Consider the following 57,671-nt stretch of genomic DNA (forward strand, 5'->3'; position numbering starts at 1 on the left):
GCTCACTTCGAAGATGTTGACGTTCGGAAGTGGTAAGTGGACAAATACATTAAAGTGACGCGCCAGTGCATCAGCAGCACGGCCTATTGCTACGTTCGCCACTTCCATATAAATATCGCGTCGGCGCAATATTGGAAGTTCGAGAGCAGTAGGCGTATACAGTTGAGGTTGTTTTGGTGGCTCGACGTGCTCACGTAAAATCGCTTTTAACGCTTCTTTATCGATCGGCTTTTGCAAAAACGCTTTAGCGCCGAGATCCATCACCTTCTGTTGTGCTTTTGGTTGTATGTCACCAGAAACAACGACAACAGGCGTGGTATCACCCAAACGTTGCATCTCTTCCAATGTGCCATAGCCGTCTAATTCCGGCATGGTGAGGTCGAGGAACATCAATTTGAACTGGTTTTGAGCTAACTCTTCAAGTGCATTAAGCCCATGAACAGCAAAAGTTATATCTGCATTTAGAGAACTAGGCAGTGATCGAGCCATCTGCTTCCTTGCTAACGCAGAATCATCACATATAAGAACTGGGAACGACATAAATGCACCACCGACAAATTAAAGCTAATTCGGTCGAGTGTAACAGAACATTATGGTATCAGGTACGGGGTGAATGGATTTATGTGTAGATTATTAGTAAGAATGATAAAACAAGCAGGTAAGCTATTATCTGGCATTATTCTTCATGAAAAACAATATGCTACAAAGGTAATAACCGTTCGTCATTATAGAGTAATAGCACTTTTTTATGGAACAGCAGCGTTAATTTGTGAAATCACAGCCTTAATAAGTGAGTTTATTAAGGCTCAATCTCGTCATGAATGTATTGGTTTTACCGGCTTTATATAAATCTATATAAAAGAGCGAATACAAAGGACTAAAACTGGTATGAAGGCCATAGGATCAGTAATGCGAAACGTATAACCACAGCAAACACCAACAAAGCAATGCCCAAACGATACCATTTGTATTCTGCAATATTCATTGGGATACGCTTGTAGAACATCGTAATCACGCCCTTCCAATCGCTACTGCGTCTTCCGTACTGCATCATGCTCGTCAAAACAAACAGTGCGCCAAGCACTAACATTCCTTTTTCAGCCCAGAACAATCCAACTTCCATTTGTGTATTCCTTGATAAAACGGTGAGCAACTCAAATCATTCTAGTCACCTTTTAGCTCGGTTTCTGTAAGACCAAGGTCTAAATTACGAAGTACGCAATTCAGGGCTTATAGGTCATTGTTGGTAATTGATAGTTCTCGGTCAGCAATACAACGTTTATCGTTCAAGGTTCCATGGTAAAGGCGAGCATCACAAGCAAATCACGTATAAGCATGATTCGACAAATCTGGAGATTGGTTGTTCTTTTGAATGACACGCATCAATTGGATAAGCAGCAGAATACCTGTCACGCCTAAGCCAACACCGATTCCGCCCCAAATCCCTGCCAATTCGAACTTAGGCATCAAATACCAAGCCGCAGGCAAGCCAAATACCCAGTAACCGATGGCAGTCATCACGGTTGGCATAGAGACAATCTTCATGCCTCTTAGCAGGTTAATCGCCAGTAGCTGCCAAGCATCAACAATAAAGCACAAAGCAACGACCCAAATCACAGAAGCCAGTAGTGAAGTCATAGCACCCGTGCCATCGTCTAACTTGAAGATAGAAGCGATCATCTCAGGCCATATAATGAACACGGCCGACAACGCCACACTCAACACCGACACCAATATGAAGCTTTGAATCGAGGTTCTTTTGATGCCTTCGTAGTTGCCCGCGCCATAATCACGGCCTACTAAAATTGCGGCAGCTTGCGAGAAACCGAAGTTGAAGTTCCACGTAAAGCTTAAGCATTGCAGCAAGATTTGGTGCAGCGCTAGAGAAGCAATACTGATCGTCCCTGCCATCAAAGTGCCGCCGTAAATAAGGCCATGCTCAAGTAATGCTGCCAAGCCGATAGGTAAACCCATCATTAAAAGCGGGCTCATCAACTTGATTGAATACTCTTCTGTGTTTAACCAAGGGGCGAACTGCTTGAATTCGTCACGTTTGAATACCCAAACCGTGTATCCAACCATCACGATAAATGCCGCGATAGCCGTACCTAGCCCTAAACCTGTTAAGCCCATGTCTAATTGGAAGGTGAGAAAGTAGCTCACTGGCACATTCAGAATTACGGTGATAATCGACATCACAAGAATGGAGCGCACGTTGCCAAACGCACTGGTTAAGCCACGAAGTACCAACAAGATAAGCGAAGGCAACATCACCCACTTCAAAGCATGGACATATTCCATAGCTAAAGTGATCACTTCTGGCGGCTGTTTGGCTGCTTCTAATACCAACGGAGCAAACCAGAAGCTGGCCATTAAGGTCACGCTGAGCACGAATGCCAACATGGTTGCGCCTTTCACCGCCAATCTAATTTGAGTATTACCAAACTCAGGGCGAGCTACTCGCTGACCATAAGCGATCGCAATCAAATTCGCGACACAACCCACGGTGCTGCTCGCAATAATGAAGATGAAAAAGTAGATTGAGGCACCTAAGCCACCAGCCGCAAGGGCTGACACACTGATACGCGACATCATCCAAACATCAGTAAGGACTAAAGCCATAGAGATCAGCTGTGAAATGATCAAAGGGAATGCAAGAGTGAGTATTTTTTTCATGAGCGCCTCAGGTAATTTCGCCCAAAATACGATCGATGAGGCTAGCGTTCAATTGATAAATTTGCGACTCTAACATTCCATAAACTCATGCGAACGAATTATGACCCCATATCCTAGCTTGCCATCATCACATAATGGCTTAAAAGCCTTTGAAGCTGCCGCAAGGCTGATGAGCTTTACTCTGGCTGCCGAAGAGCTGCATGTGACACAAAGTGCGATCAGCCGACAGATCAAACAGCTTGAAGATGAGTTAAACGCATCACTGGTTATTCGTAAGCATCGAGCCATAGAATTAACGGTACAAGGTCATGATTTGTATGTCGCTTTGCGAGAAAGCTACGGTAATATCGAAGCTGTTATCGCCTCTTGGAGTGAGCCCAAGCAGAAGCGTATCGTGATCAAAGCGACTCTGAGTTTCGCGACGCGAGTATTGATCTCCAAAGTTCGGGAATTAAACGAGCGTTATCAAGATCATGAGATAGTCATTGTTCCTGTGATTGAGGAAGACGAATCGATTAATAGTAGTGAGTATGATCTACTGATCTTCCACACGCGTTTCAAAAAACGCTATGACAAGGCACCTGACATTACCTTCTTGCGTGAAGAGTTCATGGCGCCGGTTTGCTCTACTAGTTTAACCACCAAAGACACCGACCTTGATTCAATCTTAACCTTGCCAAGGCTGCATCCAACCTTAGATCATCACGACTGGAAAGTGTGGCTGGCCGATGTTGAATTCCCACCAAAGAAACCTGTCAGAAATACCAGCTTCTTGTCTTTAGATATGGCGCTCAGTGCCTGTCTATCCGGTGAAGGGGTTACGGTCACGGATCTGTTGTTAGTTCAACAAGATCTCCAACGAGGCTTCTTGTACTGCCCTAGAAATGCAAAAATCCAACACAGTGCTTGGACTTACTTCATGCACCAGCGTAGTCACACGCCTATCATCAACGACCTTATTGAATGGCTTAGAGAAGAGACAACAAAAGAGATCGAGTTGCTGAAAGTACTCGCACAGCAATATCAATGGTTTGGTGTAATAGAACAGGACAAAGACTTTGGTCGGCTCTTCTAAACTAAGTTATGATTCCTGTTCCCTCAACCGATTGATATTTTTATGTCTTCTTTCTCTTTTTCACAAATCCCTGTTGGGGTTCGATTCATGATCCTCTCCGCTTTTGGATTCGCACTGATGTCTGCGTGTGTGAAATACATCAGCAACTACGGCATACCTGTATTCGAAATTGTTGCAGCAAGGGCTTTGGTGTCTTTGATCATCAGTTATATCGACGTTAAGCGAAAAGGCATTTCGATCTGGGGAAATAACAAACCTTTGTTGTTTGTTCGAGGCGCAGTTGGTACAGCAGCCTTGATGTGTGTTTACTACGCTGTGACCACTTTGCCATTAGCCGAAGCGACCATTCTACAATACGTTCATCCTGTATTTACCGCCCTACTTGGCGTGTTATTTCTGAAAGAACGCGTCCAAAAATCGACCATGATCTGCATTGCGTTCTGCCTAGCTGGGCTATTAGTGATGGTACAACCAAGTATGAACAGTGGCGCGAGCAGCGAGTTACCGCTATTTAGCATTATGGTGGCGTTATGTGGTGCGTTTGGTAGCTCAATTGCTTATGTGATTGTGAGAAAGCTGAGCCAGACGGAAGACAGCTCTGTCATCATCTTCTACTTCCCACTGGTTGCTCTGCCAATATCGACAGTCCTTATTTGGAACGACTTTGTATGGCCAAGTCTATTCTTAACCGTGATGCTCGTGTTAGTCGGTATTTTCACTCAGATAGGCCAATACGGTTTGACCAAAGCGATGCAGACTCAAGCGGCGGGTAAAGCTTCGGCTTACTCATACGTCCAGATTGTCTTCTCGGCACTGTTAGGCGTGTGGATCTTTAATGAAATTCCATCGGTTTGGACTTATCTAGGCGGTGGCCTGATTGTGACTGGCGCGCTGATTAATGTGTTTGGCAAACAACTGTTGGTGCCTTTTAAGGCTAAATAAACAACCCAACAACTGAGCTAAACATCAGCTAAATAATCAGCTATTGCATAGACCTAAAAAGGGCATTGCGGATTATTCCACAATGCCCTTTTCTATAAATGCTCTCTAGCGCGCTTTCATTCAGCTAACCAACTTTAACAAAGCGGCGTATTACGTAACTAACTCGTGGCATTTCGTAACTTAGGATCATCACTCAAATACTCAACAAACTCGATCTCAAAGCCTGCAGGATCCACAAAGTAGACATTTTTTCGATAAGGTTCTTCGGCACCGGGTTTGGCAATTGGAAAGCCCGCATCAACAAGGCGTTGAGTGACACTTTCGATATTATTGGTCACATAAGCGAAGTGTGCGAGACCAACAGAATGCCCAGCCAAATCTCTATTTTCACCTTCACCGTGATCACTTATTGCTATGTATTGGTACTCGTCGCCAAAATGCAGCCAGTTACGTGGCTTACCTGACCACTCCCCTTTTCCCTCATCACGGACATACCAATGAGGGAACGCCGCTTTATAGAAAGCCAGCATTTCTGGGATATCTTTTACCACTAAATTCACATGTTCAAGTTGGATCATTCTTCTCTCCTTAAAGTATTCTCGTAAGCAACGTTGCATATCCTAATACCTCAAGTTAAGTTGAGGTAAAGCACTAATTTGCATTTATTTCGAGAACGTCTTTAGAGCCCAAATTGTCGTATTTTATGCGATATAAGCTTTAAGTTTAGACGACCTAATCCAATGTGACTCAACTCAACCACAAGAGTTAGCAAACCCATGGTGTATCACTGAGATAAGACGACCCAACAACTGCTTCTTGCTCAATATATACGCACATTAACATCCCCTTACTGACTGATACATCAGGTTACAATTCGATTTCATATTAGCCAACAACACTGATCTGGGTTAATAAACTAGTTTCACAATAACCTTATTTTTATTGGGGTCAGATAATTAATAAAAAGGAAGTTAAAGTGAAAAAATTATTAGCACTTGGTATCGCAGCGGTAATCTCGGCTCCAGCAGTAGCCGACCACAACACAATCAATGGTATGGATTTTGGTCCACTCGCAAAGTTAGTCGGCACATGGAAATCAGTCGAAACTGGCGGCGTTGATATTTCTCCAGGCCAAGAAGGCACAGAAGTGGGTGCAGGTGGTCCCGCGGTTACACCATTCTATGAAGTAATGACGTTTGAGGTTGCGGCAGATGCAACCAATGCCAGCGATCAATATCTGGTTGCTCTGTACTACAAACAAGAAGTATTCAGAAAGGCCGACGACTCTAAGTTCCACGATCAACGTGGCTACTTCATCTACGACCAAAAAAATCAGGTCGTCTACAACTCTTACTGCGTACCACGCACCACATGTGTCACCGCAGAAGGCCCTGCTGGCGATACAATGACGTTAGTTGCGTCTAAGCGTGGCATCGCTGAGTCCGAATACATGACGGACAACGCAACCACCACGGGCTTCACGATGAACATTAGCATTTCAGACGATACGCTGACGTACTCTCAAACAACAGGCTTAGAGATCTACGACAACGCATTTGCTCATACAGATTCAAGCACTCTAATTAAAGTGAAGTAGATTCAAATACAAACGCCTTTCACAGCGAAGTGAAAGGCGTTTTTCTGTTGTACTTGTAACAACAAACAAGTTTAACTAGATTGTGTATCAACCTTGGCGTAACGGTTGGCTAGCACTGCACAGTAAAAGATCTGAATCGGGTGATAAAGCATGATTGGTAGTAATATCATCCCTAGATTAGGGTTGTGAGCAAAGATCACCTTAGCCATAGGAATACCTGCCGCTAAGGTCTTCTTAGTACCACAGAATACTGCCGCGACTTCATCTTGATGATTGAATCCAACCTTTCGGGCACTCCATTGAATGCCGTGTACCATCACCATCAATACCACTAAACAAATCACCGCTGACAGCAACAACAGCATTGGTGAAAAGTCGCTCCAAATACCGTGTTCAATAGAGTCACAGAAAGCACTGTAGACGATCAGAAGTATCACGTATTTATCTAACTTATTGACCACTGACTTGTGTTTCTGAGTCCATTCAAAAAGTAACGGGCGCATCAACTGGCCGACAATCATTGGCAATAGCAGCATTTTAGATATAGAGATCACCGATTCCATCAGGTTTAGCTCTGCACCTTCCAACCCCATAAAGAGCTGGATCAGTAGAGGCGTAATGAACACGCCTAAAATACTAGAAAGTGATGCATTGAATATCGCACCCGGTAGGTTTCCTTTTCCAATCACCGTCATCGCGACCGAAGACGAAATCGTACTCGGTAATACGAAGAGGTAACAGAAACCAAAGGCCAGAGCTGCTGGCATATAAGCGACAAAGCCTTGCCCGAATATCACCCAAAGCAGTGGGTAAACTAAGAATGTCGCGCTTTGTACAAAAACATGCAGCTTCCAATTCGAAAGCCCCTCAAGAATGGCTTTGGGAGACAAACCCAAACCGTGTAAGAAAAACACCAAAGCGATGCCGAGAACAGTCACCGTATCGAGATGAAGTACCCCACCCGATTTGCCCCAATCCGGCGTAAAAACAGCAACGACCATAGCCACCACCATCCCTACAAGAAACCATTCCTTTTTCAGTTTTTCTATCATGTTGACACGCACTTTCTATAGATTCTATTTCAGCCAATAACCCGGCTCCGACGCTATTTATCCTATCGACTCTAATTTTAATTAACCACCATAAACGTAAATTAAGCTTGTCTTTATCTTGAGGGTTAACATCGTTATTAAGTTTGTTACACCCGTTTTGCTCAGGATTAATCGGATGTATGGAATGACGATGAAAATATTAGAAAACAGCGGTTTATCGAGAAGATAAGATCACTTTCAGTGATCGGAACACAAAGGCAAGCCGTAGGGACAGCAATCAAACAGTAACAAATTTAGATACCAATATTCAGCCTATTACCAATAACTACTCAGCGGGAGCAAAACATGGACAACAGAATCACCATTATTGAATTTCTCAGAGTATTTGAGTTTATTCGCTCTTCCGGTGAGCAACGGGACAACAAATATCTAGTTGGCGAAATGACGGCTTGGCACGATTACGATGGTTACACCTGTTGGCTAAGCTATAAAGACGTCACGGTGACGCTGATGTTTCACGGTTCGCTAAAAATTGAGTACGACAACGCTTCAAATTACTCTGAATTTATTGAGCATTGTATGGGTATGCTTGCCACTGAACCTTCTCCATAAAACGCGAACAGACTAACGGCTAACGGCTAACGGAGACAATCATGAACGAAACGGCTTCATTGCTTAAGCGAAGACACCCTTTTTGGCTAGTACTCAGCCTCTCCTTTTTATGGTCTCAAGTATCTGTAGCAGGCATAGGTATGATTGATTTTATACAACCGAACGAACACAAGAATTGGACAGCGACCAACGACGATGTAATGGGTGGCATCTCAACGGGCGGGCTCATTTATCTTGATGATATGAGTCGATTTAGGGGCGAGCTATCGTTAGAAAACAATGGTGGTTTCAGTTCTGTAAAGCGCTCCATTGAATCACCAGCCCATGAAATAGATAGCGCAGAGCTAGTTTTCGTTGGTGATGGTCGCACCTACCAACTGAGGCTCACAACATCGAAAGATGGTAATCGAGTTCAATACAAACACGATTTCGTTACGATAAAGGGAGAACAGCTTAACAAGGTGTTCCACTTCAATGATTTTCAAGCGGTGTTCAGAGGTCGGCTACTGAGCGATGCGCCGGAACTTAAGGCACGAGACATCAAACAAATCGGTTTTTTGATTGCGGACAAAGAGCCCTCGCCTTTTGAGCTAGACCTAATACAGCTTCACTTCAGAACATCGAAACCTATCACATCACCAGAAGCTGACTAAACTGACTAAACTGAAAACAAACAAAAGCCCCTGAAACCTTTTGACTAGCAATCAGATATCAGGGGCTTCTTCTATGTAAACCGTCAACAATTAAAAACAACGGCGGATTAAAACATCAGCAATTAGTATTTGATAGCTGTTTTACCAATCGAGGCACTGCTTTCAATACGTTGGTGTGCATCTTTAAGTGTTTCCACACTAAAGCCATTTAGGGTCGAGGTTAGCGTCGATTTAATACGGCCCGCATCAATCAGATTCGCGGCTTGGAATAGGATGTCTTGCTGCTTCTGGATATCTTCGGTGTTAAACAGTGAACGTGTAAACATCAGCTCCCAAACAAAGCCTGCTGATTTGCCTTGCAGCGCTGACAAGTCAATGCCACCATCAAATTCAACAATCGAACTGATCATGCCTTGCGGTGCGATCAATTCAACCATCGCATCCCAGTGCCCTTTTGTGTCTGCAACATTGAAAATGTAGTCGACATGTTGAATGCCTTGCTCTCGCACAGACTCGACAAGGTTACGGTGGTTCACCACATAATCCGCCCCCATATCCCTTACCCACTGTTCAGTTTCGGGTCTTGAAGCTGTTGCGATAACATTTAGGTTGGTCAGTTGCTTAGCCAGTTGAATCGTAATTGAACCAACACCGCCTGCTCCACCAATGATCAGGATAGACTTTTTCTCTTCAGGACGAACACGCAAGCGGTCAAACAATGCTTCCCAAGCCGTAAGCGTTGCTAGTGGCATAACGGCTGCAGCTTCATCAGAAAGGCTCTTCGGCGCTTTAGCGGTAATACGGTAGTCCACAGCTTGGTATTCGGCATTAGCGCCCATACGAGTTACGTCACCCGCATAGTACACACGGTCACCGACTTCGAAGCCTTCAACGTCAGCACCTTTACCAACAACTTCACCGACTGCGTCATAGCCCAGCACTTTTGGCTGCTCAAGAGTTTTGTCTTTGGCATTACGAATACGAATTTTAGCGTCAGCAGGATTGATAGAAGTCGCGCTCACTTTTACCAGCAAGTCATTATTTTTTAGTTCTGGCAGACTCGTTTCAAACTCAAATAAACTGTCTTGCTCTGTAATCGCAAGTGATTGAGTAAATCCGATAGCTTTCATTTTTGATGGTACTGACATTGTGCTTTCTCCTTGAATTAGACGAGTTAATCTTAGTCAATTCTCACTCTAGATAAACCGCCTAATATTTGAATAATTCTCAAATAATTTTTGATAATTGTATTGCCGTTATCTGGGTAATGCAGACATCTAACTGCACTACCAACGGCTTAGAGGTTAAATCAGGCCTTTCTCAATCAACCAATCATGTGTGACTTGATCTTGTGGTTTACCTTCACGGCAAACTTTGTAATCCAGCTCTGCGATGATGTCATTCGAGAAGCGTAGGGAATCCAACTTCTGAATCTGTTGTTCGTTGAACAGATGCTTCTTGTCATCTCTTAAAAGAAGTACCGCTCTATCAACAATTCCGAGTAAGCCTTTTGGCTCTTTGAGCTCACGAATATCGTAACGATAGTGCAAAAACTGAGGTTTCCACAGTGGCACTACCACCCACTCTTTGTTTGCGACTGCACTTTCAAAGGCACTGAAACAATCGTCTTCACTGCCAGGAAAGAACTCGTAGCCGGCATCGCTCAGGCCATAATCTTTCATCATCTGGATAGAGAAGCGTGTGATACCAGCGCCGGGGTTGATGCCCTGGATGGTCGAGTTCATTTTCTCGACCACTTCAGCTTTTAATAAATCAGAGACTTCAGAAACCGCCGCTTCAGGCACATAGTCTGGTACGCCCCACAAGGCATAAGGTTCATAATGAAGTCCAAGCTCGATAAGTGGCTCAACTTCTTCAACGCCCGCTTTGTAGATACCGTGACTTGATGGCAACCACGCAGAAGAAAGCATATCCACTTGGCCTGTTTTCAGTTTTTCAAAGTTCTCCTGATGTGGAGAGAAAATACGCTCTACCTCAAAACCCATGGCTTTCAATACATTGGCAACCAACGATGCGGTCGTAAGGTGGAACGACAAATCCGTTACACCCATTGTGATTTTCTTAGTCATCTTATCCCCCTAGATCGTAGGCTTCGTCCATACAGTGCGTGCTGCGCTACGTTGTCGATATGGGAAAATGATAGTGAGAAAATTACTAATGAAAAACAGCCTCACATTTGAATTATTATCAAATTAGTTTTGACAATTAAGTGTTTGAAGCTAACTTAGAAGCGATAGGTAGAGATAACCCATTTGCAGATTGTGATGGGGAAATATCCCAACGCCATGTTTAGAACATAATTCAATACAGGTAGATAACATGCTTCTTGAAGATTTACAGGTCATTTTGAAAGTGGCGGAGTTTCGCAGTATCACCGCTGCAGCCACCAACCTTGATATGCGCACTGCCACAGCAAGTGCAGCGGTAAAACGTGTTGAAGCGGCACTCGGTGCGGAGTTATTTGTAAGAACCACGCGCCACCTAAGGCTCTCTTCAGCTGGCGAGCGTTATTTACCGGAATGCGAACAAGCCTTAAAGATGTTGGAGCAAGCGAAGCTCAACATGCGCGAAGAGCTCGGGATTCTTGATGGTGAAATTCGAATTGCGCTTTCATCGGATCTAGGACGCAACCTAATCACACCTTGGTTAGATGAGTTCTTGCTTGAATACCCAAAGGCGACGCTTCGTACTAGCATCAGCGATAGCAATATCGACTTCTACCGAGATTCCGTCGATATTGCGCTGCGTTACGGCTCCCCGACCGATGCCAATATGTATGGTTTTAAGATATGCGATGTGCCGAGGATATTGTGTGCGGCTCCTGACTACTTGGCTGAAATGGGAACACCAAAACACCCGAGTGACTTAGCGCAGCACAATGGTTTGCTTTACCAACTCCATGACATGTTGCAAGACGAGTGGGTGTTTAACGATGGTACTCAAGATCATAAAGTGAAACTAAAAGGAAATCGCGCTTCGAACGACGCAGACCTTGTAAGACGTTGGTGTATCGCGGGTAAAGGAGTGGCAATAAAATCTTGTTTAGACATGTCACCTCATCTGCTTTCAGGCGAAGTGGTTAAAGTTATGCCTGAGTTTAAGCCGACCCCTACCGAGCTGTGGTTAGTGTGTCCAAGTCGTCAATCCATCACCCCGACTGTGCGTCTACTGAGAGATTTATTCAGAGAGAAGACCGCTGAGATCCTTTCGCAACTGAGCAAACAAGGCATCATTGAAAGCACAACATCTTAAGATTGAATGCCGCTTAAAGATAAGAAACAGAGAGACAAAAAAGGCGTTAGCGAACTCAATTCGCTAACGCCTTTCATCATTAGAACATCATAGCTTCATGATGAACCTTAATAAGAGTACTTAGTTTAATACTCTTAATACAAGAGCTTAGTTTGACTCGTCTTCAACATCGCAGTCTGCACAGCACTGAAGAGCAATCTCATGTTCGAAGGTGATGGTGTCTTTACCTTCTTCTACTAGCTCTGCGATTTCGTCTACCACTTCTTTTTCATCATCCGCTTCGATTCCGCTTGCTAGCTCTTCTTCTGAATAACCGAAGAAGTTCAGTAGTAAATACTCACGCGCTTCATCTTTCGTACAAACCACGTCCGCTGAAAGATCAGGAGTGACCTCGCCTTGTGCAAGTGTTGCTGTCACTTGTGCGATAGCATCGTCTTTCATCGCAGGCGTTAACCAACCAAGATCAGTACTTACTGTCGTTTTTTTACAGTCGAAGCAAGGCAGTTGGTGAAAGTAGTATTGAAAGGTAGTCATAGGTAAATTCTTCTTTAAATGTTGTATAGCGAGATTATGCGCGTTTTGTAGCAAAATACTATCTCAATCACAACCTGAAACCGCTTCGTTCTAAGTATTTTTTCAAGCTCCGCGCAAGCTGATGTGATCATCCTATAAAAGCGCTGTTTTGCGCATGCTTACTCAGCTTTACGCTTGTTTACATTTGTACGGGTAATATATGCCTCATCAAATAATAAGCGTGGTACCTCACAATTGCTTTGGCTCTTGCTTAGTTTCGTCGTTCCAGCTATCAGCTATGAGTTCACGGCTTACTTAACTACTTAGCTACTTAGCTACTTAGCTCGGATTTGTTTGAAATAGCTTTGTTTCCAATTAACTTACTTGCACTTGGCTTATTTTGAACCACGCTTATTTAAATCACCCATTTAGGATACCCAATCAATGATCATCAAAAAATATCAAGCCCTTGCCCTTTCATCGGTTGCTTTGCTCGCTACAGGCTGCTCACCATCATCAGATACGCCTTCGGTCAGCAACATCAGTGATTACCAAGGCTCAGCGAGTATTACTCAAGGTGTGGCGACCACTGTTGAATCGAATCTCTTTGAGTGTGCAAACGGACGTAGCCGAGTGGCGGGCGTCGGGGAAATTATGGACTCAGAAGGAAAGGTTTGGACGGTTCCAGCCAAGAACAACTTTGCGACAGGGCCAAAAGCCTTTGATCTTTATGAAGAGTGCTCAAACACTACGCCAAAAAGCCTAGCCGAAGTCGATCAAAGCTCTGTACCGGTAGCTGTTGTGGATCAAGACGGTGAGGAAATAACAGGCTATATTTTTGCCGATAACTATTTCGAACTTTATATCAACGGCAAGTTAATCGCGGTAGATACCGTTCCTTTCACACCGTTTAACTCAAACATTGTCAAATTTAAGGTGAAGAAGCCTTACACAATTGCGGTGAAAGTGATTGATTGGGAAGAAAACCTAGGTCTTGGCAGTGAAGATAACCGCGGAAAGGCATACCACGCTGGTGATGGTGGCTTTATCGCGAGCTTCAGTGACGGAACCGTGACAGGACCAGAATGGCAAGCACAAACCTTTTATACATCACCGATTTATGATCTGACTTGTTTGAGTGAAGTGGATGGGAAGCGTCTTTCTGAAAGCTGCACCACGGAAGGAACTGACCACGGTCAAGATGCCTACGCCGCTCATTGGGAAACACCAACCAACTGGATGAACCAAGAGTTCGATTCGACATCTTGGCCTCAAGCATCGGTATACTCAGAAGACGATATTGGCGTGAACAATAAAAAAGCGTACATGAACTTTATCGAAAAATTCAGTGGTGCTGGCGCAAGCTTTATCTGGTCGACAAATGTCGTTCTCGATAATGAAGTGCTACTGAGATACGAAGTTAAATAGCTTTATTCCTTTGTAAGCAAGCCCAGTCACGAGTATGACTGGGCTTGCTACTCAAACAACTTGCTGGTGTTTCTAATTCACAGCGAACCTGATCCTAATCTTGGGTCGTTTCATTACGACGAAGTTTGCGAAGTCTTGCTTGCTCCACGTGACTTAGCTTTGTAATTGTGTAACCAGCAACAAAACAACCCGATACACAAACCCCAAAATGCACTGCCGATTCCCAGTAAATTAGTACCAGAAGCAGTAAATAAGAAAGTAAGCAATGCGGGTTCTCGGTAATGACTGTCTGCCATTGATACCGCAAGGCAATTCATCAAGGTCGGCATCACCGCTAAGCCAGCAACCGCAATGACAATCTCGGAGGGCACGGCGCTAAACAGCGACACAAATGACATCCCCATCACGCCAGCTAACAAGTAAAACCCGCCCATACAGATCCCCGCCATGTAACGTGTCTTTGGATTGCCATCCGCATTCGGGCCCATGCAAATAGCGCCCGTAATCGCAGCAAGGTTATACGCAAAGCCACCAAACGGCGCGAAGATCAAACCTGTCACCCCAGTGGTGGTAATGATCTTCGATGAATCGACCTGGTATCCGTTCGCTTTTAGAACCGCAAATCCCGGTAAGTTCTGTGAAGCCATCGTCACTATAAACAATGGGATACCTACACTGAACAACGAAAAGAACTCAAAATCGGGCGTAATGAACATCGGGGTCGTTAATCCCATAGTTACCTGACTGACATCGAGTTTGCCAAACCCCACACACATAACCAGTGCGATAATGAAAATACTTGGGATCAGTAAATTACCTAACCGCGCTTTCGCCAGAATAAATACAGCGAGCATGACCGCTACGACTTGTGCCTCTTCCATTAACGACGTGAACAAACCCAAACCGAATTGCAATAGGATCCCCGCGAGCATCGCAGAGGCAATCGATGTTGGGATCTGTTTTAGGACTTTCTCAAATATCCCCGCTAATCCAACTAACGTGATCAACATCGAACTGAACAAAAACACGGCCACAGCCTGATTCATTGTCAGCCCTTCAAGAGATGTGATTAACAACGCCGCTCCAGGCGTCGACCACGCTGTAACCACAGGCTTCTTGTAATGAAACGAAAGCAGTATTGTGGTTACGCCCATGCCAATTCCCAACGCCCAAAACCATGACGCCACTTGTTCTTCAGTTGCTCCAGCACTCATTGCCGCTTGGAAAATAATCGCCGCGGCGCTCGCATAACCAATGAAAACAGCGATAAAGCCGGTACTGACGTGAGAAAATTTTAGCTTAGTCATGTTAATTTATTCCTGTGTGCGTTATAACGTCCATAGACTGAACTTAGCACCCGTGCGCTATAACGCACAACTAATTTTTGAAAAACTTGTAGAGAAAATATGCAAACAGAAATTAAAGTCGGCGTTAACTTGAAACGCCTTCGCCAAGAAAAAGGCTGGAGCTTAGACAAAACAGCGAAAGCAACAGGCGTGAGTAAAGCAATGTTAGGACAAATTGAACGTGGAGAATCCAGCCCGACAGTCGCTAAGCTCTGGCAGATAGCTTCTGGATTTGAGGTGTCACTTTCGAGCTTTATCGCGGCTAGCCCAAACAGTGAACTGACGAGTTTATTCAGAGATGCAAACGAACTAAGACATGAGGAATACAACATTGGCTTTTTCGTCAGTTTGTTGTTTCCTTTTGAGGAAGCACTAGGATTTGAAATATTCGAACTCACCCTAGCACCCGATTACCAGCATGAATCCGCCCCACATAACGCAGGCGTCACTGAGCACATCTTATGCATTTCAGGAGAGATGGCCGTGATGTTTGATGATGAGTGGCATACGTTACGCGCAGGACAAGCCGTTCGCTTCAATGCCAACCAGACCCATGCCTACAAAAATATCGGTGAAGGAAACGCCGTATTTCATAATGTGATTCACTACCCTAATAACAAGCAATAGTGCCGGATTTGGTGCTAACGGATGTTTAGCTCTAACCGGATGTTCAGCGCTAACGAAAGAGCTGGCAGACCACTGGCTGTTACTAACTTAAAGCGACTATACGTTGACGACCATGCTGCCATCTTCGGCTTGATAACGAGCCCATAGTTGAGAGAGATTTTCTTTATTAAGCTGTATCTCTTTTTCTTTCAGAAACGTTTCGTTGTGCAGCTTCGAATACGAGCGCTCAGCAAGGTCACAGCTAAATGTAACGATGGTTTTCCCTTTCCCCATTCTAGCCGCAGCGTATAGCGCACCTGCTACGTTCAACGACGAACTGCTTCCTAGAAGAATACCGTCATGTTCCGCAACAAGGCGGGATATCGTCACCAAATCCTGATCGGGAAGCGTGATTGCACGATTGATTTTTGCCTGCCTGAAATTTTCAACCGTTCGCATGATCCCTATGCCTTCCGTGAACGAACTTCCCGTTGATTGATAGTGTCCATTACGTAGAAACGAATAAATGCCGGACCCATTTGGGTCAACTAACCAAGTTTCGAGATTGGGTTGCTGCTCAGATAGATAGTGTGAGTTTCCGGCAATGGTTCCACCCGTCCCCACCACTGAAACTAGAGCATCAATATTCCCCTGTGTTTGCTGCCAGATCTCAGGTCCAGTATTTAAATAGTGCGCTCGATAATTACTGAGATTTTCAAACTGATCTGCCCACCAATAACTCTCATTTTCGACACCAATCCGCTTAGCCGTGTGGTAAAAATGTTCAGGGTTTGCAAAAGGACAAGGGTCGACCAATAACAGTTCAGCATTATAAAGCGAGATCATGCGCTCTTTCTCTTGTGCCTGCCCTTTTGGCATCACCACCAACATTTTGTAACCAAGGGATTTAGCGACCAGAGCAAGTCCTATTCCCGTATTACCAGCAGTACCTTCAACGATTGTCATTCCCGGCTTAAGCTTACCGGCTTCTATTGCATCCATAACCAACTGAAGTGCCGCTCTATCTTTAATCGAACCACCCGGGTTCTGGTGTTCGCACTTAATAAGAATCTCACAACCTGATATCTCTGAAAGACTGTTGATTCTAACAAGATCGGTATCGCCAATCAGTTCACTGAGATTGTTTGCAATATGGGCAGATGACATCGCGACTCCATTTATTTGTTGAGGATAAGTTTGTTCATCGATTGGGTTGTCGATGATCATAAGCGTAGCTCTGGGGTCTGCTTAGTCAAGAAGTGCCGGAATTGAAAAGACTCTCATTTTCCAAATAGCAATTATAATTAGGGGTGACCGATTAGATTGAGGGCAAAAAAATGTTTCTAAAAGAGAAAAAACCGGTGACCTCGTTGATGTAACTGAAATGACCAAATTAACCAACTTATTTCAAGACAGTATCGAAGGTCGGTTTCAAGCAGGCGAAGAACAGCAAGACCCTGAGATGTTTAAAAAGTCCGAACTGATGTTTATGTCAGGGGAAGAGTTACCTCGATGCTGGACAGATCCAAACTACCGCTCAGGGACTAAATAACCTTAGCGCTTCCAGAGCACCCGATGAGTCGCAATTTAAGCTCTGTTCTAAAACTGTTTCACGATCGCCTTGTAGGCTATCCCCCTGTTAAAACATTCAGACGCATCTTTACTAGACACAAAAAGCGAGCCACTTGGGCTCGCTTTTGATTGTCTTTTTCTTGCTTAGACTTCAGTTCAGATTACAGAAGTTCTACCGACTGTTGAGCAATCACGAATTCTTCGTTGGTTGGCAAGCTATTATAATCGCACCTATTAACACGGGTTTGGACAAAAGTGTGTCAGCAACTTTACTATCGAGGTGTTGATAAGTGTGTTGATTTCATTGATTATTGCCTCAGTCCATATAGTGATGAAGCGGTTGCTAAAACCTTATTGTATTGATTTTTCCTTGCGTTTAATAATCAATAGTGCCAAAAAAGATACAGCTAATGCCATTATAGAAACGATTGTTCCGATGTTCCCACTTGGTGCAAAGTCCCAATCATTAAAGAAAAATGCGGGTACGATAAAAACTTCCACTGTATATATCCACAAATTATAAATCGTATGAAAAATTATAGCGCTATATATACTCATGTATTTCAGTAGAACTATTGATGCAGTGATACCTAGAGAAAAAGCAACGACAGGGTCTTCATGGCCGTAGGCGAATAAGAGTGACGATAAAATTACGCCTACAAACTTGTTTCTCAAAAGTAAGCATATGCTACTTAGCAAGATAAACCTGAAGAAAAACTCCTCTGATAACGGAGCTAATATAACGGTTTCGAAAAGATAATTTAGTTTCTCGCTTACTTCCAGTTCACCACTAACGAGAAATCCTACGATATAGTCGACTTCTTGTCCCGTGACATATTGCCGGATAAATTCCATATAGAACAACGTGATACAAGCCACGCCAATCGCTAGCACAGTAATTGGGAATACATGATGAGTAAAAGAGGAAACTTGTGGAGTTACTGAAAAGAGGCTATTTTCACTCTTCTTTAAAGTAAGCATCATCACAAACGCCACCACCCAAAAAAGGCCTCGAAGATCATTAAAACCCATGTCGCCCCATAAGTAATATAAGGCAAGTGCCAATATGCTTATGGGTAACGAGGTTTTAAGTCCTACGGTGGGAAAGTTATCCATTTGTACCATATCTAAATTTATTAATTCTTGCATTTAAAGATTACATTTATATCATCCGCCTCACATTAATTTCAATCGTATCGAGATCTTCACGACTAAATAATCTGGTGAAAAACTGGAACAGGATATGTATGGGTTTAACTCTGCCGGATTTTGAGGCACACGCGTTTTAGAGTCATAGCACTGAGGCGTTCTTGTCCCAAAGCATGGCGGCATAACACGTCTCTGGACAGAAATCATTTAGACTATTTACTTAAATCGGGAGTCACCGGATTAGTTCAGGTATCTAAAACTCCAAGGTCTCACCATCAGCAGGAATAAGGACTTTATCTGACAAACCGTTTTTATCAATTGCTTCTTTAAGAATTGGTCGAGTCACTGCACAGTGATTGAGTGCCTCCATATGGTTCGCAACCACCTTATTAGGGGAAAGGCGAATAAACTCCATGACCTCATCAATAGACATCAATAACGGTTGACCAACGTCCATACGAGCACGACCTGCCGCGACTACTGTGATATCAGGTTTCAACTCAGTCAACGCTCGTTTTACATCATCGGTTAGAACTGTATCACCGCTAATGTAAATAGAAGGCTCATTGGGGAGCTCCAAGAAAAATCCAACACCATTAGCCATTACCTTGTGAATCCATCCATGGCCGTGCAAAGCCGGAACCGCGGTGAGCTTTCCGTCTAGAAAGTCGATAGTTTGCCAGTCTTCAATTCCCCAATTTACCGTTAAGTCGTATTTTTCTAGGTAAGCCTTATCTTTGGCTGGTGTCGCAACTGGGATATTACGACTTGTTAAAAACGTCTCACCTGCCGGATCTAGGTGATCTCCATGTTGTAATGCCTTGATACCAAGTGTTTGACTGTGAGTAATTAAGGTATGAGTAACCTTGTTTAGTAGCTCATCGGCATTACTTGGCATCTCAACCGTTGGATTTTTCGCGGCCTTAGCCTTAATGACTGAAAACGGAGGCATAGAGCCTTTTTTCCCCAACATAGGATCAATAAGGATAAATTTTTCGCCAGATTCAATGATAAAAGTTGCGCTACGTAGGTGATGGATCTTCATAATACCTCTCTAAATTCACTCATGAGTCATATTCTCTATGTGATTTAGTATGCTATTTTCGGTAATCTTGCCATACTGTCTCGAAAGTCAATATTCGCGCAAATCGAGACAAATATGGAGAAATCAACCGAGTTAGTCAAAATCACTTTGATTGCCTTTGAAGGGATCAGTGCTTTTCATCTCTCTGTACCCTGTATGGTGTTTCAAGATATCTTTTTCGATCAGCCGCCTCGGTTTGACTTGAAAATCTGTAGCGAAAAAAGCTCGCCATTGGAAACAAGCTCAGGATTTGGTGTGGTGACCGATAGAGATTTGAGCGCTATTAAAGAGGCGGATATTGTGATTGTTCCAAGCTGGCCAAATGACCTGCCAGAGCCAAGTGAGCGACTTATAGAGGCGCTAATAGAGCATCATGGGAAAGGTAAGCTACTAGTAGGACTCTGCCTCGGGTCTTATGTACTTGCATGTGCTGGCGTTCTCGATGGCAAACGAGCCACAAGCCACTGGGCGTTTTCCGAACAATTTCAGGAGCAATTTCCTAAGGTGGATTTTGACCCAAACCCTCTATTTGTTGAACATGAGACTATCATTACCTCTGCTGGAGTAGCTGCTTCACTTGATTGTTGTCTACATATAGTGCGCCGTTTGTGTGGTAGTGAGCTTGCGAATGATCTCGCACGTAAGATGGTGACTGCGCCATCTCGTACTGGTGGACAGCAGCAATACATACCAGCACCAGTCAACATAAAACCTCTTACAGAGACAAGTATTAGCCTTGTGATTGAGCTGGTGGAGCAGAGCCTTAATCAGTGTCACTCACTAGATGAAGTCGCTGAGCGCTGTGCGATGAGTAAACGTACCTTCACACGCCAGTTTAAATCCACCTATGGCTGTACATTTGGTGAATGGCTGCAAAACCGACGTTTGGTGCTTAGCCAACGTCTATTAGAAACCACGAAACTATCGATACCTCAAGTTGCAGAGCAAGCGGGTTTTGGCTCTGACAGTGTATTCAGAAAGCACTTTAAATCGGCTTTTCATGTATCGCCGATTCAGTGGCGCACTACATTCAAGCAATAGTCTTAATTTCATTGAGGGCGATGGGGCTAGATCGTCGCATCTATTACTTTTTGTATCTGAAACCTTGCAAGTTCAATTCTAGGCGTTTTTGGGGCATCACAAGCCAGCCCTAACATCACTAGTTTGAAGCTACAAAATGATTTGCCGAAATCAATAGAATGAGTTTTGACTATCTCGCTATAAGGCCACTTAGCGATGGTCTATCCAACATATAAGATCAAAAAAGCGAGCACTAAGCTCGCTTTTAACTATCTGTTTTTGAAAAAATTACAGCAGTTCAACCGACTGTTGAGCAATCACGAATTCTTCGTTGGTTGGGATAACCATTGCTACTGCGTCTAACATTTCAGACTTAGCGATGATCCCTTCAGCACCAAAGCGAGCAGATTCGTTACCTGCTACATCTTCAACGAAACCTAGAATCTTAAGGTTGTTTAAGATCTCACGACGAATTGGTAGAGAGTTCTCACCGATACCACCAGTGAAGATGATACCGTCTAAAGAATCTAGCGTTGCTAGGTAAGAAGCAACGTATTTCGCTACGCGGTAAGTAAACACCTCAAACGCAAGCTTAGCGCCTTCGTGGCCCTCTTCCATTGCTTCTAAGATGCCACGAGCATCGCTCGTAAGACCAGACACGCCAAGGAAGCCAGACTCCTTGTTTAGAGAGTTAAATACTTGCTCTTGTGACCAGCCTTTCTTAAGTAGGTATTCGATGATGCCTGGGTCTAGGTCACCACAACGTGTGCCCATCATTAGGCCTGAAAGTGGTGTGAAGCCCATAGAAGTATCAACACTGTTACCATCTTTAATAGCACATACAGATGCGCCGTTACCTAGGTGAACAGAGATGAAGCTCGATTTTTCGATTGGCTTGTTAACCATCTTCGCAGCTTCACGGCTAACGAAGTAGTGGCTAGTGCCGTGGAAACCGTAGCGACGTACGCCGAAGTCTGTGTATAGCTCTTTTGCGATTGCACCAGTGAATGCACGTTGAGGCATTGTTTGGTGGAAAGCAGTATCAAATACAGCGAACTGAGGTAGAGAAGGGAAAGCTTCAATTGCAGCACGGATACCGATAGCACCTGCTGGGTTATGAAGTGGAGCTAGGTCAGATAGGCTTTCAATTTCGTTCGTTACTTCTTCAGTAATGCGAACCGTTTGAGTGAACTTCTCACCGCCGTGAACGATACGGTGACCGATAGCCACGATATCAGCCGTGAAGCCTAGGTCTTCCATCAGGCCAACCAATTTGCCAATGGCAATTTTGTGGTGGTTATCTTCACCTTGAATGGCAATTTCAGTTTTCTCGCCTTGGAATTTCCAGCTCATACGAGCATCTTCAAGACCAAAACACTCCCCTAGGCCACTTAATACTGCTTCACCAGAAACAGAATCGATTACAGCAAATTTTAGGGATGAACTACCCGAGTTAATAACCAGAACAAACGAATTAGACATTGGATATGGATCCTGTTTCAGTACGAATTGGATGAAGTGTTTACTTCAATTTTAGTTAAGTCCATTATTCAATAATTTTTGAATCTTTCAACTTTTGTTTTGAAAAAATCACTAAATGAACACAATTAAGTTGATCTTGGTCATTAAATTATTTATTTCGAGAGCGGAATTAAAAAATAGTTGAATAAGAAAATTAATGAACAGGTGACGCAAACGAGTGCTCACGTTATTTTTAACTTGATTCAGTTAATTAAAGCGACTCGAACAAATGCAGGTGATCCGCTTGAAAAACAACCACCCTTCCCTTTCGTCTGCTTATCATTACCGATAACTTTTTGCTCGATTTCTCAATTGCTCAGTGTTTGCATCAAAAAGCTCACTGAAGTTGAGAATAGTGATCTGATCTTATTTTGATTGCCTTCGAGCACAACTCTACGAATAGATGCACTGTAACGACGCTTAGATAGCCTTCACTCTTTGTTTCAGCATCTTGTAGCACGTTCTTTTGGTATAGGCTTAGAACGCGATACAGCTAAGTTTTGGCACTAACATTCGTTCTAGGCGCGATGCTTAGTTTCATGGACGAAGCATAGTTACAGGAACGAAGCTTGATTAAAGTAAGTTAGCTACGAATATCGAGCCAAACAAAGCTTAAGTTCAAATAACAGGCACAAAAAAGCCGAGCATTATGCTCGGCTTTTAAATTCAGTGTCTAGACCTAAAGCGTCTAAGCGACAGGTTGATTAACCTTCGTTGCGCTCTGGACGACGACCACGGTTACCACCGCCATTGCCGTTACCATGGCCACGTTCGCCACGGAAGTTACCACGGTGATCGCCACCACGGTTACGGTCGAAACGACGTTCGCCATCACGTCCGCCAGCAGAGTTACCATCGCGAGCACCATCACGGTTGCCACGGTATCCACCACGACCGCCTTCACGGTTACCACCTTCGCGGTTGCCACCTTCGCGGTTGCCGCCTTCACGGTTACCACGGTAGCCGCCACCATCACGACCGCCACGGTTGCCACCACGGTTGCCATCACGACCGCCGCCGCCACGACGAGGCTCACGGAAGTCATTGAAATCAACAACTACAGCGCCAGCTTCTTTTTGACGAATGCGAAGTTTGCTTAGCTTACCAGCAGTTTCAGAGTTCATTGCTTTTGGCAGTTGAACGTAAGTAGAACCTTGGTCTAGCTTGATAGCACCGATAGAACCTTTAGTTAGGCCAAGTTCGTTTGCTAGTGCGCCAACGATGTCTTTAACCTGAACGCCTTGCTCACGGCCAACTTGTAGTTGGTAAGTATCCCAATCTTGAGTATTGAAGTTGCGACCACCACCGTCACGGCCGTTGTCACGATCTTCACGACGCTCTTTGCGACGGTTCTTATCACGCTCAATAGCAGCGATCATTGGGTCTTCGCCAACGTAGAATAGTGGGCTCTTACCTTGCTGACGCTTAAGAAGCATTGCAGCTAGAGTAGCAGCATCAACTTCTAGAGACTCTTGAAGAGTAGAGATAAGACCTGCAAAGTTTTCTAGTGCTTTGCTTTCTTTCTCAGTTTCAAGTTCAGCGCCAAGCTTAGCAACACGTGCAGCAGCAACTTGGTCACGTAGAGGAAGTTGAATTTCTTCCATTTGAGACTTAGTTACGCGCTCGATTGTGCGAAGCATGCGAATTTGGTTAGTGCGAACTAGTAGGATCGCTTTACCTTTACGTCCAGCACGGCCAGTACGACCAATACGGTGGATGTAAGATTCAACATCGAATGGGATGTCGTAGTTGAATACGTGAGTGATACGTGGAACATCAAGACCACGAGCTACAACGTCAGTTGCAACTAGGATGTCGATAACACCTTGTTTGATGTGATCAACAGTACGCTCACGTAGAGACTGAGGAATATCACCGTGCAGTGCAGCAGCTTTGAAGCCACGTGCAGATAGCCAATCAGCTAGACGCTCAGTGTCTTGACGAGTACGTACGAATACGATTGACGCGTCAGTTTCTTCGGTTTCTAGAAGACGAGACATTGCTTCGTCTTTTTCTACGCCTTTAACAACCCAGAAGTTCTGCGCTACTTTATCAACTGTGTGGTTAGTACCAGCAACGTCAACTCTAGCCGGGTTACGTAGGTAACGGTCAACAATAGTCTTAACCATTGGAGGCATAGTTGCAGAGAAAAGTACACGTTGTGCAGATTCTGGAGCTTGCTCTAGGATCCAAGTAACGTCATCTACGAAGCCCATTTTCAGCATTTCATCTGCTTCATCAAGAACAAATGTGTGTGCTTCATCTAGGTGTAGACGGTCACGAGTTAGTAAGTCTTTAACACGACCTGGAGTACCAACAACAATGTGAGCACCGCGGCTTAGAGCACGCATTTGGTCAACAATTGAAGCACCACCGTAGATTTCAATAACTTTAAGACCTTTGATATCACGGCCAAGGTTTTTGATTTCCGCAGCAACTTGAATCGCTAGCTCACGAGTAGGAGCCATGATGATTGCTTGTGGTTTGTGTTGGTTCAGGTTGATTTTGTTAAGTAAAGGCAGAGAGAATGCTGCTGTTTTACCAGTACCAGTCTGTGCTTTACCTAGTGCGTCACGGCCTTCAAGAAGAAGAGGAATAGCTGCTGCTTGGATTGGAGTCGGAGAAACGAAACCCATGCTATCAAGAGCTGAAAGAATGTTATCGTTTAGGGCTAATTCATTAAATTGAATTACAGATTCGGACATTGGGATCCCACTATATATAAGTAAACAAAAGGTCCCGGGAGCTCTATCAATTCCAATACTGATCCAATCAGATACTGATTCCATTCAGAGTTACGAAGCAGTAATAAAACACTTCAAGCCATTAGGGACGTCTAAGGGAGGCGGATTATTCCCTAAATGCATAAAAAAATCCAGAAAAAATTGAAATACATCACATATTTTTCGCTTTTACATCAATACTGGTTATCATATCGTCAAAACTTGATGAATATCTCGTCACAGCACCCATCTCCTAGCAAATTGACCTAGTTAAATAAGAGGGCAATTAATTAACGCTCACTTCGCCTTTAAGTAGTAATCAAGCCTCGCAATGATTATAGTGTGCTCAATTGTCCTCGATAGATAAAAGTCAAAATGTTTCAAGATAATCCTCTACTCGCTCAGCTCAAGCAGCAAATCCAAGAAACCCTCCCTAAAAAGGAAGGTACCATCAAAGCCACTGAAAAAGGTTTTGGTTTTCTCGAAGTTGATAGCAAAACAAGCTTCTTTATCCCGCCTCCGTACATGAAGAAATGTGTGCACGGTGACAAGGTGATTGCCATCATTCGCACAGAGAAAGAGCGCGAAGTAGCAGAGCCTGAGGAATTGGTTGAACAAGGTCTTACTCGCTTTATTGCACGAGTTAAGCTTTTCAAAGGCCGATTGAACGTTGTTCCTGATCACCCGCAGCTCAAAAAACTGCAACTTAAAGCGAAAGCAATGAAGGGTCTAAACCCTGAAACGCTTAAAGAAGGTGACTGGGTTGTTGCTCATATCGTTCAACACCCATTAAAAGGTGACAATGGTTTCTTGGCTCAGATCTCTGAGAAAATCACAGACGCTGACGACAAGATTGCACCTTGGTGGGTAACGCTGGCACAAAACGATCTACCAAACAGCGAGCCTGAAGGCATCGACAACTGGCTAATCAACGATGACGCCGATCTTGAACGTGTAGACATGACGCACGTCCCTTTTGTGACTATCGATGGCGAAAGCACAAAAGATATGGATGACGCGCTTTACGCGAAGAAGAAAGAGAACGGTGATTTTGAACTGACTATCGCAATTGCTGATCCAACGGCTTACATCTCTCCAGATGATGCGATGGATAAAGTGGCACGCGAGCGCGGTTTCACTATCTACCTTCCTGGTCGCAACATCCCAATGTTGCCTCGTGATCTTGCTGACAACCTATGTTCACTGATCGAGAACGAAGTTCGTCCTGCACTTTGCTGCACAGTAACGGTATCTAAAGGTGGCGTTATCGGTGATGACATTAACTTCTTCGCTGCAAACATCAAATCTCATGCTCGTCTTGCTTACGACAACGTATCAGACTGGCTAGAAACAGGTGCATCAGAGAAATGGCAACCATCAGAAGAGATTGCTGCAATTGTTTCTGATCTTCACCAATTTGCTCAAGCACGTTCAGCATGGCGCTCAGCAAACGCTGTTGTGTTCCCAGATCGCCCTGACTACCGCTTTGAACTGAGCGAAGATAACGATGTTGTCGCTATCCACGCTGACATGCGTCGTAGCGCAAACAAGCTGGTTGAAGAATCAATGATCAGCGCGAACATCTGTGCGGGCCGAGTACTAAAAGAGAGCTTCAACCAAGGTGTGTTTAACTGCCATTCTGGTTTCAAGGCTGAGAAAATCTCCGACGTTCTTGAACTGGTAAACCCGCAAGCGGAAACGCCGTTCACTGAAGAGCAAATCATTTCTCTAGAAGGTTTTGCTACTCTACGTCGTTGGTTAGGTTCTTTAGATAACAGCTACTACGACAACCGTATTCGTAAATTCCAAGCGTATAGCGAGATCAGCAATGAGCCTGCACCGCACTACGCGATGGGATTAGATATTTACGCAACTTGGACTTCTCCAATTCGTAAATATGGCGACATGATTAACCACCGTATGCTTAAAGCACACATCTTAGGTAAAGCGCCAATTCAAACACCAGATGAAACTATCGGTGATGAACTTGCCCTGCACCGCCGTCACCACGGCATGGCTGAGCGTAATGTTGGCGATTGGTTGTATGCTCGCACTCTAGCCAATGCTCCAGCAGAAGAAACTCGTTTCCAAGCTGAGATTTTCGATATTAACCGTGCAGGTATGCGTGTACGTTTACTTGAAAATGGTGCTGCTGCATTTATCCCTGGATCTCTCATTCTTAATAATAAAGAAAGAATAGAGTGCAACGGTGATATGGGTACTGTATCTATCGATAAAGAAATGGTATACAAACTGGGAGACGTTTTAGAAGTAGTTCTCTCTGAAGTTAATCAGGAAAACCGTAACTTAGTAGCAAAACCTACTCAAGTATTTGCGGACTTGCCTAGCGAGCCTGAAACGACAAACGAAACCGAAGCTTAAAGGCTTTAACAGCTACAGCTTTCAAGGTTACGGCTTTCAAGGTCAAAGCTTTCAAGGTCAAAAGCTTCAAAGGTTCACTTCTAAAGGCGCTAATTATTAGCGCCTTTTTTGTAAATGTCTCATGCTTAAACAATACTTAAAAAAAACAATCAATAAGCAATCAATTTACAACGTCAAAGAAGCTCACTATGTCATCAATCACAGTTACTCAGTTCAGAAACTTCATTCCCAGGAGACGAGAACGTTATCCTGCCTCTAAAAACGGTATCTTTATAGTGTCGAAAGGCAGCATTTCTTTTGTGTTGCCCAATGGTACTCAAGCCTCGTTGCAAGCGGGAGATTTCACCCTTTACAATTCTGGTCAGATTAAAGACATCACGGTTAACACTGAAAATGGCGAATTCAGCGCAACCTGCTTAGATTTTGATTTGGCTATCTTTCAAAAGTTCATTAATCAGTTCAGCGATTTAGAGTCCGCTCGAATCCCAGACAAGTACATTAAGTTCAATCAAACGGATACTGAGCTCTGTCAGTTGAAAGATCTCATCATGTCACTGGCCAACTCTTCTTCTCAGAATGACTACGCACTCACTCAATTAGGCTTAAGTTTGCTGTCTTTGATGGTGGAACAGTACCCAGCTCTATTGGCTATTATTGCTCGAGCTTCAAGGTTAACCGTGACCCAAAGAGTCATTCATTACATCGAGCAAAACATTGAAAACAATATCTCTTTGGATACGCTCGCCAGTTACATGGGAATGTCACCGGCTACGCTTAAACGTCGCTTATCGGCTGAAGATCTGTCGTTCTCAAACTTATTAAAGATAAAACGTATTGCTCATGCAGCCACTCAGCTAAGAACATCGGATAAGTCGATCACTCAAATCGCGTATGAGTCAGGCTTTAAAAGTGCCGCTCACTTCAGCACGGCCTTTAAAACGTATCACGGAAAAACACCAAAAGACTTCCGATCGCTAGTGGCACAAGCACAACTGCAGAGCGTAAAGCCGCAAGTTTAAAGAAACAAAGCGATAGATTGATGTGGACGTCTTAGTTGGGAACTGGTGTAAACCAAGTGGCTTCAATATTAAGCCACTTGGGTGTGGGATGAGATGATTTGGCTTTGGGATTCAGTGGTTGAGTTTTGATACTCATTGATTCAGCTTTGCGAGCAGGCCACCAGCAAACGTGAAAACAGAGTGACTATGACCAGAAGTACGATTTAGGGTCTTTTTCTATTTCCGCCAAAATAGCATCAAGATCCTTCGATTTAGGAAGGTACGGATACGGCCCCCAATTCACAGAGTCGGTTTCGACATCCCCTTCAAGCGGCACCATCACTAACCAACAAGACAGCGACTCATCAAAAGTCACGCAGACGATCTCGTTTGTATAATCACTGTGAGATGAGTCGAGTAGATAATGCGCCTGAGAAAACAGCACACCACCCTCACACTCTTCATATAGGGATTTGCCTAGCTCGACAGGTAAACTTCGATTTCGAGATGTACAGAGCCTCTCGGCCCCAATTAAAAGACGATTCAGCTCGATATGAATGACGGACATAACACCCCTTGTAACTTCATAGAAACTTCTAAGTAGTGAATTCCTCTACTTAGCTTAGGACTCAACAAACATTTTAGCGAACAAGCGTAATCAAAATACCTGCCCTGCTCCCAGAAACGAATCTGCTTTCGGAAACCCAGAAAGCTACGACTCATCAAGCGAACAGCTATACATCGAGAGTATGGAATTTCACAAAAGTGTCATATAACCGACCTATCATATGCGACAAATGTTATTAACTAGGAGTTGTTTATGTTACGAGTCGCGCTTGCCTCTCTTTTATCCTTAGCCCTGTCTTCTCATGCTGCTTTAGCACAAGAAACCACTATTTCGGGCTCCACTTCAGTATCACGAGTGATGGATGTATTAGCTGAGGAGTACAACAAGACTCACCCTGATAACTATATTGCGGTTCAGGGCATTGGTTCTACAGCAGGTATTACCATGGTTAATAAAGGTGTCTCTGACATCGGTATGAGCTCGCGTTATTTAACCGACCGCGAACAAGACGAGAAGTTGAAGGTATTTCCAATTGCCTTTGACGGCCTAGCTGTAGTAACTAACCGCTCAAACGCTGTAAGCAACGTTACACGTGAGCAGCTGTTCGATATCTACAAAGGCAAAATCACGAACTGGAAAGCTGTGGGTGGCGCAGATCAGCCTATCGCAGTTGTCACTCGCGAAGCGTCTTCTGGCTCACGCTATAGCTTCGAAAGCTTGCTTGGTTTAACGAAGATCATTAATGACCGTCTAGTGTCTGACATCAACCCAAATAACTTGGTTGTAAACAGCAACAGCATGGTTAAAACGATTGTTAACCATAACCCACACGCGATTGGTTTTATCTCTGTTGGTTCAATCGACCGTTCGATTAAAGCAATTACATTTGAAGGCGTAGAGCCAACATCTAAGAACATTGCTAACCACAGCTATGAATTGGCTCGCCCATTCTTGTTGCTGCACAAGACAGACTCAGTTTCTGACGAGAGCAAAGACTTCATCAAGTTCGTGAAGTCAAAGCAAGGGCAAGACCTTATCGAAGAGTACGGCTACACTCGCATTAAATAAGTGAGTGAGTTTTATCTTATGAAAAAAAAGAGAGAGCATTAAGCTCTCTCTTTTTTTGAATCTATATGGTTCGTTTAGAAGTGAAGTTGAATCACTGAAACGATCACTGCGCCAGGACGACGAATACCTTCGATTTCGACGCGAATTTCGCGTTCAATCTCTAGGCCTTTCTTAATTGGCGTTACTTTTGTTAGCGTACTTTTAGCACGAACATTACTGCCCGATTTAACAGGGTATGGGAAACGTACTTGGTTAAGACCAATGTTTACGACCATCTTCGCTGTTGGGAATTGAGACTTGTCAGGGTCAACACTGTCAGTCAATCGAGGAAGCAGAGATAAAGTTAAAAAACCATGTGCGATGGTTGTTTTGAACGGAGAGTCTGTTTCCGCTTTTTCAGGCTCAGTGTGAATCCACTGCATATCTTCAGTAACAAGGCCGAACTGGTTAATACGGTCTTGACTTACATTGATCCAGTCGCCAGTATGGATGACTTCACCGATCTGTTGATTAAGCTCATCAAACACAAGTTGTGCTTCTGGCTTAAGTACGATCGGCTGTTCCACCGGCATCTCTGGTGCATCTTCATTGACAGCAGGTTTGTGGTGATCACGAACCCACGCAAAGAAATGGCTATTTTGCGTACGATTAAGAAAGTCGCCCCAGTAATCTCTAAGAGCTGGAGACATCCATTGCATAAACTCTGAGTGTTGCGAAGACATGCTATCGCCTCGGTGTTTAAATAAATCAATGACTTTCATAAGAACCTCAATGCACAAAAAATTTCAATATAACTTCGTAATTTTGAAACACTTCACACTATTGTGCAAATGTTTTCGAGCATACAACCGTTAGCTGAACCTTGTTAAAATCATATTAAACATATACTTACCAATAAAACATCATTTTATTAAAAAACCCAAATTAGAGTGTTAGCTCTATCACATGACAAACATTTGTTTATATAAAAGGCGTTTTTATTCATAAGTGGAATAAAAAAAGGCTTAGCGCAATGCTAAACCTTAGTTTTTACAAGGAATTAGTTTTCCGAGGGTTGGTCTTGTAATAGACGAATCTTACAAGACACTCAATCCCCTATTCGTCATCAAGCGGAACCAGCTTCGTATTACCACCGTGTGCTTTCTCACGCTTACGTTGCACGAATGCGTAGAAGCCAGGGATTAGGAACGTACCCGCCAGTAACACACATAACAGGCCGCCGATCAGTGAAATACCCAAAGAGTTCTGACTCACGTGACCTGCGCCCGCAGCAAAGATAAGCGGGAAGATACCTAAGATGAACGACCAAGACGTCATGTTCACAGCACGGAAACGTAAAGTACCGCCCTTCACCGCCGCATCTTCAATCGGTGCGTCTTTCTCTTCACGCTCAACCTTTGCGAATTCCACAATCAAGATTGCGTTCTTCGCGGCCAAGGCTATCAAGAGAACCAAACCTATTTGTGCATAAAGGTTCAGCGGAGTGCCCGTTAGATTCAATGCCAAGAAGGAGCCTAAGGTTGCGACAGGTACCACGAGGATAATCGCAATCGGAATTGTCCAACTCTCGTATTGAGCCACCATAAACAGGTAGATGAAGATCAGAGCCAGTGCGAAAGCAAAGATCGCTTGGTTACCTGCTAGTACTTCTTGGTAAGCCATGCCTGTCCATTCGTACTGATACCCCTGAGGCAATACTTCTGCAGCTACGCGTTCCATTGCCGCAATCGCATCACCACTTGAGTAACCTTCTGCAGGTTGACCTTGAATCACGGCACTGCGGTACATGTTGTAACGCCATGCTACATCTGGTTCAAAGATCTGGTCGTAAGTCACCAATGTGCTTAACGGGATCATCTCGCCATTAGACGAACGAACGTGGAATCGTTGTAGGTCGTCCATGCTGCTACGGTGTTCACTGTCAGCTTGCATGGTTACGCGGAAGTTCTTACCAAACATGGTGAAGTCGTTCACGTACAACGAACCAAGGTTACCTTGTAGTGTTTGGAAAATTTCCGACAACGGAATACCTAATTGCTGCGCTTTCTCACGGTCAATATCGACATAGTAGTGAGGTACGTTCGCACGGAAAGTACTGAATGTGTGTGAAATCTCAGGCTGTTTGCTCGCCTCAGCTATCACGTCATTCATCACCATAGCAAGATCAGTACGGCTTCGGCCTAGCGTATCTTCAAGTACAAACTCGAAACCAGACGCGGCCCCCATGCCCGGAACTGCTGGAGGCCCCATCGCAAACACGACAGCTTGAGGAAGTTCAGTCGCAGCACGACCATTAATACGCTGTGAGATAGCCTGAGCAGAGTGTTGACCATCCAGTGCATTACGCATGTCCCAATCGTGAAGCTTGATGAACATTGACGCACCATTCGACGCAGAAGCGCCCGTCATAAATGCGTAGCCGTTAACCAGTGTTACGCCATCAACACCCGGCTCTTGTTCAACCATTTCAAGCAGCTGCTTAGTCACTTCTTCGGTTCGAGACAAGGATGCCGCGTCAGGAAGCTGAACGTTAACCAGCAAAATGCCTTTATCTTCTTGAGGTACAAACGCCGTAGACGTTGTCTTCGCAAAATAAGTCACAGCCGCCAAAGCCACAAAGAAGAAAGTGAACAGCAGAACGCCTTTCTTAACTAAGAAGCCAGCCACTTGACCGTATTTGTTAGTAACAGACTCTAGACCACGGTTAAATGCTTGGTACCAACGCGCCGTGTTACCACCACCCTGCTTAAGAACCAGTGAACACAATGCAGGTGATAGCGTTAATGCGTTAATTGAAGAGATAACAACCGCGATACAGATAGTCAGAGCGAACTGACGGTACATGATGCCAGTAATACCAGGAAGCATTGCAACAGGGATGAATACCGCAAGTAGAACCAAGGTCGACGTAATGATCGGCCCCGTTACTTCTTTCATCGCAATAAGCGTGGCTTTACGCGATGAAATGGTTGGGTCTTTAGCCATTGTGGTATCAACGTTCTCGATAACCAAGATCGCATCATCTACTACGATACCAATCGCTAGTATCAAACCAAACAGGGTTACCGTGTTGATGGTAAAGCCTGTCATCTGCATGACCGCAAAAGTACCAATCAAAGATACAGGAATCGCAACCACCGGAATCAAAGTCGCACGCGCACTACCTAAGAACAGATACGTTACCGCGATAACCAGTAAGATCGCTTCAATTAGCGTTTTTACTACGCCTTTGATCGACTCTGCAACGAAGAGTGTAGTGTCGTAACTTGCTTCATACGCCACGCCTTCTGGGAAGTTCTTGCTTAAGTTTTCCAGCATCGCCATCACAGCTTTGCCACTTTCCAGCGCGTTAGCGTCTGATTGAAGTGACAGCGTTACGATCGACGCATCTTGACCACGGTATTTACCATTACCGTCGTAGAACTTTTTACCAAGCTCAACACGTGCAATGTCTTTTAAGTAAACCGTTGAACCGTCTTGAGTTGCACGAAGAACAACATTTTCAAACTCATCAGCTGTTTCTAATCGGCCTTTTGTTACCAAGTTGAACTGCACTTCTTGTGCGTTGTTATAAGGTGCAGCACCAATACGGCCTGCAGCAACTTGAACGTTCTGCTCTGCCAACGCGCGATTCACGTCTGAAGTGGTGATATTGAGGTTAGCCATTTTCTCAGGATCTAACCAAACACGCATCGCGTATTCACCACCACCCAACACGTTAACTTCACTGATGCCCTTCACACGAGCCAGTTGGTCTTTAATGTTTAGGTTAACGTAGTTGATCAAGAATTGATCGTCGTACTCACCGTTTGGCGAATAGAAGTTCAATACCATCAAAAGGTCTGGTGAACGCTTTTTAACGGTGACACCCACCATTCGAACTTCTTGCGGAAGCTTCGATTCGATTTGAGCAACTCGGTTCTGAACGTTGACCTGAGCCATATCTGGGTCAGTACCAACATCAAAGGTCACATTAAGGTTGTATGAACCATCGTTAGCGCTTTTAGAAGACATGTAGATCATATCTTCAACGCCGTTAACCGACGTTTCTATGGGGTCGGCTATCGCCTGTTCCACCACTTCAGCACTTGCGCCCGTGTAGAATGCCGACACACTGACCGACGGTGGACTAATTTTTGGATATTCAGCCACTGGCAAGATAGCGAGAGAAATCGCACCCGCCAGCGTTAAGATTATGGATATAACAAGGGCGAACTTAGGCCTTTGAATAAAGAAACGACTTAACATAAATAGTCCCCTTACTCAGCTTGTTCAGCAGAAGCTTGAATACGAACAGACATACCATTACGTACACGCTGTAGGCCTTGAGTGATGACTGCGTCGTTTTTCTCTAATCCAGAATGAACAATCACACCACCTTCAACCTGACGACCCATTTCGATGTTTCTGCGCTCAGCAACGGGTTCGGCTTCTCCTTCAACTAATACCATCACGAAGTCGCCTTCGAGGTCGGTTTGCACTGCACGACGAGGAATAGTCACAACATCAATAGGTTGTTTTTCACGTAGATCAACGCGAACGTGTTGGCCTGGAAGTAGTTGCTGATTCGGGTTATCAGCAATCGCACGCATCGCGATCGTACCAGTATTAAGGTTGATACGGTTGCCCAAGAAGTCAAGCTGACCTAGATGTTCGAACGCTTCACCGTTCTCAAGCATGATCTGAACTTCAACACCTGCAGAGTCGCTGCTGCCATCGCCTTCGATGCGGTCCATACCCAGCTCAATACGCTCACGCTCACTGATGCTGAACGATGCATGGATTGGGTCTAGGCTAACCAAAGTTGTCAGAACACCTGAAGACGGTGAAACTAGGTCACCTTTACTTACTTTAGTGTCACTGATTCTTCCAGAGAAAGGCGCGATAATTTTGGTGTGAGAAAGTTGGACATTCGCGGCGTTTAACTGAGCTTGGCTTGCTTCTAACTGTGCTTGAGAACCTAATAGGTTTGCCGTTAATGCATCAAATTCAGATTGAGAAATACTGCCCTTAGGAAGTAGGTTCTTACCACGATTGAAATCAAGTTCGGCTTTTTTAAGGTTGGCATTCGCTTGAGCAACAGCCGCTTTCGCGCTTGCTACTTCTGCTTCAAATGATGAAGGCTCAATTGAGTAAAGCAATTGCCCCTTCTCGACCATTTGGCCTTCTTTGAAATGGCGGCTTTGCAGGTAGCCAGAAACTTGTGCAGTAATTGCCGTGTCTTCAACGGCTTCAATACGACCGATGTACGACTTACTTTGTTGGTGAGAAACGACGCTAACATCCTGTACAGCTACGAGAGGTAAAGGCGCTTGCTTGGCATTCTGAGCATCTTGCCCACATCCAGCAAGAATAAGAGAGCTTGCAAGAGCAGTAAGGATCAACTTTTTACGCATGGTTATACCGTCACTTATTAGTATTTGAACAGCATAAAATTTACGTAACACCTCTGTTACCATTGTCCGAGGAATATCAATTATAACTGGCCAAAGTGTATCAATATGTTAATTGAAACCAAGTACTTATAAAGTGATTACAAACACGCTACAATTCCTAAGTAAATCAATCTCTCAGCTTTTGTTCTCTATGGATATTGTCTAACATAATGTATTGTCAGACAGATAAGCATTCACATTTAATTGTTAAGGAATTCTCATGATTTCAAAATGGGCTAAACGTTTCTATCAAATGGCGGAATTGGTCGGTTCTTGGAGTAAAGATCCTTCAACTCAAGTCGGCGCCGTAATCACTAAGCACAACCGCATTGTTTCTGTTGGTTTTAATGGCTACCCACATGGCGTGTCTGATAGTGCGGATACTGATGACAGAGAGATGAAGTACCTCAAGACACTTCACGCTGAAGAAAATGCGATCTTATTCGCCAAGCGTGATTTGGACAGCTGTGAAATCTGGGTGACTCACTTCCCTTGCCCAAACTGCGCAGCGAAAATCATCCAAACCGGTATTTCTGCGGTTCACTGCCCAGAGCAAAGTGAAGACTTTCTTTCTCGCTGGGGAGACAAAATCAAAGTGAGCCAAGATATGTTTGAACAAGCAGGCGTAAAAGTCGATTGGTTGCCACTGGCTGACCTAGATTAAACGAACAGATAGTTAGAACAAAAAAGCCGAGAGTCGATATTATCGCTCTCGGCTTTCTTTTGTTTGGGGCTCAGCGGACTGCAGGATTAAGCACTGACAGGAAATGCTTCAGCGTATGCTTCCATGAAATCTTTACGAATCTCTTGCTCTAGATGAACCGCCTTCTCGGTTGGACAGAAAATCATAAAATGGACTTCTTGCTCACCTGTCGAACTGCTTGTGATATGGATGTGAGGCTCAGAACCCGGAAGGTCAACACCAGCGTGCTTTTCGATCACACCGTTGTAACGGCGAGCAACATCGATAAACTCTTCGCAATGCTCTTCAATTTTCACAATAAGACCCGACAGCATAGGGTATAGGTTTACAAAGTCTTTCACCGTCACAAAAAAGTTATGATAAACATAACGCTTCATGAAGTTGAGGTTCTTAACCGGATAAGTGAAGAACATGCTATTAGGCAGCGTGGCTGTCTTGCCAGTGAAGTGATATTGCCCATGATACAAATCGATTTCTTGAATCACGGTCGCCATCAGATTGTGCTCAATCACTTCACCGCTGATTTTACCCACTTCGATCCAGTCGCCGATTCTAAATGAACGAGAACTCGCACGCTGAATAGAACCGGTGAAACACAAAATGATCTCTTTTGAAGCCACTACTATCGCAACAGCAATGGCCGTGACAGATAGCGCAAACTCGCTGATTTCGGATTTCCACAGCACAAATAACGTCACAACAATAATCGCGAATGTGCCGTTTTTGGTTCGTGACATCCAGTTACGTTGGTCTTCACTAAGGAAAGCAACATCACCTCTTATTTGAGATAAGGTGATTCGGCGAATGATTAAAATAATAGTGATAATCAACGCACTAAAAATAAACTTATGAGCGAGTAGAAAATCAATTACTTGCCACACTTTTTCCATTACTTATTCCTTAGCATTACAACGACGAGCTTTACAACGATTAGCGGAGACTTCGCTATGAAAAAGCGCTCAAAAATAGAGCGCTTTTTTACGTGCCTAAATCAGCTATTGGTAAGGCTATCATTTTATCTTGGCAGAAGTAATAAATTGGCCAAAAGTTTCACACCAAATCACAACCGTATTAAATCGATTAAGATCAGTACCTTCGGGAAGCTCAACCATAAAGCGGTCGAATGTTTTCACATCTCCGACTCTCAATAACTCGTTCTTGCTGTCATTGAAAGCGTGCTCGGTTTCAATGAACTTAGGCGAGAGATAAACCTTGTAATCAGGTCCCGGCGCCAATTCACCTTCAAAAGCGATCGCACTTTCGGATACTGAGACGATGCCTTCTCCCCAGTGCAAGAAGTCACTGTCTTGTCGATCTTTAGTGAACTCGCCCGTGTAGATAGCCTGCTCACTGATCGCTTCAACAGAACTTGAGGAAGGAGAATCAGGCTCAATCAAGATAGGCAATGCGTAAACACCTAGCCCAAAACCAACAGCACCCACGGCTAAGTGGGTGCAAAGTAAAACTAACTTTTTCATCGCGTACTCCCTTATGCTTAAAGAGAGTATTATTGAATACTCTCAAAAATACAAAGAGATATAACGCTCTGATGTTCTATTTTTGGTAATGCGTTGCTGTACGTTGTGACAGTTCAACAATCACTTTTACCGCTTGCTCCATGCCTTGAATGGTAATGAACTCATGAATACCGTGGAAGTTGTAACCGCCAGTAAAGATATTCGGACATGGTAGCCCCATGAAAGATAAGCGAGCACCGTCTGTACCACCTCGGATTGGTTTAACCATTGGCTCGACATTGCACTCAATCATCGCCTGCTTGGCCAATTCAATAATATGTTGATGCGGTTCAACCATCTCTTTCATGTTGAAGTAGCTATCGGTTAGCACCAGCTCAACACGGCCTTTCTCAAGGCGCTCATTCAGCTCATCGACTTTCTGCTGCATGAATGCTTTACGCGCTTCTACACCCTCACGTTCAAAATCACGGATGATGTATCCCAGTTCAGAGCGAGCCACACCCATTTCCGCCGATTTCAGGTGGTAGAAGCCTTCATAACCTTCTGTGCACTCTGGTGTTTCTTGCGCAGGCATCATCAATTGGAATTGCGCTGCAATGTTCATCGAGTTCACCATTTTATCTTTTGCGGTGCCCGGGTGAACGTTCACGCCATGACAGATAACATCGGCGCTCGTGGCATTGAAGTTCTCAAATTCCAACTCCCCTACTGGGCCACCATCGATGGTGTACGCCCACTCGGCGCCAAATTTTTCAACGTCAAACAGGTTCGCACCGCGACCAATCTCTTCATCCGGCGTGAAACCAATGCAGATGTCGCCGTGTTTGATGTCTGGATTCGCTTTCAGGTAAGCAATTGCACTGATGATTTCAGCGATGCCCGCTTTGTTGTCGGCACCAAGCAGAGTTGTGCCGTCAGTCGTAATCAGGTCGTGACCATGTAAAGAATCAAGATCTGGATACTGGCTTGGGTTCAAACTCTCGCCACTTTCCCCTAATTCAATCGTTCCACCTCGGTAATCTTTAATCACTTGTGGTTTCACGTTGGCGCCTGATGCGTCAGGAGCGGTATCCATGTGCGCCACAAAGCCAATCGCAGGCACATCGTAATCGACATTCGACGGCAGTTTCGCCATCAAGTATCCATTGTCATCTAAAGACACATCAACTAAGTCTAATGCCACCAATTCTAACTTTAAGGCTTCAGCAAAGGTAATTTGACCCGGTGAACTTGGGCATTGCTGATTAGAAGGATCGGATTTGGTATCAAAAGTAACGTAATTCAGAAAACGTTCTACAAGCTTTTCCATAATTCATCTCACCATGGATTAAGTAATTGATTTACTGACTTAATTATTATGTCGATAAGTGATACATCGTTAAATAAATACGAGCACAGAGTCAGTAGCGAGGGTTTTCATCTTACGCCCCTGACCATGTATGTAATTGCTCTAAATCATTATTGTGCGAAATTAGATGCGCTTCCTATACTTGAAAACAGAGGGTTTCGTCAGTTCAACATTGCATACGGATGATAAGAGATCGCTTTGTACGCATTCTACGCCCTCCGCTCTCAGCCTAACAAAAGTACAAAGTGGATGATGATCACAATTTATCCTTGATGCAGAATCTGTCATACGTTACACGGAGACACAGTTATGACGATTAATAAATATTTCATTTTCTCTCCTCAAGCCTCTGAGGAAACGCTTCGACCAGTATTAACTGAGAAAGAAGTTCAAAGGCAGGAAGCTCTAAGACAGGCGCAGATCCAGGGTGGATTAGACACAAACGCGACCTCGTAACTCAATGAATACCTAGCACTATTAAGACCCCTATAAAAAAGCTCTACGCTCTATCCGGTAGAGCTTTTTTTTATTTTTGATCTGTTCTCCTCTCCCCCACTCCCAAACAAGCTGAACATTAAACCTTCGCTCATTGCTTGTTGTTCTTCACTTCTCGATCACCAATTGGCTCATAGTTTCTCGCGAATGTATTTTCACGCATTGCACACACTAGCTTGCAGCGCTGAGAAATGACTCACTAAACTCCCCGATGCCATACCTTGTCGTGTCATTTTGTGCTAATAATTCATATTCGTTTTCATTCCTCACTCGCCCTCTTTTCAAAACTATAATGCGAGTACCAGAGAACCTAACCACAGGAACCCCGAATTCAATGGAATATTCAAAGCTAGGAAGTAGTCAAATTCCCGTTTCCCGTATCTGTCTTGGCAGCATGACTTGGGGGCTACAAAATACGCAGCAGCAAGCCGACCAACAGATCGAATACGCATTAAGCCAAGGTATTAACTTTATCGATACTGCAGAGATGTACGCGGTTCCACCTTCTCCAGATACCTACGGAAAAACAGAAGCGATCATTGGTAACTGGTTATCGCGTAACCCACAGCGTCGACAAGAGTTGATCATTGCGAGCAAAATTGCCGGGCCAGGGCTTCCTTGGGTTCGAGATGGCGGCCCGATAACGGGTGAAGCGGTGATCGCAGCCGTTGACGCATCATTAAAACGCCTACAAACAGACTATATCGACCTTTACCAACTTCATTGGCCAAATCGTACAACGCCTCACTTTGGTAAGCATTTCCCGAATCACATTCGATTCAGTGATATTGACCGAAAGCAGCATGAAGCTGAGATGTTGGAAATCCTACAAGCACTGGCAAGCTGCATTAAGGCGGGGAAAATTCGCCATGTCGGGCTTTCAGATGATTCTACTTGGGGCATTAACACATACCTCAAGCTGAGCGAGAAACACGATTTGCCACGTATGGTTTCGATTCAGAATGAATTTAGCTTGCTGCACGCAAAAGACTGGCCATATCTGATTGAGAACTGTGTGCATGAAGATGTAGCTTACCTGCCATGGTCACCTTTAGCTGCAGGCATGTTGAGTGGAAAGTACATTGATGGCGCAAGACCGGAAGGCAGCCGTTGGACTTACATGCAACGTAAAGGCATTTTCCGTGACACTGAATCTGCCAACGAAGCGGTTAAAGGCTATGTTGAAGTAGCAAACGCTCATGGATTTACTCCGAGCCAACTGGCATTGGCATGGTGTAATCAAGTTGATGGGGTGACGTCCACCATCATCGGTGCAACGACCATGGAGCAATTAAAAGAGAACGTAGCCGCTTTTAGTAAACCGCTATCAGAAGAGATCCTGACTGATATCAACACAGTATTTAAACGCTATCCTGCTCCGTATTAGGCTGTCAGTTCAGCTTAACTTAGGTGAGTAAATCCCATAAGAGCGCGCTATTTAGTGCGCTTTTCTTTTTTAAGTGAGTTGCTTTTGCTTTTTATGTAGATCGCATTGAGTCATCACGCTTTTGGTTCGCTAACCTTTGCTCTATAATGCGCGGGCTTATATCTAGGATAAAAACATGATTTCAAAAAACCAATTAAAACTCCTTCGTGCTTTGGGCCAAAAGAAACAACGTAAAGCCCACGGCCTGTTTCTAGTTCAAGGTGAAAAGAACGTTCTTGAGCTGTTCAATAGTGACTTAGTCGTGAAGAACGTCTTTGCTACCGCTGATTTCTTATCTGAAAATCACGCATCACTGATTGAGTTTGATTGTGTTGAAGCCTCACTGGATGACCTAACCAAAGCGAGCACTTTGGTAAGTAACAATGCAGCGATTGCGGTTGTTGAGATCCCAACGTTTGAACTACCAGAAGCGACAGGACTGATGATTGCACTTGATGGCGTTTCAGACCCTGGCAACCTAGGTACGATTATTCGCGTAGCAGACTGGTATGGCATCAAGCATATCGTTGCGAGCAGTGATTGCGCAGACCCATACAACCCTAAAACTATCAGCGCGACTATGGGCAGCTTTGGCCGAGTACACGTAAGTCAAACTGACTTACCAGCTTACTTAGAGCAAGCGAATCTACCGGTTTACGGTGCATTTTTGGAAGGCGAAAGTGTTCATAAGACTGACTTCACTGCAAATGGCATTTTGCTGATGGGCAGCGAGTCTCACGGTATTCGTGAACACGCCGCTAAATACGTGACAGATAAGATTACGATTCCAGCATTCGGTGGCGCAGAGTCTTTGAACGTTGCAATGGCGACTGGCATCATTCTCGACAACATGCGTCGTCAGCACAGCTAGGTCTCATAAGCTAACGATCCAGTCGACAATGTTCAAATATTAAAAAAGGCGTATTGATTAAATCAGTACGCCTTTTTATCTAAGTTCTTTTCAACAATTACTTTTCTAGCATTGCCAACTTATCAGCGACACCATTCCACTTCTCAGCGTCATCCATTGGTGCTTTTACTTCCGTTTGTACCGGCCAGATTTCGGCAAGCTCTGCGTTCACTTCGATAAAGATTTTTTGATCTTCTGGTAGCTCATCTTCTTGGAAGATCGCTTGAGCATCACATTCAGGTACACATAAACCACAATCAATACATTCGATTGGGTTGATTACCATGAAATTTGGGCCTTCATGGAACGCATCTGCGGGGCACACTGCCACACAGTCTGTGTATTTACATTGAATACAATTATCGCCTACGACAAATGCCATGATGCTCTGCTCTATAAGTTAGTCAAAATTGAAGAATGGGGATAATACTCATCCCAAAGCAAAATTCAACATCATACGGCTCTAATATCGTGTCTATTTGCTCCATGTTTCCAAATTAGTATGACAGATAAATCAATTTCTCGTAAAATGCGCGCCATTGTGAGCTTATCGCTTCTTTGAACATCAGCGTTTCCATCAAACTCTGTATTAAGAAACGATCTAGCTAAGACACCTATAAAAACGAGACATCGAAATGATACGTTTAACCGAAATTAAACTCCCACTAGACCATGAAGAGTCTGCTATTCAAGACGCTATTGAAGCGAAACTTGGTATTAACTCTGATCAGGTACTCTCTTTTAATATCTTTAAACGTGGCTACGATGCTCGTAAGAAATCAAAGATCTTACTTATCTACACGCTTGACGTTCTCGTTGAAAACGAAGCTGAGTTGTTAGAACAATTCATTAGCGACCCGCACGTAAAAGTGACTCCTGATATGGAGTACAAGTTTGTTGCTAAAGCGGTTGAGAACCAAACTGAGCGCCCTGTGGTTATCGGTTTTGGCCCATGTGGTCTATTCGCTGGCCTAGTGCTTGCTCAAATGGGTTTCAACCCAATCATCGTTGAGCGTGGTAAAGAAGTTCGTGAGCGTACGAAAGATACCTTTGGTTTCTGGCGTAAGCGTACGCTGAACACAGAATCAAACGTACAGTTTGGTGAAGGCGGCGCAGGTACTTTCTCTGACGGTAAGCTGTACAGCCAAGTTAAAGATCCAAAGCACTACGGCCGTAAAGTAATTGAAGAGTTCGTTGCTGCGGGTGCACCAGAAGAAATTCTATACGTAAGTAAGCCGCACATCGGTACCTTTAAACTGGTTACCATGATCGAAAAGATGCGCGCTTCTATCATTGAACTTGGTGGCGAAATCCGTTTCAGCACTCGTGTTGACGACGTTCATATGGAAGATGGTCAAATCACTGGCCTAACGCTTTCTAACGGTGAAGAGATCAAATCTCGTCACGTGGTATTGGCTGTTGGCCACAGTGCTCGTGACACGTTTGAAATGCTGTACGATCGTGGCGTTTACATGGAAGCGAAGCCTTTCTCTGTTGGTTTCCGTATCGAACACAAGCAATCGATGATCGATGAAGCTCGTTTCGGTAAGAACGCAGGCAACCCAATCCTAGGTGCTGCGGACTACAAACTCGTTCACCACTGTAAGAATGGCCGCACTGTATACAGCTTCTGTATGTGCCCAGGTGGTACTGTGGTTGCTGCAACGTCTGAAGAAGGCCGCGTAGTAACGAACGGCATGAGCCAATACTCTCGTGCAGAACGTAACGCAAACAGCGCGATCGTTGTAGGTATCGACCCAGAGCGTGATTACCCAGGTGACGCACTGGCTGGTATCCGTTTACAACGTGAACTAGAAAGCGGCGCTTATGTTCTTGGTGGTGAAAACTACGATGCACCAGCTCAAAAAATCGGTGACTTCTTGAAAGGTCGCGATCCAAGTGCAATCGGTGAAGTACAACCGTCATTCACGCCGGGTATCCACCTGACTGATATTTCAAAAGCGCTGCCTGATTTTGCTATCGAAGCGATTCGTGAAGCAATCCCAGCGTTCGAGAAGAAGATCAAAGGTTTCTCTACGCCAGACGGCCTACTTACCGGTGTTGAGACACGTACGTCTTCTCCTGTATGCATCAAACGTGGCAAAGACTTCCAAAGCATCAACCTTAAGGGCTTCTTCCCGGCTGGTGAAGGTGCAGGCTACGCAGGCGGTATCCTGTCTGCTGGTATCGACGGCATTAAGGCCGCAGAAGCGCTAGCACTATCAATGGTAGAGCAGAACCAAGCTGAGAAGATTGAGATCGCTTAAGCGCTTTCGATAAAGCAAAGCTAGATCGCGATCAACCAAAACTAAAAATCCAGTGCCTTGTCGACACTGGATTTTTTTATGTGCATGTGACTAGCGGTGAGCAAGCAACATGGTAGAATGCCGCCATTAATCTTATCCTTGTATAAGATTGTTAAACCTTTCCATCGCTATTTAGCCAAATCATACCGAGAAACTTATGCCATTTTCCAAGCTTGGATTAAGCTCACCTATTGTTAAAGCCGTTGCAAAACAAGGCTATGAAAAGCCAACCTCTATTCAAGAAAAAGCAATTCCGATTGTTCTTTCTGGTAAGAACCTTATTGCTGCAGCACAAACAGGTACAGGTAAAACTGCGAGCTTTGTTCTCCCTATCTTAGAAATGCTAAGCAAAGGTGAAACGCAGCGTAAAAAACGTATCCGCGCAGTTATCCTGACACCAACGCGTGAGCTGGCAGTTCAGGTTGAACAGAACATCACTAAGTACGCGAAGTTCCTAAACCTAACATCACTAGCGATGTACGGTGGCGTGTCTTACCAACACCAGAAAGATCGTCTTATTGAAGGCGTGGATATTCTTGTGGCAACACCAGGTCGTTTGATCGACATGTACGGACAACGTGCCGTTCACTTTGATGAAGTGGAAGTACTGGTTCTAGATGAAGCTGACCGCATGCTAGACATGGGTTTCATTGAAGACATCAACAAGATCATCGCGCGTCTACCACAAGACATCCAAAACCTGCTGTTCTCGGCAACGCTTTCAACGCCAGTGCGTGCACTAGCGAAAAGTGCAATCAGTGAAGCGGAAGAGATTTCGATTGCCAAGACTGATGCGTCTAAAGCGAACATTGAGCAATGGTTGGTAACGGTAGATAAAGACCGTAAGTCAGCACTATTGAGCCACATGATTACCGAAGGTAACTGGGACCAAGCGCTTATCTTTATCGAAACCAAGCACGGCGCGGCTAAGTTGGTTGCTCAACTTGAGAAACGTGGTATTCAAGCGGAAGCTTTCCACAGTGGACGTAGCCAAGCGATTCGTGAAAAAATCTTGGCTGACTTTAAGAAAGGTCGCCTAAAATACTTAGTCGCGACGGGTGTTGCTGCTCGTGGTATCGATATCGACAACCTAAGCCGCGTAGTGAACTACGACATGCCATTCCCAGCAGATGATTATGTTCACCGTATTGGTCGTACAGGCCGTGCTGATGCATCTGGCGAAGCGATCTCTTTCCTATCAAAAGATAACTTCAAAAACCTGTGCATTATTGAAAAGCGTCTTGGTCACTTGATTGAACGTCGCGTTGTTGAAGGTTTCGAACCACGCAAAGAAGTACCCATTTCAGTATTGAACTTCGTTCCTAAGAAGAAAAGAGAACAGCAACAAGACTAAGTAATTTCAGCGACAGAAAATGCAAAGTTGCATTAACCAAAAGAAAAGTCGCGTTAGCCAAAATGAAAATAAAACGAAGCCCTATGTGGCTTCGTTTTGTTCTTTGAAATACATATAACGTTGAGGCAATAAGATGATCACTCCTATCGCAACGAGATTAACCCGCGGCCAAGACCTAAAGCTAGAGATCCAGAGGCTAGTGACAGCGCACAATATCTCCGCGGGCTCTATTGCGTCTTGTGTCGGATGTGTTTCTCAACTCAATATTCGCTTAGCTAATGCCAACAACACCAAGCTAGTTCAAGCTCCGTTCGAAATAGTCTCGGTGATGGCAACGCTAACCCCAAACCACCAGCATATTCATATCTCCGTTGCTGATGAGAATGGCAATGTAATTGGTGGGCATTTGCTTGAAGGGACGATTATCGCGACCACGGCTGAATTGATTGTTCACCGCTACGATACCTTGACCTTCAACAGAGAGCATGACGATTCGACGGGTTACACTGAACTTACTATCAGCAATAGCAAATAACTGATTTACCCATAGCAACACCAAACGCCCCATACAAAGCGATACTACCAAACAGCAATTAGGAAACACGATGGCTCCAAACTCCGCAGATTCCGTTATCGTTCTCGATTTCGAGACCACAGGCTTATCACCAAATATGGGCGACCGAGCGATTGAGATCGGTGCGGTTAAACTCGTTAACGGCGAAGTCGTCGACACCTTCCAGCAGCTCATGAACCCGGGATTTCGTGTGAGTGGATTCATTGAAGGTTATACCGGAATCAGTAACCGTATGTTAAGCACAGCGGCCAGTTGTAGTGAAGTGATGGATGAGTTTGCAGACTTCATTCAAGACAGCCAACTTGTCGCTCACAATGCCTCATTTGATAAGCGCTTTCTTGATGCGGAATTAGATAATATTGGTCGCGATTACAATGGACAGTTCGCTTGCTCAATGTTGATAGCTCGTCGTCTAATCCAAGACGCACCAACTCATAAGCTAGGCGACCTTGTGCGTTTCAAAAATATCGACAACGACGGTACTTTCCACAGAGCGTTAGCCGATTCAGAAATGACAGCAAGGTTGTGGTTATTAATGATCGATGAGCTGCAGAGTGACCACGGTATTCAACAGCCGAGCTTCCAATTGATGCAGAAAATATCGAAGACAGCCAAAGGTTCGATTCCAAAACTACTGATGAGCAACAGGGGTTAGGTTCCGAAATTCACCTTAAAGTGGGATGAAAGGCTAGCTCGACAATAACCGCTAGCCTTTAAAAGGGACGCTCTACTCTTGCAATGACTTCAACGTTCCTTTGAGGCTTTCTAATTCATTCATAAAATACGCCCACTGCTTGTTACTGCTGGTCGCGGCGATATCTACTAAAAACTTGGCTGATGTTTCCATATGTTGGTTGAGTTGTGACTCAAGTTCATCAGGATAATAAGCTTCATTGTTTAAAAGCAACTTCATGATAATCGGCTGAGCAATATGCAGATCGCTCTTCTTTGCCATCAGCGTCGTTAGCTCTTGATAGGTGTTGTTTTGATATTGTCGCCAACTGCTATTGGTATTTACCCACTCTTTAGACCAAGCCAAAATAATCTGTTTTTGTTCTTTCGATACTGAACCTAACCACCGTTCTGCACGCTCTTCTATTCTGCTTCGGTATCGCTCTCTCGAATCGGCATCGTTCAACGACAACCTTTCTTCATAATAGTCTTGCTGCTTTTCACGAAAGTTCTTTAAAAACTCCCTGTCTTGCTTAGGGCTAAGCTGCATACTCAAGGCGTAAATATCTGGAGCGAACTTATTGACGATTGTGCGAATATGCTCTTTCGTTTGTTCACTTTGGCCCACAATAAAAGCGGGATTCATATCCGACCGATCTACGTTTTGAATCGCTTCTAATTGCGAGATGTACAGAGGTAGCTGAGTTTCTTTATGCCATTTTTGTAATATATCTAATCGCTCTTCAAGCTCTGATTCTTGGCTATTTGAGAGGGAAACAAAATCTTCTATATAGCTAACGACAAACCAACCTATATTGTTATAGGCGAACTTGGTCCCGCACCCAGTAAATAGAAAACAGATCACTAAAACTAACCACCGGCACTTTCTCATTCTACCCTCTCACGAAATTCAACAAAGCCACAAACCGATTAACTCATCCCTTTAAGGTTAGCCCAGTTTTTATAACGCTAATTCTAGCTCTTATAAAAGTAGTCTTAATAAACAGTGGTCGTAAAAACTTTGAGATAAATTGAGACCCAAACTTGCTAATCTAGCTATTTAGGCAAATGATTAAACTAAAAATAATTAATGGCAGTGATGTAACTTGATTTTATTACTCATTTGACGTGATACGAGCCCTATAAATGAGTTGGGTTGACGTATTTAAAATGATTGATATTTGGGAGGGAAGCTATGGCCGCTATTCCTGATCATCCAAGCGATTTAGAATATGAGCTTTGTTATTTTGATGATGGTTCAATAACCACAATCACGATATTGGTTCACAATCGACAGGAAGCGATGACTTGGTATCTTAGCGAAGGAAAACATATCAACGATCTTTATTCGATAAGACCCGATGAATAATGCTTTGGTATAGAGGACTAGGTCGATAAACCTAAGATAAGAAACTTAAGTGGCATTTTGTGGAACACCCTTTACTGCAATGCCATTAATTAGCAATGTCGTTAATTAGACATATCGCAGCAAAGGGATTCAGTCTCGAATTACTTCAGGATTCGGGCGCGGAATTGACGACCCTTCATTTTACCTGATTCGATTTTGTTCAGTGCTTTTTTAGCCACAGATCTTTCTACCGCTACGTAAGCACGCATTGCAAACAGATTGATCTTACCTACTGATTTACCATCAATGCCGCCTTGGCCCGTCAGTGCGCCAAGAATATCACCAGCACGAAGCTTAGCTTTCTTACCGCCATCAATTTGGATGGTAACCATGTTTGAGTAGTACGGCTTAGCAATTGGTTTTGCTGGCAGTTCAGATGGCTCGATTGGCATGTCCATGTACTCATCAATTTGAGCAACACGGTACATCTCTTTTTCACTAAAAAAGCTGATCGCTACGCCTTTGCTTCCTGCACGGCCAGTACGACCAATACGGTGTACGTGAACTTCAGGGTCGCGAGACAATTCAAAGTTGAACACAGCATCTAGGTTATCAACATCAAGACCGCGAGCCGCAACGTCTGTCGCCACTAGAATCGAGATGGTTTTGTTTGAGAACTGAACCAAAGCTTGGTCACGTTCACGCTGTTCCATGTCACCATGAAGTTCGATAACACTGAAACCGCGGTGGCTTAGCTCATCGTTTACGTTCTGCACTTCTTTCTTAGTGTTACAGAACACAACCGCAGACTCTGGTTGGTGATGCAACAACAGCAGCTCTAGAGCGTCATCACGAGCTTCAGAACCTTCTAACTTGTAGAAGTGTTGTTGGATGCTTGAGTGATCGTGTGTTGATTCAACCTTCACCATTTCTGGATTGCGCATAATGCGGTCTGCAACAGATTTGATCTGTTTAGGGAAAGTCGCACTGAATAGCAGAGTTTGGCGTTCTTTTGGCGCCGCTTCAATCACAGCATCCAAAGCGTCTTGGAAACCCATCTCTAGCATGCGATCCGCTTCATCTAACACAAGTGTGTTCAGCTCAGACAGGTCAATGCGGCCTTTCTCTAGGTGATCAAGAATACGACCAGGTGTGCCTACAAGAATGTGTGCGCCATGCTCTAGTGAACCAATCTGTGGGCCCATTGGCATACCGCCACATAGTGTCAGCACTTTAATGTTGTGAATACCACGAGCAAGAGTACGAATCTCTTTTGCTACTTGGTCTGCAAGCTCACGAGTCGGACATAACACTAAAGACTGAACACGGAAACGCTTAACGCGTAGGTTCTGCAGCACGCCTAAACCGAAAGCAGCTGTTTTACCTGAACCCGTTTTACCCTGACCGATAACGTCCTTGCCATTTAGGATAGTAGGAAGACTTAACGCTTGGATCGGCGTCATTTCAGTATAACCAAGAGAATCTAACGTATTTAGAAGCTCTGGTTTAAGGGCGATTGAAGAGAATTTTGAAGTGCTCAATGGAAATATCCAACTGGTGAAAAACAGAGTGCATTATGAGTGTTTTTGAAAATTATTCCACCTTAATCACAGTTTTGGAGAAACATGTTAGGCGAACACAAAAAAGCCAGCTTACTTAGCTGGCTTTGACTTCTATACGAATTGCTTTCTATGGCACACCGTGACCTTTAGATGCCACCCATACGCGATACCACTGTTCGCGCGTCAGCTCGATTTTCAGTGCATCAACGGCCGTCTTCACACGCTCAATCTTACCAGAACCAATAATTGCAATTGGACTAGATGGTAAACGACGAACCCAAGCGTAAATCACTTGATCAATGCTGTCTGCACCCACTTCTTGACGAATCGCCTCTAGCTCATCACGAACGCGAACCGCTTGCGCTGAATCACCACTGAAGATGCTACCACCACCGAGACAAGACCACGCCATCGGGCGAATGCGGTTCATCTGCAGTTGATCTAGCGTGCCATCATGAGCCACTTCGAAGTTCAATGGGTTGATTTCAACTTGGTTGGTCACTAACGGCTTACCGAGTCGAGATTGAAGCAGTTCGAACTGACGCGGTGAAAAGTTAGAAACACCGAAGTGCTTAACTTTACCTACTTTGTGTAGCTCTGCGAACGCTTCTGCTACTTCATCCGCATCCATTAACACGTCTGGGCGGTGAATCAACAATACATCGATATCGTTAACACCTAAGCGCTCTAATGAGTTATTTACTGATTGGTAAATATGCTGCGCGCTGGTGTCATAGTGATTGATCTTACGATCTGGAGTGTGGTCACCACATAGGTTGATATCGCACTTGGTGACGATTTGAATATCATCACGAAGGCTTGGTTCAAGCGCTAACGCCTCACCAAACAACTTTTCACATTGGTAGTTACCGTAAATATCCGCGTGATCAACAGTTGTGATGCCAAAATCAATATGTTGCTTCAGGAAAGTCAGGCGTTGTTGCGGGGTCATGCCCCACTCTGCTGTACGCCAGTATCCTTGCACCAGCTCAGAAAGTTCTGGGCCTTGTGGCGCTATCGTTACTCTTGCAACCATGGGTTGTCTCCTTTATCAATACTGAACGTATCCTAAGCTCGTTTTACCGAAGGCTCAACGTATAACAAATGGCAAAGCTAAACGCTTATTAAAAATGTGAGAGCCGCAGAAAAACGAACACTTAAATGAATTATAACTTGCTGTCTGCCCGCGAGCCGTTCTCCTGAAAGGCTTGTTTAGCCTAATAAATAACGAAACTATCTATAAATTTGAGCAATTAAAAACGATTAAGTTCAACCGTTAAGTTGTCACCATCACTCTGTAACTGAATCCAAGGAGAAGTAGAGCTAGAAGAAGATAAGCTAGGCACATTCCACACACTCAGTTGCTCTGCTGAACCGTGAGGCGCGTTGATAAATTCGACCAGCTGTTTATCCACCTTATCGAAACCAACACCTTCATTTCGAGCTTGTTCGAGTTGAGCTGTAACATCGAATTCATCTTCACCAATACGAATTGAACTGAGAGCAAAGCCATCTTGGCGAAGGTATGCCTGAAGCTTTGTGTAACTTAGGTCCGAATATGGCAGGTTTAAGCGAACCGTTTCGACACTTGAGTCCCCCAACTCCAGTTCAACATACACATCCAGGTCGTAATATTGGGTTAAGTCACTGCACAACAAAGTACCTTCGATCTCACCACAATCCATCAACTCGATATCATTAATATAGTTTTGAGAATTCGGCAGACTTGGGCTGCTGTTAAATACTGTTCTTAACCACCAGCTTTCGGTTGCTTGCGCTGAAAATGAAATAGCATTGAGGGACAGCATTAGAGGCAAGATTAGAACTTGAAAGATTTTCATCGACTGGGCTTATTTAGCGCTATATGAAGTGTCCATTATACGTGACCAAACGACAAACAACTGCTCGAGTCGCAAATTTTAGGCGAAAAAAAACGGGCATACATGCCCGCTAGATAATTTCATCACCGAATAACGTAATCCGTCACGTTGAGAACCATTACGAAAGAGAGAATATCACTCTCCCACAACGGTTACAACATGGCATACCCATTACTTGTAGCCACCTTCAATAGCGGGCTCTTCAAGCGACAATCTGACTTTGTTACGTTGAATAGCTTCTGGCGGCAAGCTGATGAAGCCGTATTGGTTCAAAACGACTTGATGATCTTGTGACAAGGTAAGCCCAACAAAGAACTCCTCTTGTTCCGTAAAGCCTTTGCGATGCGCTGGAATATTCAAGTACATGTAATAAACCGTTGCTAACGGGTAACGACCAGAGAGGATCGTTTCTTTGTTTAGGTCGTAGTTCACACCTAGGTTATCAACCACGCTCAACCATTTCACATCAGAGATCTGATCTGAGTAAACGGTGTAACCAATGGCGGCATCTTCGTCTTCAATCTTATTAATCAGATCAGGTAAATCCGCTAAGAACTGAGTATGGGCATATTCTCCTTCTGTTCCACATTCGACCCAACTTGAAAAGGTAGTATGGCCTTTCAGGTTGTGATCAATGGCAAAGGGCAACATATGAGTATCTAGGCTTTCACCGTTACGAATATCACTACTTGCTGACCATTTTGGATGTTTAGGATCGTTAGAACAACCAAACACATCAATTAATTCAGCGACGGTGATTGATGTCGCAGGGTTATTTTCATTGGCTAGAATCGCAATCACGTCAGCGGTAAACATCAGCTCTGTTGGCCTATAACCGTAACGCATATCAAACCTAGCCATCTCTTTGTCAGTCCACTTTTTGGAAGTGATACCAACACGCGAGCGCTGCATGATCATCTGTTCTGGGACGCTGTCACTCAACAAGATTTCTAAGTCGATCTCTTGGCTCTTAAGCAGATCTTCTACAAGCCCCTGCATATTCGGCTCAATCGCGACCAAACCAATGTCACTGGCATCATTCGCGAACGTCGATGCAGAGAACAACATAGGTACAGCAGCAAGCAGTAAGCCCGATTTATTCGATAGACGTTTCATTACTGGCCTCCTACTGGATCAATCGACGTTTTAGACTCAACATCGCTATTACTATCGAGCTGCATTTCTGAAGTGAAGATGTTCCAAGATGGATTCACTTCCATGCTTTCTGTCTTAATCACCGCAATCGTTCTGCGCTTACGCTTGTGAAGGTGCTGAGTTAAGCTGGTTATCTGAGTAAACTCTTGTTCGAAGATACGCTCACCATTGATGCCTCTATCAATCAATGCGTCTCGAATCACGCCAGTTCTTTTCTTGGCCAATGCTTTGTTATAAACGTTTGTACCTTCAGCACTGGTATCTCCGACCAAGGTAACCGAAGCATCAGGCTGCTCTCCTAGTAAACGCACCAACTCATTTAATACAGCGGTATGATCAGGTTTAAGGTCATACTTATCAAAATCAAATGCCACACTTAATACTTCAACATCTTCGACAATTTTCCAATTAGCACACCCTTTAATGTCTACCGTTACACCTTCTGGCGTATCGGCACATAGATCTCGCTGGTTAATCACACCATCTCGGTCATTATCCGCTAAGTCATCAATTTGGTGGCGTGTCATTGTCGTATCAGGCGTTTCTGCACATCCCATTAGCAAGATAGAGCTAAGTAGCGCTAGTTTAAAATATCTCATTACTTATTCTCCCCTTGCCACTCTTCTGGATGTTCAATCCTCAACGCATACGTCAACATACCCATCGCATTTAACACTCGATAAGCCGCTAACGTTTGATCATATTCAGTGCTGATGAAGTTTCTTCGAGCCAAAAACACTTCTACTTTTGCATCCAGTACATCAAGAAGGCTTCGTCTGCCAACATTGAATTGCTGGATATAGCCAAGCTCTGCAATTTTCGCTGCATCAACATTCTGTTGAAGTAAGGATTTTTGCTGCTCAAGCATTTTGTAAGCGTTCCAAGCCAGTTGTGTACCTTCTCGAACCTCACGCTCTGTTCGTAATCGGATCGCCCTTGCCTCTTCCACTCGCCAAGCTGACGATTCAACCCTGGAGTCGGTAGAGAAGCCATTAAACAGGTCATAATCCATCGTCAACATGATACGTGCATCTTCATCGACACCGCCTGGCGGGTTAGATACGTTGTCATTCTTATTGGCATGAAGCTCAAGTTTTAGCTCTGGGTAGTAATCCCCCTTCTCACGGCGCATTTCTTTACGAGCGGCATCAATATCAAGCAAAGAAGCTTGGATTTCAGGGTGATTCTCGACAGCCTGTTCAAGCGCGACCTGTGCTGAACTTGGTAACAAAGCATAATCAAAACGTGGATAAACCAAGTTCACAGCAGGCTTGCCGACTAAACGTAGGTACTGAGTTTGTAAATCAAACAGGTTGTTTTGAGCAGCGATTAGTGAAGATTGCGCCGTCGCAACACGGGCGGAGATTTGAGCCAGATCCGAGTTGCTACTCAAGCCTTTGCTCTTTTTATCTTGGATATCTTGATAGATCTCTTGGTGCTCTTTTACATTACGCTTAGACAATTCAAGTAGCGTCTCTGCTTTTAGGATATCGAGGTAATTTCTCACCACATCTAACGATACGTTTTCAGCTCGCGAAATCAGAGTTAGACGCTCAGCTTCTGCTTCGAACGTCAGTCGATCGACATTCGATGTGGTTTTAAAACCATCAAATAGTAACTGGGATACTTTAACGCCAATTTCCGTTCTCGTTAGGCCTCGATCATCGGTATCAAGTTTGCTACCACTGTTGTAGCGCGTTTCTTCATAACCTGCTGCCGCGTACAAGTTCACTTGCGGCATATACAAACCACTCGCCGCGTCTCCGTCTCTGACCACCGATTGGTATCGGGAGTATTGCGCCAATATCTCTGGGCTATAGTCGATGGCAAAGGCCACGGACTCTTCTAATGAAGCTGCTTGAGACAGCCCACTCATTAGCAAGCAAGAAGAGAGTAAGAATTTTGAATGCATTACACTTCCTTTTATATTTATGCTTTAACCCACTTCATCGTTCACGAAGTGAGTTTTCCTTAGCTCGTAAAATAGGTTTTAACCAATAACTCAATACTGTTTTCTCTCCGGTTAATATATCGACCGCGACTTGCATCCCTGGGATAATGCTAAAGGCAGAGTTTTGTTGCTGGTCTTCGTTTAACTGAATATGGGCACGATAATAGGCGTTTCCGTCTTCCGTTTGTAAGGCGTCGGCACTCACGTAAATCACCTCGCCTTTAAGTCCGCCATAAATGACGAAATCGTAGGCCGTGAATTTGACTGTTGCACCTAACCCGTTATGAACAAACGCAATATCTTGCGGAGAGATTCTCGCTTCAACAATCAGGTCACTGTTTGATGGAATGATCTCAATGATCGGCTCGCCGGGACGAACTACACCACCAATGGTACGCACAAAGATCTCTTTGACTGTGCCATCAACGGGCGCGACAATTTCAGTACGCTTGAGTTGGTCGGCAATCGCCTGCTGGCTTTCGTTCAGCTGCGCTATCTTGCTCGCCACTTCATTCAACTGGCCTTGCACTTTGGTACGAAAATCTAAAGCGATACTTCGATGATCCGCTATCGACTCTGAGTAGGCAGCTATCTGCTTCTGCGCTGCTACTTTTGAGCTAGCAATATCACCTTTGAGTTTGACTACATCACGGTTGAGTTTAAGTAGCTCAACTTCCGCAACAGCACCGCTCGCTACCACGTCTTTCAGCATGTTGCGCTCACGAATCACAATCTCGAGGCTGCTTTCAAGAGTCTGGATATTGTTAAACGTATCGACACGAGCTTGGTCTTGTTGCTCGATACGAAGTGCCGCCTCTTCCAGTTCAGACTTCAACTGTCCTAAACGTTCTCGGTAGTTCGCCTTGGCATTCATTAACGCAGGGTGGCTTGATACATCAACCGCAATATCTTGAGGCACCAAGACCACTCGCTCATACCACTCTTTCGCATCGTTATTTAAAACGACCGTCGACAGCTCAGCCTTTAATCTTAATTGCTGAGCAAGCAAGGTATCCGCTTGTTGAGCCGACTCTAAAAACGCCGCCTTAAAACGTGTGTCTTCTAACTTAGCTAGAGGTTGCCCCTTCACTACAGATTGGCCTTGTCGCACCATGATCTCTTGAACCAGTCCACCTTCTAAGCTCTGAATGGTTTGCACCGAAAGACTTGGAACGACTTTACCTTCACCGATCACGACTTCTTCTAATGTTGCCCACGTAGCCCAACCGATAATTGATACAATGAGTAGAGCACTCAACCAAATCAGCTTTCGAGAGCGGAATGCTAAGTGGTTGTTGGTCCATTGAATATCATTACTCATGACGACCTCCCTTCACCACAGATACCGTCTTAAACCGGCTCGTACCTTTAGGTACACTTTTCTTCTGTAAAGAGAGAATTTCTTTAGGCTCACCTTCTGCCACGATTTGACCTTTATCCAATACAACAACACGATCACACATCATCAAGAATGAAGATTTATGGGAGCTGATCAGCATTGAGGTTTCTCTCGGCATACTTTGAAGTGCATTGAAGAACTGAATCTCGGCCTGATTATCTAGCGCGCTGGTTGGCTCATCCATGATCAATAACTTTGGACAACGATACAGAGCTCTCGCGATGGCAACGGCTTGGCGCTGACCACCAGAAAGTAACCGACCACCCTCACCGACAGGTGTTTCAAGGCCATTGCTTAAGCGCCCCATATAACCGTTGAGGCCGGACTGTTGTAGCGCTTGTCTTAGTTTTTCTTCGTCAACATTGGTTGCGCCCAAGGTGACGTTGTCGTAAACACTACCAAAAATTAAGTTTGTGGTTTGCCCAACCCAACCCATGCCACTGCGCAAGACACTGGTTGGCCATAATTGTCCATCAATATCTTGGTAGAAAGCTTGTCCTGTTGTTGGCAAATACTGGCGCGCAACAATCGATAGTAGAGTTGTTTTACCCGCGCCTGCCGCGCCGACAAGACCAACTCGCTCACCCGGTTTGATCTCTAGGGAAATCTCCTTTAATGCAGGGCTTTGAGTCTCTGGATAAGTAAACGTCACTTCATCTAACCTAACCCCACCATCAAAGTCTCCTTTGTCGATAACTTGGTGTTTGGACTCTTCCTGAGGTAGCTCCATAATCTGATTCAGCCCTTCAACGGCCGAACGTGTTTGCTGGAACCTCAGCAATAGAAGAGAAAGCTGGTTCACCGAACTTGCAGCGCGCCCACTCAACATCACAACGGCTATCAAACCACCCATACTCAGCAAGCCTTCAGAGATCTGATACACGCCGAAGATGATCAGAGTGATGGTAACGATCTGCTGACTGGACTGAATAGAGTGCGTCACGATATTGGAGTAATGACGAGATTGAGTCTGCCATTGAGAGAGCGACGAAATCGTCTGTTCCCAACGCTTCTGGGTAATACCCTCAGCATTGTTTTGCTTGATATCCGGAAGGGTTGTTAAGCAATCAAACAGCTGGGCTTGTCTTTGTGTCGAGAGACGTGCGGTTTCATCGAATGTTTTCTCTACTTTACCTTTCATCGCAATGCTCAGCACAATCAAGACCAACATGATCGCAACAGGGATAAACATCATCGCGCCACCGAGCCAACCAATAAGGAACAGGAACAGCAAAGTGAATGGTAAGTCGACTAACGTGACCAAAGAAATAGAAGTGAAGAAATCTTTCACGCTATCGAAATCTTGAAGCTGTCTGGCAAATGCACCTACCGATTGAGGTCGATTTTCTAACTTCATACCGAGCACTTTAGAGAACAGTTGAGAAGACAACTTGTTATCAATATAGCGCCCAGCCATGTCAGTCACAGAGCTTCGTGAGCTTCTCAATACCCAATCAAAAATAACAACAATACCAACACCTGCCGCCAGAACCCAAAGCGTGTTAAACGCTTGGTTCGGAACCACGCGGTCATACACGTTCATAGTAAAAAGAGGCACGACTAGCGCGAGCAAGTTGATCAAGAATGAAGCGATAAACAGGTCTCTGTACCAAGGTTTTACTTCTTTGACGACACGCCACAACCAACGGGTGTTGGACTTATTCTCGCTGCGTTCATGGGATTGAACGCGAGCATCATCGAGAGCTTGAGCACCCACTTGCCAAACATACGATTCGACTTGAGCAACCAATTCTTTTAATGAAGTTTGTTGGTTTGAGTTGGTTTCGCAATCCAATACTTGAAAGTCGTCACCGGAA

General features: G+C 44.4%; 54 protein-coding genes (2 of these 54 cut by a window edge). 23 read left to right on the forward strand and 31 right to left on the reverse strand.

The genetic code is table 11. The annotated features are described in order from the left end of the window. Window positions 1–540, reverse strand: partial view of a response regulator gene (locus AB4249_RS18915; protein WP_017074861.1) — the 5' portion only. Its footprint begins 465 nt before the window's first position; 540 of the gene's 1,005 nt are visible here — the first part of the coding sequence; it begins with the start codon at window positions 538–540; its stop codon lies beyond the left edge, outside the window. An 81-nt stretch (window positions 541–621) separates the two neighbouring features. Here AB4249_RS18915 and AB4249_RS18920 point away from each other — a divergent pair, with 81 nt between their 5' ends. Further along, window positions 622–849, forward strand: a complete 228-nt coding sequence (locus tag AB4249_RS18920; protein WP_372104421.1) for a hypothetical protein — start codon at window positions 622–624, stop codon at window positions 847–849. Window positions 850–877: 28 nt separating this feature from the next. Here AB4249_RS18920 and AB4249_RS18925 read toward each other — a convergent pair whose 3' ends face one another. Further along, window positions 878–1,123: a hypothetical protein gene (locus AB4249_RS18925; protein ID WP_029223306.1), complete on the reverse strand. Its 246-nt coding sequence runs from the start codon at window positions 1,121–1,123 to the stop codon at window positions 878–880. 200 nt (window positions 1,124–1,323) lie between these two features. Then, window positions 1,324–2,676 carry an MATE family efflux transporter gene (locus tag AB4249_RS18930; protein ID WP_372074268.1) on the reverse strand — a complete coding sequence of 451 codons (1,353 nt, stop codon included), beginning with the start codon at window positions 2,674–2,676 and terminating at the stop codon, window positions 1,324–1,326. Between the two features lie 100 nt (window positions 2,677–2,776). Here AB4249_RS18930 and AB4249_RS18935 point away from each other — a divergent pair, with 100 nt between their 5' ends. Next, window positions 2,777–3,751, forward strand: coding sequence for a LysR family transcriptional regulator (locus AB4249_RS18935; RefSeq protein ID WP_017068435.1), 975 nt, complete (start codon window positions 2,777–2,779; stop codon window positions 3,749–3,751). Between the two features lie 42 nt (window positions 3,752–3,793). Continuing rightward, entirely contained in the window at window positions 3,794–4,693 is a 900-nt protein-coding gene (locus AB4249_RS18940) for a DMT family transporter (RefSeq protein ID WP_017068434.1), read from the forward strand. 158 nt (window positions 4,694–4,851) lie between these two features. Here the strand turns inward: AB4249_RS18940 and AB4249_RS18945 are convergent, their stop codons facing one another. Then, window positions 4,852–5,271: a VOC family protein gene (locus AB4249_RS18945; RefSeq protein WP_017072063.1), complete on the reverse strand. Its 420-nt coding sequence runs from the start codon at window positions 5,269–5,271 to the stop codon at window positions 4,852–4,854. Between the two features lie 398 nt (window positions 5,272–5,669). On the opposite strand from AB4249_RS18945, the gene AB4249_RS18950 reads away from it, so the two are divergent. Beyond that, a complete protein-coding gene (locus tag AB4249_RS18950) occupies window positions 5,670–6,290 on the forward strand; it encodes a heme-binding beta-barrel domain-containing protein (RefSeq protein WP_017062436.1) in 621 nt (206 codons plus the stop codon). A gap of 71 nt (window positions 6,291–6,361) precedes the next feature. Here the strand turns inward: AB4249_RS18950 and AB4249_RS18955 are convergent, their stop codons facing one another. Next, window positions 6,362–7,342: a bile acid:sodium symporter family protein gene (locus AB4249_RS18955; RefSeq protein WP_032545880.1), complete on the reverse strand. Its 981-nt coding sequence runs from the start codon at window positions 7,340–7,342 to the stop codon at window positions 6,362–6,364. Window positions 7,343–7,687: 345 nt separating this feature from the next. On the opposite strand from AB4249_RS18955, the gene AB4249_RS18960 reads away from it, so the two are divergent. Next, window positions 7,688–7,954 carry a DUF3081 domain-containing protein gene (locus AB4249_RS18960; protein WP_017068432.1) on the forward strand — a complete coding sequence of 89 codons (267 nt, stop codon included), beginning with the start codon at window positions 7,688–7,690 and terminating at the stop codon, window positions 7,952–7,954. 41 nt (window positions 7,955–7,995) lie between these two features. After that, a complete protein-coding gene (locus AB4249_RS18965) occupies window positions 7,996–8,607 on the forward strand; it encodes a CIA30 family protein (protein ID WP_372104424.1) in 612 nt (203 codons plus the stop codon). Between the two features lie 122 nt (window positions 8,608–8,729). Here the strand turns inward: AB4249_RS18965 and AB4249_RS18970 are convergent, their stop codons facing one another. Further along, window positions 8,730–9,755 carry a zinc-binding alcohol dehydrogenase family protein gene (locus AB4249_RS18970; RefSeq protein ID WP_017072060.1) on the reverse strand — a complete coding sequence of 342 codons (1,026 nt, stop codon included), beginning with the start codon at window positions 9,753–9,755 and terminating at the stop codon, window positions 8,730–8,732. 156 nt (window positions 9,756–9,911) lie between these two features. Continuing rightward, window positions 9,912–10,679: a glycine betaine ABC transporter substrate-binding protein gene (locus AB4249_RS18975; RefSeq protein WP_372104457.1), complete on the reverse strand. Its 768-nt coding sequence runs from the start codon at window positions 10,677–10,679 to the stop codon at window positions 9,912–9,914. Window positions 10,680–10,947: 268 nt separating this feature from the next. On the opposite strand from AB4249_RS18975, the gene AB4249_RS18980 reads away from it, so the two are divergent. Beyond that, window positions 10,948–11,880: a LysR family transcriptional regulator gene (locus tag AB4249_RS18980; RefSeq protein ID WP_372058155.1), complete on the forward strand. Its 933-nt coding sequence runs from the start codon at window positions 10,948–10,950 to the stop codon at window positions 11,878–11,880. Between the two features lie 147 nt (window positions 11,881–12,027). Here AB4249_RS18980 and AB4249_RS18985 read toward each other — a convergent pair whose 3' ends face one another. Further along, window positions 12,028–12,414, reverse strand: coding sequence for a hypothetical protein (locus tag AB4249_RS18985; protein WP_102333936.1), 387 nt, complete (start codon window positions 12,412–12,414; stop codon window positions 12,028–12,030). 423 nt (window positions 12,415–12,837) lie between these two features. Here AB4249_RS18985 and AB4249_RS18990 point away from each other — a divergent pair, with 423 nt between their 5' ends. Beyond that, entirely contained in the window at window positions 12,838–13,821 is a 984-nt protein-coding gene (locus AB4249_RS18990) for a hypothetical protein (RefSeq protein WP_372104427.1), read from the forward strand. A gap of 113 nt (window positions 13,822–13,934) precedes the next feature. Here AB4249_RS18990 and AB4249_RS18995 read toward each other — a convergent pair whose 3' ends face one another. Beyond that, window positions 13,935–15,128, reverse strand: a complete 1,194-nt coding sequence (locus AB4249_RS18995; RefSeq protein WP_372104430.1) for a benzoate/H(+) symporter BenE family transporter — start codon at window positions 15,126–15,128, stop codon at window positions 13,935–13,937. Between the two features lie 99 nt (window positions 15,129–15,227). Between AB4249_RS18995 and AB4249_RS19000 the strand changes: the two genes are divergently transcribed. Continuing rightward, the gene (locus AB4249_RS19000) at window positions 15,228–15,794 is read left to right on the forward strand and encodes a helix-turn-helix domain-containing protein (RefSeq protein ID WP_017070515.1); all 567 of its coding nucleotides are present in this window, start codon (window positions 15,228–15,230) and stop codon (window positions 15,792–15,794) included. Window positions 15,795–15,890: 96 nt separating this feature from the next. Here the strand turns inward: AB4249_RS19000 and AB4249_RS19005 are convergent, their stop codons facing one another. Next, window positions 15,891–16,940 (reverse strand): cysteine synthase A, encoded by a 1,050-nt coding sequence (locus AB4249_RS19005; protein WP_102320367.1) that lies wholly within the window; start codon window positions 16,938–16,940, stop codon window positions 15,891–15,893. A gap of 217 nt (window positions 16,941–17,157) precedes the next feature. Here AB4249_RS19005 and AB4249_RS19010 point away from each other — a divergent pair, with 217 nt between their 5' ends. Beyond that, on the forward strand, window positions 17,158–17,325 hold the full coding sequence (locus AB4249_RS19010; RefSeq protein ID WP_017062447.1) for a hypothetical protein: 168 nt from the start codon (window positions 17,158–17,160) through the stop codon (window positions 17,323–17,325). Between the two features lie 371 nt (window positions 17,326–17,696). On the opposite strand, the gene AB4249_RS19015 is transcribed toward AB4249_RS19010, so the two are convergent. Together AB4249_RS19015 and AB4249_RS19020 are read right to left on the reverse strand one after the other, a co-directional pair. Next, window positions 17,697–18,494 (reverse strand): CPBP family intramembrane glutamic endopeptidase, encoded by a 798-nt coding sequence (locus AB4249_RS19015; RefSeq protein ID WP_017064369.1) that lies wholly within the window; start codon window positions 18,492–18,494, stop codon window positions 17,697–17,699. 253 nt (window positions 18,495–18,747) lie between these two features. Continuing rightward, window positions 18,748–19,539, reverse strand: coding sequence for an MBL fold metallo-hydrolase (locus tag AB4249_RS19020; RefSeq protein WP_017068423.1), 792 nt, complete (start codon window positions 19,537–19,539; stop codon window positions 18,748–18,750). A 114-nt stretch (window positions 19,540–19,653) separates the two neighbouring features. On the opposite strand from AB4249_RS19020, the gene AB4249_RS19025 reads away from it, so the two are divergent. Then, the gene (locus AB4249_RS19025) at window positions 19,654–20,619 is read left to right on the forward strand and encodes a GlxA family transcriptional regulator (protein WP_372104433.1); all 966 of its coding nucleotides are present in this window, start codon (window positions 19,654–19,656) and stop codon (window positions 20,617–20,619) included. Window positions 20,620–20,886: 267 nt separating this feature from the next. On the opposite strand, the gene AB4249_RS19030 is transcribed toward AB4249_RS19025, so the two are convergent. Together AB4249_RS19030 and AB4249_RS19035 are read right to left on the reverse strand one after the other, a co-directional pair. After that, complete coding sequence (locus AB4249_RS19030; RefSeq protein ID WP_017064366.1) at window positions 20,887–22,080, reverse strand: acetate/propionate family kinase; 1,194 nt, start codon at window positions 22,078–22,080, stop codon at window positions 20,887–20,889. Between the two features lie 743 nt (window positions 22,081–22,823). Then, entirely contained in the window at window positions 22,824–24,908 is a 2,085-nt protein-coding gene (locus tag AB4249_RS19035; protein ID WP_372104436.1) for a DEAD/DEAH box helicase, read from the reverse strand. 309 nt (window positions 24,909–25,217) lie between these two features. Here AB4249_RS19035 and rnb point away from each other — a divergent pair, with 309 nt between their 5' ends. Both rnb and AB4249_RS19045 read left to right on the forward strand, forming a co-directional pair. Beyond that, on the forward strand, window positions 25,218–27,224 hold the full coding sequence (gene rnb / locus AB4249_RS19040) for an exoribonuclease II (RefSeq protein WP_371722077.1): 2,007 nt from the start codon (window positions 25,218–25,220) through the stop codon (window positions 27,222–27,224). A 188-nt stretch (window positions 27,225–27,412) separates the two neighbouring features. Further along, window positions 27,413–28,243: an AraC family transcriptional regulator gene (locus AB4249_RS19045; protein WP_017064362.1), complete on the forward strand. Its 831-nt coding sequence runs from the start codon at window positions 27,413–27,415 to the stop codon at window positions 28,241–28,243. 184 nt (window positions 28,244–28,427) lie between these two features. Here the strand turns inward: AB4249_RS19045 and AB4249_RS19050 are convergent, their stop codons facing one another. Further along, window positions 28,428–28,790, reverse strand: coding sequence for a DUF3024 domain-containing protein (locus AB4249_RS19050; protein WP_017059495.1), 363 nt, complete (start codon window positions 28,788–28,790; stop codon window positions 28,428–28,430). A 252-nt stretch (window positions 28,791–29,042) separates the two neighbouring features. On the opposite strand from AB4249_RS19050, the gene AB4249_RS19055 reads away from it, so the two are divergent. After that, the gene (locus tag AB4249_RS19055) at window positions 29,043–29,858 is read left to right on the forward strand and encodes a phosphate ABC transporter substrate-binding protein (RefSeq protein WP_017064361.1); all 816 of its coding nucleotides are present in this window, start codon (window positions 29,043–29,045) and stop codon (window positions 29,856–29,858) included. Window positions 29,859–29,932: 74 nt separating this feature from the next. Here the strand turns inward: AB4249_RS19055 and AB4249_RS19060 are convergent, their stop codons facing one another. The 3 genes from AB4249_RS19060 to AB4249_RS19070 form a co-directional block, all read right to left on the reverse strand. Beyond that, window positions 29,933–30,619 carry a MaoC family dehydratase gene (locus tag AB4249_RS19060; RefSeq protein WP_017059493.1) on the reverse strand — a complete coding sequence of 229 codons (687 nt, stop codon included), beginning with the start codon at window positions 30,617–30,619 and terminating at the stop codon, window positions 29,933–29,935. A 334-nt stretch (window positions 30,620–30,953) separates the two neighbouring features. Continuing rightward, the gene (locus AB4249_RS19065; protein ID WP_372104438.1) at window positions 30,954–34,106 is read right to left on the reverse strand and encodes an efflux RND transporter permease subunit; all 3,153 of its coding nucleotides are present in this window, start codon (window positions 34,104–34,106) and stop codon (window positions 30,954–30,956) included. An 11-nt stretch (window positions 34,107–34,117) separates the two neighbouring features. Further along, complete coding sequence (locus tag AB4249_RS19070) at window positions 34,118–35,254, reverse strand: efflux RND transporter periplasmic adaptor subunit (protein WP_065584750.1); 1,137 nt, start codon at window positions 35,252–35,254, stop codon at window positions 34,118–34,120. Window positions 35,255–35,513: 259 nt separating this feature from the next. Here AB4249_RS19070 and AB4249_RS19075 point away from each other — a divergent pair, with 259 nt between their 5' ends. Beyond that, a complete protein-coding gene (locus tag AB4249_RS19075; protein ID WP_017059490.1) occupies window positions 35,514–35,957 on the forward strand; it encodes a dCMP deaminase family protein in 444 nt (147 codons plus the stop codon). A gap of 86 nt (window positions 35,958–36,043) precedes the next feature. On the opposite strand, the gene AB4249_RS19080 is transcribed toward AB4249_RS19075, so the two are convergent. From AB4249_RS19080 to pepT, 3 genes are all read right to left on the reverse strand, one after another. After that, window positions 36,044–36,886, reverse strand: a complete 843-nt coding sequence (locus AB4249_RS19080; RefSeq protein WP_017064358.1) for a mechanosensitive ion channel family protein — start codon at window positions 36,884–36,886, stop codon at window positions 36,044–36,046. 120 nt (window positions 36,887–37,006) lie between these two features. Continuing rightward, complete coding sequence (locus AB4249_RS19085) at window positions 37,007–37,474, reverse strand: DM13 domain-containing protein (RefSeq protein WP_017064357.1); 468 nt, start codon at window positions 37,472–37,474, stop codon at window positions 37,007–37,009. A gap of 76 nt (window positions 37,475–37,550) precedes the next feature. Next, window positions 37,551–38,783, reverse strand: a complete 1,233-nt coding sequence (pepT, locus tag AB4249_RS19090) for a peptidase T (protein WP_017059487.1) — start codon at window positions 38,781–38,783, stop codon at window positions 37,551–37,553. A 348-nt stretch (window positions 38,784–39,131) separates the two neighbouring features. On the opposite strand from pepT, the gene AB4249_RS19095 reads away from it, so the two are divergent. The 3 genes from AB4249_RS19095 (at window position 39,132) to AB4249_RS19105 (ending at window position 41,614) form a co-directional block, all read left to right on the forward strand. Beyond that, window positions 39,132–39,278, forward strand: a complete 147-nt coding sequence (locus tag AB4249_RS19095; RefSeq protein ID WP_017059486.1) for a hypothetical protein — start codon at window positions 39,132–39,134, stop codon at window positions 39,276–39,278. 373 nt (window positions 39,279–39,651) lie between these two features. Next, window positions 39,652–40,704: an aldo/keto reductase gene (locus AB4249_RS19100; protein ID WP_032545660.1), complete on the forward strand. Its 1,053-nt coding sequence runs from the start codon at window positions 39,652–39,654 to the stop codon at window positions 40,702–40,704. 175 nt (window positions 40,705–40,879) lie between these two features. Continuing rightward, entirely contained in the window at window positions 40,880–41,614 is a 735-nt protein-coding gene (locus tag AB4249_RS19105; RefSeq protein ID WP_065584752.1) for an RNA methyltransferase, read from the forward strand. A gap of 97 nt (window positions 41,615–41,711) precedes the next feature. On the opposite strand, the gene fdxA is transcribed toward AB4249_RS19105, so the two are convergent. Beyond that, window positions 41,712–42,035 (reverse strand): ferredoxin FdxA, encoded by a 324-nt coding sequence (gene fdxA / locus AB4249_RS19110; protein WP_010431058.1) that lies wholly within the window; start codon window positions 42,033–42,035, stop codon window positions 41,712–41,714. Between the two features lie 253 nt (window positions 42,036–42,288). On the opposite strand from fdxA, the gene AB4249_RS19115 reads away from it, so the two are divergent. The 4 genes from AB4249_RS19115 (at window position 42,289) to AB4249_RS19130 (ending at window position 46,542) form a co-directional block, all read left to right on the forward strand. Further along, window positions 42,289–43,920, forward strand: coding sequence for an NAD(P)/FAD-dependent oxidoreductase (locus tag AB4249_RS19115; protein ID WP_048606003.1), 1,632 nt, complete (start codon window positions 42,289–42,291; stop codon window positions 43,918–43,920). Window positions 43,921–44,116: 196 nt separating this feature from the next. Continuing rightward, window positions 44,117–45,313 (forward strand): DEAD/DEAH box helicase, encoded by a 1,197-nt coding sequence (locus AB4249_RS19120; protein WP_017064352.1) that lies wholly within the window; start codon window positions 44,117–44,119, stop codon window positions 45,311–45,313. Window positions 45,314–45,446: 133 nt separating this feature from the next. Next, window positions 45,447–45,848, forward strand: a complete 402-nt coding sequence (locus AB4249_RS19125) for a PPC domain-containing DNA-binding protein (RefSeq protein WP_017059481.1) — start codon at window positions 45,447–45,449, stop codon at window positions 45,846–45,848. Between the two features lie 70 nt (window positions 45,849–45,918). After that, on the forward strand, window positions 45,919–46,542 hold the full coding sequence (locus tag AB4249_RS19130; RefSeq protein WP_017059480.1) for a PolC-type DNA polymerase III: 624 nt from the start codon (window positions 45,919–45,921) through the stop codon (window positions 46,540–46,542). Between the two features lie 72 nt (window positions 46,543–46,614). Here AB4249_RS19130 and AB4249_RS19135 read toward each other — a convergent pair whose 3' ends face one another. After that, on the reverse strand, window positions 46,615–47,451 hold the full coding sequence (locus AB4249_RS19135; protein WP_372104440.1) for a DUF6279 family lipoprotein: 837 nt from the start codon (window positions 47,449–47,451) through the stop codon (window positions 46,615–46,617). A 303-nt stretch (window positions 47,452–47,754) separates the two neighbouring features. Between AB4249_RS19135 and AB4249_RS19140 the strand changes: the two genes are divergently transcribed. Beyond that, entirely contained in the window at window positions 47,755–47,928 is a 174-nt protein-coding gene (locus AB4249_RS19140) for a hypothetical protein (protein ID WP_017064349.1), read from the forward strand. A 140-nt stretch (window positions 47,929–48,068) separates the two neighbouring features. Here AB4249_RS19140 and dbpA read toward each other — a convergent pair whose 3' ends face one another. From dbpA to AB4249_RS19180, 8 genes are all read right to left on the reverse strand, one after another. Next, entirely contained in the window at window positions 48,069–49,448 is a 1,380-nt protein-coding gene (gene dbpA / locus AB4249_RS19145; protein ID WP_017064348.1) for an ATP-dependent RNA helicase DbpA, read from the reverse strand. 148 nt (window positions 49,449–49,596) lie between these two features. After that, window positions 49,597–50,505 carry an aldo/keto reductase family oxidoreductase gene (locus AB4249_RS19150; protein ID WP_102333939.1) on the reverse strand — a complete coding sequence of 303 codons (909 nt, stop codon included), beginning with the start codon at window positions 50,503–50,505 and terminating at the stop codon, window positions 49,597–49,599. 217 nt (window positions 50,506–50,722) lie between these two features. After that, on the reverse strand, window positions 50,723–51,310 hold the full coding sequence (locus tag AB4249_RS19155) for a hypothetical protein (RefSeq protein ID WP_017071598.1): 588 nt from the start codon (window positions 51,308–51,310) through the stop codon (window positions 50,723–50,725). Between the two features lie 210 nt (window positions 51,311–51,520). Further along, entirely contained in the window at window positions 51,521–52,465 is a 945-nt protein-coding gene (locus AB4249_RS19160) for a PstS family phosphate ABC transporter substrate-binding protein (RefSeq protein ID WP_102333940.1), read from the reverse strand. Next, window positions 52,465–53,103 (reverse strand): OmpA family protein, encoded by a 639-nt coding sequence (locus tag AB4249_RS19165; protein ID WP_017059473.1) that lies wholly within the window; start codon window positions 53,101–53,103, stop codon window positions 52,465–52,467. The genes AB4249_RS19160 and AB4249_RS19165 overlap by 1 nt, the downstream gene beginning before the upstream one ends. Further along, window positions 53,103–54,416, reverse strand: a complete 1,314-nt coding sequence (locus AB4249_RS19170) for a TolC family outer membrane protein (RefSeq protein ID WP_102333941.1) — start codon at window positions 54,414–54,416, stop codon at window positions 53,103–53,105. The genes AB4249_RS19165 and AB4249_RS19170 overlap by 1 nt, the downstream gene beginning before the upstream one ends. A 34-nt stretch (window positions 54,417–54,450) precedes the next feature. Then, on the reverse strand, window positions 54,451–55,776 hold the full coding sequence (locus AB4249_RS19175; RefSeq protein ID WP_017059471.1) for an HlyD family type I secretion periplasmic adaptor subunit: 1,326 nt from the start codon (window positions 55,774–55,776) through the stop codon (window positions 54,451–54,453). Next, window positions 55,769–57,671: the 3' portion of a type I secretion system permease/ATPase gene (locus AB4249_RS19180; protein ID WP_108150883.1), read on the reverse strand. It continues 257 nt past the right edge of the window; only the last 1,903 of its 2,160 coding nucleotides appear in the window; the start codon falls outside the window, past its right edge; it ends in the stop codon at window positions 55,769–55,771. Before AB4249_RS19180 ends, AB4249_RS19175 begins: the two co-directional genes overlap by 8 nt.

Origin of the sequence: Vibrio sp. 10N.261.55.F4 (assembly GCF_041470465.1) — a bacterium.
Classification (GTDB): Bacteria; Pseudomonadota; Gammaproteobacteria; order Enterobacterales; family Vibrionaceae; genus Vibrio; species Vibrio crassostreae_C.

What these genes read in the sequence shown, in the direction of transcription:
- AB4249_RS19030 (WP_017064366.1), bottom strand. Translation starts at nt 22,080, where the DNA reads ATGTCTAATTCGTTTGTTCTGGTTATTAACTCGGGTAGTTCATCCCTA.
- AB4249_RS19050 (WP_017059495.1), bottom strand. Translation starts at nt 28,790, where the DNA reads ATGTCCGTCATTCATATCGAGCTGAATCGTCTTTTAATTGGGGCCGAG.
- AB4249_RS18990 (WP_372104427.1), top strand. Translation starts at nt 12,838, where the DNA reads ATGATCATCAAAAAATATCAAGCCCTTGCCCTTTCATCGGTTGCTTTG.
- AB4249_RS19125 (WP_017059481.1), top strand. Translation starts at nt 45,447, where the DNA reads ATGATCACTCCTATCGCAACGAGATTAACCCGCGGCCAAGACCTAAAG.
- AB4249_RS18945 (WP_017072063.1), bottom strand. Translation starts at nt 5,271, where the DNA reads ATGATCCAACTTGAACATGTGAATTTAGTGGTAAAAGATATCCCAGAA.
- AB4249_RS18985 (WP_102333936.1), bottom strand. Translation starts at nt 12,414, where the DNA reads ATGACTACCTTTCAATACTACTTTCACCAACTGCCTTGCTTCGACTGT.
- AB4249_RS19060 (WP_017059493.1), bottom strand. Translation starts at nt 30,619, where the DNA reads ATGAAAGTCATTGATTTATTTAAACACCGAGGCGATAGCATGTCTTCG.
- AB4249_RS19095 (WP_017059486.1), top strand. Translation starts at nt 39,132, where the DNA reads ATGACGATTAATAAATATTTCATTTTCTCTCCTCAAGCCTCTGAGGAA.
- AB4249_RS19025 (WP_372104433.1), top strand. Translation starts at nt 19,654, where the DNA reads ATGGAGAAATCAACCGAGTTAGTCAAAATCACTTTGATTGCCTTTGAA.
- AB4249_RS18935 (WP_017068435.1), top strand. Translation starts at nt 2,777, where the DNA reads ATGACCCCATATCCTAGCTTGCCATCATCACATAATGGCTTAAAAGCC.
- AB4249_RS18940 (WP_017068434.1), top strand. Translation starts at nt 3,794, where the DNA reads ATGTCTTCTTTCTCTTTTTCACAAATCCCTGTTGGGGTTCGATTCATG.
- AB4249_RS19015 (WP_017064369.1), bottom strand. Translation starts at nt 18,494, where the DNA reads ATGCAAGAATTAATAAATTTAGATATGGTACAAATGGATAACTTTCCC.
- AB4249_RS19005 (WP_102320367.1), bottom strand. Translation starts at nt 16,940, where the DNA reads ATGTCATCTGCCCATATTGCAAACAATCTCAGTGAACTGATTGGCGAT.
- AB4249_RS19120 (WP_017064352.1), top strand. Translation starts at nt 44,117, where the DNA reads ATGCCATTTTCCAAGCTTGGATTAAGCTCACCTATTGTTAAAGCCGTT.
- AB4249_RS19080 (WP_017064358.1), bottom strand. Translation starts at nt 36,886, where the DNA reads ATGGAAAAAGTGTGGCAAGTAATTGATTTTCTACTCGCTCATAAGTTT.
- AB4249_RS19075 (WP_017059490.1), top strand. Translation starts at nt 35,514, where the DNA reads ATGATTTCAAAATGGGCTAAACGTTTCTATCAAATGGCGGAATTGGTC.
- AB4249_RS19045 (WP_017064362.1), top strand. Translation starts at nt 27,413, where the DNA reads ATGTCATCAATCACAGTTACTCAGTTCAGAAACTTCATTCCCAGGAGA.
- AB4249_RS18925 (WP_029223306.1), bottom strand. Translation starts at nt 1,123, where the DNA reads ATGGAAGTTGGATTGTTCTGGGCTGAAAAAGGAATGTTAGTGCTTGGC.
- AB4249_RS19105 (WP_065584752.1), top strand. Translation starts at nt 40,880, where the DNA reads ATGATTTCAAAAAACCAATTAAAACTCCTTCGTGCTTTGGGCCAAAAG.
- AB4249_RS19020 (WP_017068423.1), bottom strand. Translation starts at nt 19,539, where the DNA reads ATGAAGATCCATCACCTACGTAGCGCAACTTTTATCATTGAATCTGGC.
- AB4249_RS19130 (WP_017059480.1), top strand. Translation starts at nt 45,919, where the DNA reads ATGGCTCCAAACTCCGCAGATTCCGTTATCGTTCTCGATTTCGAGACC.
- AB4249_RS19140 (WP_017064349.1), top strand. Translation starts at nt 47,755, where the DNA reads ATGGCCGCTATTCCTGATCATCCAAGCGATTTAGAATATGAGCTTTGT.
- AB4249_RS19055 (WP_017064361.1), top strand. Translation starts at nt 29,043, where the DNA reads ATGTTACGAGTCGCGCTTGCCTCTCTTTTATCCTTAGCCCTGTCTTCT.
- AB4249_RS19165 (WP_017059473.1), bottom strand. Translation starts at nt 53,103, where the DNA reads ATGAGATATTTTAAACTAGCGCTACTTAGCTCTATCTTGCTAATGGGA.
- fdxA (WP_010431058.1), bottom strand. Translation starts at nt 42,035, where the DNA reads ATGGCATTTGTCGTAGGCGATAATTGTATTCAATGTAAATACACAGAC.
- AB4249_RS19160 (WP_102333940.1), bottom strand. Translation starts at nt 52,465, where the DNA reads ATGAAACGTCTATCGAATAAATCGGGCTTACTGCTTGCTGCTGTACCT.
- rnb (WP_371722077.1), top strand. Translation starts at nt 25,218, where the DNA reads ATGTTTCAAGATAATCCTCTACTCGCTCAGCTCAAGCAGCAAATCCAA.
- AB4249_RS19035 (WP_372104436.1), bottom strand. Translation starts at nt 24,908, where the DNA reads ATGGAATCAGTATCTGATTGGATCAGTATTGGAATTGATAGAGCTCCC.
- AB4249_RS19070 (WP_065584750.1), bottom strand. Translation starts at nt 35,254, where the DNA reads ATGCGTAAAAAGTTGATCCTTACTGCTCTTGCAAGCTCTCTTATTCTT.
- AB4249_RS19135 (WP_372104440.1), bottom strand. Translation starts at nt 47,451, where the DNA reads ATGAGAAAGTGCCGGTGGTTAGTTTTAGTGATCTGTTTTCTATTTACT.
- AB4249_RS18930 (WP_372074268.1), bottom strand. Translation starts at nt 2,676, where the DNA reads ATGAAAAAAATACTCACTCTTGCATTCCCTTTGATCATTTCACAGCTG.
- AB4249_RS19115 (WP_048606003.1), top strand. Translation starts at nt 42,289, where the DNA reads ATGATACGTTTAACCGAAATTAAACTCCCACTAGACCATGAAGAGTCT.
- AB4249_RS18995 (WP_372104430.1), bottom strand. Translation starts at nt 15,128, where the DNA reads ATGACTAAGCTAAAATTTTCTCACGTCAGTACCGGCTTTATCGCTGTT.
- AB4249_RS18920 (WP_372104421.1), top strand. Translation starts at nt 622, where the DNA reads ATGTGTAGATTATTAGTAAGAATGATAAAACAAGCAGGTAAGCTATTA.
- AB4249_RS19150 (WP_102333939.1), bottom strand. Translation starts at nt 50,505, where the DNA reads ATGGTTGCAAGAGTAACGATAGCGCCACAAGGCCCAGAACTTTCTGAG.
- AB4249_RS18970 (WP_017072060.1), bottom strand. Translation starts at nt 9,755, where the DNA reads ATGTCAGTACCATCAAAAATGAAAGCTATCGGATTTACTCAATCACTT.
- AB4249_RS19155 (WP_017071598.1), bottom strand. Translation starts at nt 51,310, where the DNA reads ATGAAAATCTTTCAAGTTCTAATCTTGCCTCTAATGCTGTCCCTCAAT.
- AB4249_RS18955 (WP_032545880.1), bottom strand. Translation starts at nt 7,342, where the DNA reads ATGATAGAAAAACTGAAAAAGGAATGGTTTCTTGTAGGGATGGTGGTG.
- AB4249_RS18965 (WP_372104424.1), top strand. Translation starts at nt 7,996, where the DNA reads ATGAACGAAACGGCTTCATTGCTTAAGCGAAGACACCCTTTTTGGCTA.
- AB4249_RS19010 (WP_017062447.1), top strand. Translation starts at nt 17,158, where the DNA reads ATGACCAAATTAACCAACTTATTTCAAGACAGTATCGAAGGTCGGTTT.
- AB4249_RS19170 (WP_102333941.1), bottom strand. Translation starts at nt 54,416, where the DNA reads ATGCATTCAAAATTCTTACTCTCTTCTTGCTTGCTAATGAGTGGGCTG.
- AB4249_RS19000 (WP_017070515.1), top strand. Translation starts at nt 15,228, where the DNA reads ATGCAAACAGAAATTAAAGTCGGCGTTAACTTGAAACGCCTTCGCCAA.
- pepT (WP_017059487.1), bottom strand. Translation starts at nt 38,783, where the DNA reads ATGGAAAAGCTTGTAGAACGTTTTCTGAATTACGTTACTTTTGATACC.
- AB4249_RS19085 (WP_017064357.1), bottom strand. Translation starts at nt 37,474, where the DNA reads ATGAAAAAGTTAGTTTTACTTTGCACCCACTTAGCCGTGGGTGCTGTT.
- AB4249_RS19065 (WP_372104438.1), bottom strand. Translation starts at nt 34,106, where the DNA reads ATGTTAAGTCGTTTCTTTATTCAAAGGCCTAAGTTCGCCCTTGTTATA.
- AB4249_RS19100 (WP_032545660.1), top strand. Translation starts at nt 39,652, where the DNA reads ATGGAATATTCAAAGCTAGGAAGTAGTCAAATTCCCGTTTCCCGTATC.
- AB4249_RS19175 (WP_017059471.1), bottom strand. Translation starts at nt 55,776, where the DNA reads ATGAGTAATGATATTCAATGGACCAACAACCACTTAGCATTCCGCTCT.
- AB4249_RS18980 (WP_372058155.1), top strand. Translation starts at nt 10,948, where the DNA reads ATGCTTCTTGAAGATTTACAGGTCATTTTGAAAGTGGCGGAGTTTCGC.
- AB4249_RS18960 (WP_017068432.1), top strand. Translation starts at nt 7,688, where the DNA reads ATGGACAACAGAATCACCATTATTGAATTTCTCAGAGTATTTGAGTTT.
- AB4249_RS18975 (WP_372104457.1), bottom strand. Translation starts at nt 10,679, where the DNA reads ATGGGTGTAACGGATTTGTCGTTCCACCTTACGACCGCATCGTTGGTT.